The organism is Actinomycetospora chiangmaiensis DSM 45062, assembly GCF_000379625.1.
GTDB classification, from domain to species: domain Bacteria; phylum Actinomycetota; class Actinomycetes; order Mycobacteriales; family Pseudonocardiaceae; genus Actinomycetospora; species Actinomycetospora chiangmaiensis.
Genome location: NZ_KB903243.1, coordinates 222,405 through 279,071, shown reverse-complemented (window position 1 = coordinate 279,071; position 56,667 = coordinate 222,405). Strand labels below are relative to the sequence as shown.

General features: G+C 74.2%; 57 protein-coding genes (2 of these 57 running past the window's edge). 32 read left to right on the top strand and 25 right to left on the bottom strand.

Features of this window, described 5'->3' with window-relative positions; genetic code table 11:
• The 7 genes from A3CO_RS0120840 to A3CO_RS0120810 all read left to right on the top strand — a co-directional run.
• Positions 1-186: the final stretch of a DUF3027 domain-containing protein gene (locus A3CO_RS0120840; RefSeq protein WP_018334187.1), read on the top strand. Its footprint begins 585 nt before the window's first position; the window shows 186 of its 771 coding nt (coding positions 586-771); its start codon lies off the left edge, out of view; the stop codon is at positions 184-186.
• 13 nt (positions 187-199) lie between these two features.
• Positions 200-3,049, top strand: a complete 2,850-nt coding sequence (locus A3CO_RS39740) for a sacsin N-terminal ATP-binding-like domain-containing protein (RefSeq protein WP_018334186.1) — start codon at positions 200-202, stop codon at positions 3,047-3,049.
• Positions 3,050-3,089: 40 nt separating this feature from the next.
• Entirely contained in the window at positions 3,090-3,764 is a 675-nt protein-coding gene (locus A3CO_RS39735) for a response regulator transcription factor (protein ID WP_033414722.1), read from the top strand.
• 38 nt (positions 3,765-3,802) lie between these two features.
• The gene (locus A3CO_RS0120825) at positions 3,803-5,044 is read left to right on the top strand and encodes a HAMP domain-containing sensor histidine kinase (protein ID WP_245561562.1); all 1,242 of its coding nucleotides are present in this window, start codon (positions 3,803-3,805) and stop codon (positions 5,042-5,044) included.
• 103 nt (positions 5,045-5,147) lie between these two features.
• A complete protein-coding gene (locus A3CO_RS39105) occupies positions 5,148-5,627 on the top strand; it encodes a hypothetical protein (protein ID WP_026204825.1) in 480 nt (159 codons plus the stop codon).
• Positions 5,628-5,712: 85 nt separating this feature from the next.
• On the top strand, positions 5,713-7,038 hold the full coding sequence (locus A3CO_RS0120815) for a DUF1800 domain-containing protein (RefSeq protein WP_018334183.1): 1,326 nt from the start codon (positions 5,713-5,715) through the stop codon (positions 7,036-7,038).
• Complete coding sequence (locus A3CO_RS0120810) at positions 7,035-8,297, top strand: DUF1501 domain-containing protein (protein ID WP_018334182.1); 1,263 nt, start codon at positions 7,035-7,037, stop codon at positions 8,295-8,297. Before A3CO_RS0120815 ends, A3CO_RS0120810 begins: the two co-directional genes overlap by 4 nt.
• 25 nt (positions 8,298-8,322) lie before the next feature.
• On the opposite strand, the gene A3CO_RS0120805 is transcribed toward A3CO_RS0120810, so the two are convergent.
• Positions 8,323-8,565, bottom strand: coding sequence for a DUF2530 domain-containing protein (locus tag A3CO_RS0120805; RefSeq protein WP_018334181.1), 243 nt, complete (start codon positions 8,563-8,565; stop codon positions 8,323-8,325).
• A 36-nt stretch (positions 8,566-8,601) separates the two neighbouring features.
• Between A3CO_RS0120805 and A3CO_RS0120800 the strand changes: the two genes are divergently transcribed.
• Positions 8,602-10,047: an NCS2 family permease gene (locus A3CO_RS0120800; protein WP_018334180.1), complete on the top strand. Its 1,446-nt coding sequence runs from the start codon at positions 8,602-8,604 to the stop codon at positions 10,045-10,047.
• A gap of 207 nt (positions 10,048-10,254) precedes the next feature.
• Positions 10,255-11,376: a dimethylsulfone monooxygenase SfnG gene (sfnG, locus tag A3CO_RS0120795; RefSeq protein ID WP_018334179.1), complete on the top strand. Its 1,122-nt coding sequence runs from the start codon at positions 10,255-10,257 to the stop codon at positions 11,374-11,376.
• Here sfnG and A3CO_RS0120790 read toward each other — a convergent pair.
• Positions 11,367-11,888, bottom strand: a complete 522-nt coding sequence (locus A3CO_RS0120790) for a hypothetical protein (RefSeq protein WP_018334178.1) — start codon at positions 11,886-11,888, stop codon at positions 11,367-11,369. The genes sfnG and A3CO_RS0120790 overlap by 10 nt on opposite strands.
• Positions 11,885-13,357 carry a molybdopterin-dependent oxidoreductase gene (locus A3CO_RS0120785; protein WP_245561561.1) on the bottom strand — a complete coding sequence of 491 codons (1,473 nt, stop codon included), beginning with the start codon at positions 13,355-13,357 and terminating at the stop codon, positions 11,885-11,887. The genes A3CO_RS0120790 and A3CO_RS0120785 overlap by 4 nt, the downstream gene beginning before the upstream one ends.
• A 186-nt stretch (positions 13,358-13,543) precedes the next feature.
• On the opposite strand from A3CO_RS0120785, the gene A3CO_RS0120780 reads away from it, so the two are divergent.
• Positions 13,544-13,759 carry a dodecin gene (locus A3CO_RS0120780; protein ID WP_018334176.1) on the top strand — a complete coding sequence of 72 codons (216 nt, stop codon included), beginning with the start codon at positions 13,544-13,546 and terminating at the stop codon, positions 13,757-13,759.
• A gap of 47 nt (positions 13,760-13,806) precedes the next feature.
• The gene (locus tag A3CO_RS0120775; RefSeq protein WP_018334175.1) at positions 13,807-15,048 is read left to right on the top strand and encodes an MFS transporter; all 1,242 of its coding nucleotides are present in this window, start codon (positions 13,807-13,809) and stop codon (positions 15,046-15,048) included.
• A gap of 10 nt (positions 15,049-15,058) precedes the next feature.
• Here the strand turns inward: A3CO_RS0120775 and A3CO_RS0120770 are convergent, their stop codons facing one another.
• Together A3CO_RS0120770 and A3CO_RS0120765 are read right to left on the bottom strand one after the other, a co-directional pair.
• Positions 15,059-16,543 (bottom strand): glutamate-cysteine ligase family protein, encoded by a 1,485-nt coding sequence (locus A3CO_RS0120770; protein WP_018334174.1) that lies wholly within the window; start codon positions 16,541-16,543, stop codon positions 15,059-15,061.
• 368 nt (positions 16,544-16,911) lie between these two features.
• The gene (locus A3CO_RS0120765) at positions 16,912-17,460 is read right to left on the bottom strand and encodes a bifunctional nuclease family protein (protein ID WP_018334173.1); all 549 of its coding nucleotides are present in this window, start codon (positions 17,458-17,460) and stop codon (positions 16,912-16,914) included.
• Between the two features lie 208 nt (positions 17,461-17,668).
• On the opposite strand from A3CO_RS0120765, the gene A3CO_RS0120760 reads away from it, so the two are divergent.
• Entirely contained in the window at positions 17,669-18,487 is an 819-nt protein-coding gene (locus A3CO_RS0120760; protein ID WP_018334172.1) for a TrmH family RNA methyltransferase, read from the top strand.
• Between the two features lie 28 nt (positions 18,488-18,515).
• Entirely contained in the window at positions 18,516-19,184 is a 669-nt protein-coding gene (locus A3CO_RS33500; protein ID WP_018334171.1) for a DUF2537 domain-containing protein, read from the top strand.
• On the opposite strand, the gene sepH is transcribed toward A3CO_RS33500, so the two are convergent.
• On the bottom strand, positions 19,170-20,138 hold the full coding sequence (gene sepH / locus A3CO_RS0120750) for a septation protein SepH (RefSeq protein ID WP_018334170.1): 969 nt from the start codon (positions 20,136-20,138) through the stop codon (positions 19,170-19,172). The genes A3CO_RS33500 and sepH overlap by 15 nt on opposite strands.
• A gap of 123 nt (positions 20,139-20,261) precedes the next feature.
• A complete protein-coding gene (serC, locus tag A3CO_RS0120745) occupies positions 20,262-21,389 on the bottom strand; it encodes a phosphoserine transaminase (protein WP_026204821.1) in 1,128 nt (375 codons plus the stop codon).
• Positions 21,390-21,517: 128 nt separating this feature from the next.
• Here serC and pdxH point away from each other — a divergent pair, with 128 nt between their 5' ends.
• Complete coding sequence (pdxH, locus tag A3CO_RS0120740) at positions 21,518-22,165, top strand: pyridoxamine 5'-phosphate oxidase (protein ID WP_018334168.1); 648 nt, start codon at positions 21,518-21,520, stop codon at positions 22,163-22,165.
• 182 nt (positions 22,166-22,347) lie between these two features.
• Here pdxH and A3CO_RS0120735 read toward each other — a convergent pair whose 3' ends face one another.
• A complete protein-coding gene (locus A3CO_RS0120735; protein WP_157647732.1) occupies positions 22,348-22,626 on the bottom strand; it encodes a hypothetical protein in 279 nt (92 codons plus the stop codon).
• Positions 22,627-22,768: 142 nt separating this feature from the next.
• Here A3CO_RS0120735 and A3CO_RS0120730 point away from each other — a divergent pair, with 142 nt between their 5' ends.
• Positions 22,769-24,073: an MFS transporter gene (locus A3CO_RS0120730; protein WP_018334166.1), complete on the top strand. Its 1,305-nt coding sequence runs from the start codon at positions 22,769-22,771 to the stop codon at positions 24,071-24,073.
• A gap of 25 nt (positions 24,074-24,098) precedes the next feature.
• Positions 24,099-25,361, top strand: coding sequence for a sensor histidine kinase (locus A3CO_RS0120725; RefSeq protein ID WP_026204820.1), 1,263 nt, complete (start codon positions 24,099-24,101; stop codon positions 25,359-25,361).
• 3 nt (positions 25,362-25,364) lie between these two features.
• Here A3CO_RS0120725 and A3CO_RS33495 read toward each other — a convergent pair whose 3' ends face one another.
• Positions 25,365-25,814, bottom strand: coding sequence for a MarR family winged helix-turn-helix transcriptional regulator (locus A3CO_RS33495; protein WP_018334165.1), 450 nt, complete (start codon positions 25,812-25,814; stop codon positions 25,365-25,367).
• Between the two features lie 81 nt (positions 25,815-25,895).
• On the opposite strand from A3CO_RS33495, the gene A3CO_RS0120715 reads away from it, so the two are divergent.
• The 5 genes from A3CO_RS0120715 to A3CO_RS0120690 all read left to right on the top strand — a co-directional run bounded on the left by A3CO_RS0120715 (position 25,896) and on the right by A3CO_RS0120690 (position 32,722).
• Positions 25,896-27,674 carry an ABC transporter ATP-binding protein gene (locus A3CO_RS0120715; protein WP_018334164.1) on the top strand — a complete coding sequence of 593 codons (1,779 nt, stop codon included), beginning with the start codon at positions 25,896-25,898 and terminating at the stop codon, positions 27,672-27,674.
• A gap of 136 nt (positions 27,675-27,810) precedes the next feature.
• A complete protein-coding gene (locus tag A3CO_RS0120710; RefSeq protein WP_026204818.1) occupies positions 27,811-28,698 on the top strand; it encodes an aldose 1-epimerase family protein in 888 nt (295 codons plus the stop codon).
• Complete coding sequence (locus A3CO_RS0120705; protein WP_018334162.1) at positions 28,695-29,636, top strand: carbohydrate kinase family protein; 942 nt, start codon at positions 28,695-28,697, stop codon at positions 29,634-29,636. The genes A3CO_RS0120710 and A3CO_RS0120705 overlap by 4 nt, the downstream gene beginning before the upstream one ends.
• 207 nt (positions 29,637-29,843) lie before the next feature.
• A complete protein-coding gene (locus A3CO_RS0120695; protein WP_018334161.1) occupies positions 29,844-31,145 on the top strand; it encodes a citrate synthase in 1,302 nt (433 codons plus the stop codon).
• Between the two features lie 173 nt (positions 31,146-31,318).
• Positions 31,319-32,722 (top strand): cryptochrome/photolyase family protein, encoded by a 1,404-nt coding sequence (locus tag A3CO_RS0120690; protein WP_018334160.1) that lies wholly within the window; start codon positions 31,319-31,321, stop codon positions 32,720-32,722.
• Positions 32,723-32,724: 2 nt separating this feature from the next.
• Here A3CO_RS0120690 and A3CO_RS0120685 read toward each other — a convergent pair whose 3' ends face one another.
• The 7 genes from A3CO_RS0120685 to A3CO_RS33485 form a co-directional block, all read right to left on the bottom strand.
• Entirely contained in the window at positions 32,725-33,894 is a 1,170-nt protein-coding gene (locus A3CO_RS0120685; protein WP_018334159.1) for an ABC transporter permease, read from the bottom strand.
• Positions 33,891-34,817, bottom strand: coding sequence for an ABC transporter ATP-binding protein (locus A3CO_RS0120680; RefSeq protein ID WP_018334158.1), 927 nt, complete (start codon positions 34,815-34,817; stop codon positions 33,891-33,893). The genes A3CO_RS0120685 and A3CO_RS0120680 overlap by 4 nt, the downstream gene beginning before the upstream one ends.
• A 514-nt stretch (positions 34,818-35,331) precedes the next feature.
• Positions 35,332-36,594: a gamma-glutamylcyclotransferase family protein gene (locus A3CO_RS39100; RefSeq protein WP_018334157.1), complete on the bottom strand. Its 1,263-nt coding sequence runs from the start codon at positions 36,592-36,594 to the stop codon at positions 35,332-35,334.
• Positions 36,573-37,241: an MBL fold metallo-hydrolase gene (locus A3CO_RS0120670; RefSeq protein ID WP_018334156.1), complete on the bottom strand. Its 669-nt coding sequence runs from the start codon at positions 37,239-37,241 to the stop codon at positions 36,573-36,575. Before A3CO_RS0120670 ends, A3CO_RS39100 begins: the two co-directional genes overlap by 22 nt.
• Positions 37,242-38,330 (bottom strand): S-(hydroxymethyl)mycothiol dehydrogenase, encoded by a 1,089-nt coding sequence (locus tag A3CO_RS0120665; RefSeq protein ID WP_018334155.1) that lies wholly within the window; start codon positions 38,328-38,330, stop codon positions 37,242-37,244.
• Positions 38,331-38,469: 139 nt separating this feature from the next.
• Positions 38,470-39,648 (bottom strand): acetyl-CoA C-acetyltransferase, encoded by a 1,179-nt coding sequence (locus A3CO_RS0120660; RefSeq protein WP_018334154.1) that lies wholly within the window; start codon positions 39,646-39,648, stop codon positions 38,470-38,472.
• Positions 39,649-39,799: 151 nt separating this feature from the next.
• Entirely contained in the window at positions 39,800-41,053 is a 1,254-nt protein-coding gene (locus A3CO_RS33485; protein ID WP_018334153.1) for an alpha/beta fold hydrolase, read from the bottom strand.
• A 254-nt stretch (positions 41,054-41,307) separates the two neighbouring features.
• On the opposite strand from A3CO_RS33485, the gene A3CO_RS0120650 reads away from it, so the two are divergent.
• A complete protein-coding gene (locus A3CO_RS0120650) occupies positions 41,308-42,048 on the top strand; it encodes a beta-ketoacyl-ACP reductase (protein WP_018334152.1) in 741 nt (246 codons plus the stop codon).
• Here the strand turns inward: A3CO_RS0120650 and A3CO_RS33480 are convergent.
• A complete protein-coding gene (locus tag A3CO_RS33480) occupies positions 42,012-43,055 on the bottom strand; it encodes an alpha/beta hydrolase (protein ID WP_018334151.1) in 1,044 nt (347 codons plus the stop codon). The two genes, A3CO_RS0120650 and A3CO_RS33480, sit on opposite strands and share 37 nt — an antisense overlap.
• A 498-nt stretch (positions 43,056-43,553) precedes the next feature.
• Here A3CO_RS33480 and A3CO_RS0120640 point away from each other — a divergent pair, with 498 nt between their 5' ends.
• Positions 43,554-44,162 (top strand): TMEM165/GDT1 family protein, encoded by a 609-nt coding sequence (locus A3CO_RS0120640; protein WP_018334150.1) that lies wholly within the window; start codon positions 43,554-43,556, stop codon positions 44,160-44,162.
• Positions 44,163-44,206: 44 nt separating this feature from the next.
• Here A3CO_RS0120640 and A3CO_RS0120635 read toward each other — a convergent pair whose 3' ends face one another.
• Genes A3CO_RS0120635 through A3CO_RS0120620 form a run of 4 tightly spaced genes read right to left on the bottom strand, consistent with a single transcriptional unit; the run spans position 44,207 to position 47,258 of the window.
• On the bottom strand, positions 44,207-45,001 hold the full coding sequence (locus A3CO_RS0120635) for a polysaccharide lyase family 20 protein (RefSeq protein WP_018334149.1): 795 nt from the start codon (positions 44,999-45,001) through the stop codon (positions 44,207-44,209).
• A 42-nt stretch (positions 45,002-45,043) separates the two neighbouring features.
• The gene (locus A3CO_RS0120630; RefSeq protein WP_026204816.1) at positions 45,044-45,259 is read right to left on the bottom strand and encodes a three-helix bundle dimerization domain-containing protein; all 216 of its coding nucleotides are present in this window, start codon (positions 45,257-45,259) and stop codon (positions 45,044-45,046) included.
• An 8-nt stretch (positions 45,260-45,267) separates the two neighbouring features.
• Positions 45,268-46,119, bottom strand: a complete 852-nt coding sequence (locus tag A3CO_RS33475) for a glutamate racemase (protein ID WP_018334147.1) — start codon at positions 46,117-46,119, stop codon at positions 45,268-45,270.
• Between the two features lie 35 nt (positions 46,120-46,154).
• Positions 46,155-47,258 carry an SDR family oxidoreductase gene (locus A3CO_RS0120620; RefSeq protein WP_018334146.1) on the bottom strand — a complete coding sequence of 368 codons (1,104 nt, stop codon included), beginning with the start codon at positions 47,256-47,258 and terminating at the stop codon, positions 46,155-46,157.
• Positions 47,259-47,398: 140 nt separating this feature from the next.
• Here A3CO_RS0120620 and A3CO_RS0120615 point away from each other — a divergent pair, with 140 nt between their 5' ends.
• Positions 47,399-48,751, top strand: a complete 1,353-nt coding sequence (locus A3CO_RS0120615; RefSeq protein ID WP_018334145.1) for an NAD(P)/FAD-dependent oxidoreductase — start codon at positions 47,399-47,401, stop codon at positions 48,749-48,751.
• A gap of 17 nt (positions 48,752-48,768) precedes the next feature.
• The gene (locus tag A3CO_RS0120610; protein WP_026204815.1) at positions 48,769-49,635 is read left to right on the top strand and encodes an alpha/beta fold hydrolase; all 867 of its coding nucleotides are present in this window, start codon (positions 48,769-48,771) and stop codon (positions 49,633-49,635) included.
• Here A3CO_RS0120610 and aroQ read toward each other — a convergent pair.
• The gene (gene aroQ, locus A3CO_RS0120605) at positions 49,616-50,074 is read right to left on the bottom strand and encodes a type II 3-dehydroquinate dehydratase (RefSeq protein WP_018334143.1); all 459 of its coding nucleotides are present in this window, start codon (positions 50,072-50,074) and stop codon (positions 49,616-49,618) included. The genes A3CO_RS0120610 and aroQ overlap by 20 nt on opposite strands.
• A 140-nt stretch (positions 50,075-50,214) precedes the next feature.
• Between aroQ and A3CO_RS0120600 the strand changes: the two genes are divergently transcribed.
• Positions 50,215-50,817 carry a response regulator transcription factor gene (locus tag A3CO_RS0120600; protein ID WP_026204814.1) on the top strand — a complete coding sequence of 201 codons (603 nt, stop codon included), beginning with the start codon at positions 50,215-50,217 and terminating at the stop codon, positions 50,815-50,817.
• A gap of 164 nt (positions 50,818-50,981) precedes the next feature.
• On the opposite strand, the gene A3CO_RS0120595 is transcribed toward A3CO_RS0120600, so the two are convergent.
• Positions 50,982-51,218, bottom strand: coding sequence for a hypothetical protein (locus A3CO_RS0120595; RefSeq protein WP_018334141.1), 237 nt, complete (start codon positions 51,216-51,218; stop codon positions 50,982-50,984).
• 142 nt (positions 51,219-51,360) lie between these two features.
• Between A3CO_RS0120595 and A3CO_RS0120590 the strand changes: the two genes are divergently transcribed.
• The 4 genes from A3CO_RS0120590 to idi all read left to right on the top strand — a co-directional run bounded on the left by A3CO_RS0120590 (position 51,361) and on the right by idi (position 54,540).
• Positions 51,361-52,359, top strand: coding sequence for a helix-turn-helix transcriptional regulator (locus A3CO_RS0120590; protein ID WP_018334140.1), 999 nt, complete (start codon positions 51,361-51,363; stop codon positions 52,357-52,359).
• A gap of 385 nt (positions 52,360-52,744) precedes the next feature.
• Positions 52,745-53,296 (top strand): hypothetical protein, encoded by a 552-nt coding sequence (locus A3CO_RS0120580; protein ID WP_018334138.1) that lies wholly within the window; start codon positions 52,745-52,747, stop codon positions 53,294-53,296.
• 205 nt (positions 53,297-53,501) lie between these two features.
• Positions 53,502-53,954, top strand: a complete 453-nt coding sequence (gene cynS / locus A3CO_RS0120570) for a cyanase (protein ID WP_018334136.1) — start codon at positions 53,502-53,504, stop codon at positions 53,952-53,954.
• 4 nt (positions 53,955-53,958) lie between these two features.
• Complete coding sequence (gene idi, locus A3CO_RS0120565) at positions 53,959-54,540, top strand: isopentenyl-diphosphate Delta-isomerase (RefSeq protein ID WP_018334135.1); 582 nt, start codon at positions 53,959-53,961, stop codon at positions 54,538-54,540.
• Here the strand turns inward: idi and A3CO_RS0120560 are convergent.
• Both A3CO_RS0120560 and A3CO_RS33470 read right to left on the bottom strand, forming a co-directional pair.
• Positions 54,530-54,943 (bottom strand): VOC family protein, encoded by a 414-nt coding sequence (locus A3CO_RS0120560; protein ID WP_018334134.1) that lies wholly within the window; start codon positions 54,941-54,943, stop codon positions 54,530-54,532. The genes idi and A3CO_RS0120560 overlap by 11 nt on opposite strands.
• The gene (locus tag A3CO_RS33470; RefSeq protein ID WP_018334133.1) at positions 54,940-55,755 is read right to left on the bottom strand and encodes a helix-turn-helix domain-containing protein; all 816 of its coding nucleotides are present in this window, start codon (positions 55,753-55,755) and stop codon (positions 54,940-54,942) included. The genes A3CO_RS0120560 and A3CO_RS33470 overlap by 4 nt, the downstream gene beginning before the upstream one ends.
• A 58-nt stretch (positions 55,756-55,813) precedes the next feature.
• Between A3CO_RS33470 and A3CO_RS0120550 the strand changes: the two genes are divergently transcribed.
• Together A3CO_RS0120550 and A3CO_RS0120545 are read left to right on the top strand one after the other, a co-directional pair.
• Complete coding sequence (locus tag A3CO_RS0120550; protein WP_018334132.1) at positions 55,814-56,137, top strand: putative quinol monooxygenase; 324 nt, start codon at positions 55,814-55,816, stop codon at positions 56,135-56,137.
• Between the two features lie 42 nt (positions 56,138-56,179).
• A protein-coding gene (locus tag A3CO_RS0120545; RefSeq protein WP_018334131.1) for an amidase crosses the window boundary here: on the top strand, positions 56,180-56,667 show its 5' portion. The gene runs 928 nt beyond the window's last position; only the first 488 of its 1,416 coding nucleotides appear in the window; its start codon is at positions 56,180-56,182; the stop codon falls past the right edge of the window.

Genomic DNA, 56,667 nt, shown 5'->3' with positions numbered 1-56,667 from the left:
TCGCTGCGCGGCGCGTTCGGCGTCTGCGGCAACGGCAACGTCCCGGCCGACGGGCACGTGGTGCACGCGGAGTACGGCTGCGGCGGGCACTCGGAGCTGCAGGTGGACACCGGCTCGGTCGTCATGGTGGCGGAGCTGGTCTACGACGACGGGGTCGAGATGGACCCCGTGCCCGTGAACGACTGACGTCGGGGAGACGGTGTCGGGGGACCCGTTCGGCACGGCGGCGTTGCGGCGCGCGGTCCTCGACGCCTGGACCGCCTCGCCCGCGCGCTTCCGCGAGGACGCGAACGCCGAGGAGGACCTCGTCCGCGGCGGCTACCGCGGCCGCTGGTTCGTCGAGCTCGCCCAGAACGCGGCCGACGCGGGGGCCGCGGCGGGCCGGCCCGCACGGTTGCGGGTCACCCGGCACGACGACGAGCTGCGGGTCGCCAACACCGGCGCCCCGCTCGACGCCGACGGGGTCGCGGCGCTCGCCTCGCTGCGGGCGTCGGCGAAGCGCGACGACGGCACCGTCGGCCGCTTCGGGGTCGGCTTCAGCGCCGTCCTCGAGCTGACCGACGCGCCCCGGGTGATCGGCCGGTCCGGCGTCGCCTTCGACCGGGCCCGCACCTACGCGGCGGTCACGACGGCGGGTGGTGCGCTCGCCGGCGAGGCCCGCCGCCGGGGGCCCGACGGCGTCCCGGTCCTGCGCCTGCCGTGGCCCGTCGAGGAGGACCTCGACCCGGCGTTCACCACCGAGGTCCGGCTCCCGCTGCGCGACCCCGCCCTCGACGTGCTCGGCCGGGCCCGTGACGAGGCCCCCGACCTGCTGCTCGCCCTCCCGTGGCTCGCCGCCGTGGAGGTGGCGGGCACCACGGTCGAGCGCGTCGACGTGGGCGACGGCCGGGTGCGGGTCGGCGACACGACGTGGACCACGCTGCCGATGGGCGGGGAGCTGCCCGCGCCGGTACGGGCCGGGACCGCGCTCGCCGTCGAGGACCGCGGGCGCACCACGTGGGACGGCCGCTGGGTCCACCCCGCCACCACTCCCGACACCCTCCACGCTCCCACCGCCACCGCGGAGTCGACGACGCTCCCCGCCCGCCTCGTCGTCACCGTGCCGCTCGACGCCGACCGGCGCCGGGTGCGCCGCGGCCGCGTCACCGACCACGTCCTCGCGGCCGCCGCGGAGCGCTACCCCGACCTCGTCCGCCGCCTCCCGCCCGACCGGCGCGTCGCCCTCGTCCCGGCCCCCGGCCTGCCCGCCTCCGAGGTGGACGCCGTCCTGCGCGAGGGCGTCCTCGCCGCGTTGCGCGGGACCGCGTGGCTCCCCGGCGCGGCCGGACCCGACGTCGTGCCGTCCCGCGCGCTCGCGCTGACCGACCCGGCTCCCGACCTCGTCGCGGCGCTCGCCGACGCCCTCGACGGCCTGAGTTCGGAATCGTGGACCGCCGCCCTCGGTGACCTCGGCGTCACCCGCCTCGACCCCGCCGCCCTCGCCGACCGCCTCGCGGGGCTGCGCCGGCCGCCGTCGTGGTGGCACGCCCTCTACGCGGCGCTCGCCGGGGTCCAGGGTCTCGACCGCGCCGAGCTCGCGGCCCTGCCCGTCCCGCTGGTCGACGGCCGACTCGTCCTCGGGCCGCGGGGCTGTCTCCTGCCCGGGGCGGACGTCGCGACGTTGGACCTGCGGGGCCTGGAGCTGCGGCTCGTCCACCCCGACGCCGTGCACCCGCTGCTCGAGCTGCTCGGCGCCCGCCCGGCCGACGGACCGGCGCTGCTCGACGAGCCGGAGGTCCGCGAGGCCGTGGAGCGGTCGCTCGACGACGCCGAGGCCGGGCTCGACGTCGAGCCGCTGGCCCGCCTCGTCCTCTCCGTCACGACGCCGGGTGCGGCCGGCTCCGGCGCGCTCGCGCTGCCCGAGCGCGACGGCGGGTACCGGCGCGCCGACGAGCTCGTCCTGCCCGACGGGGCGCTGCGCGCGGTGCTCGGCGACGACACGCCGATCGGGGTCCTGGCCGACCGCGCGGCGGCCGAGCACCCGCGGGACGCCCTGGTCGCCGCGGGCGTCCTCGACGGTTTCGCGGTGCTGCGCGACGACGCCCCGGTCGGCCCCGACCACGACCTCGACGACGAGGAGACGTGGTGGGCCGAGGAGGTCGACCCCGAGCCCCGGCGCGGCGGGGACGACGGCGAGCCGCCCGGCCCGCCGAGCACGCTCGTCGCGGTGCGCGACCTCGACCTCGTCGCCGACTGGTCCGCCGCGTGGCCCCTCCTGGCCGCCGACCGTGACGTGCGCGCCGCGCTCGTCCGGCTGCCGGGCGAGCCCGTGCCCTACACCGCCTGGTGGCTGGCCCGGCACGGCCGGCTCGCGGGCCGCCGGCCGGGCTCGTGGCGACTGCCGGGTGCGCGCCGGCCGGAGCTCGTGGCGCTCTACGACCCGGCCCCCACCGACCTCGACGCCGGGTTCCTGACGGCGGTCGGGGTCCGGACCGAGCTGCGGGTCAGCGGTGCGGATGCCGCCGAGGACCTGCTCGCCCGCCTGGCCGACCCGGCGCGCACCGTGCCGGTCGCCGCCGCCCTCGCGGCGTACGACGCGCTCGGCGAGGCCGTGGCGTCCCGCCGCGTCGACGTCGCGGACGTCGACCCGCCGGACCGGCTGCGGGCGGCCGACGGCAGCGTGGTCGTCGCCGACCCCGTCCACGGCCCGGTGCCCGTCGTCCTGGACCGGCCGTGGCTGCTGGCGGCGTTCGTGCCGAGCTGCGTCGTCCCGGTCGCGGCCCGGTTCGCCGTGCCGCTCGCGGACCTGCTCGACCTCCCGGTCGCCTCGGAGACGGTGCACGGCGAGGTCCGGTCGCCGGGGGTCGTCACCGACTGGTCGGCGCTCACCGCCGCCGCGGTGTGGGCGGCCGCCGCGGGCCGGGAGCTGCCGGTGGGCGAGGTCGTGGTGCACGAGCGGCTCCGGGTGGCCGTCACCGTCGCCGGCGACACCCGCGAGATCTTCCCGACGGTCTGGGTGGCGGACGGCACCGTGCACACCGACGACCCGGTGCGCGCCCTGCTCGCGTGATCCTCAGCGGCCCCACAGCCGCGGGCGGCACACTCTCCGCGTGGAGCGCCCCGCCCGCGTCCTCGTCGTGGAGGACTCCGAACCCATCCTCGCCTCGGTGACGGCGGCCCTCACCGGCGTCGGCCACGACGTGCTCGCCCGCGCGGACGGCGCCCGCCTGGAGACCGACCTCGGTGAGTTCGTCCCCGACGTCGTCGTCCTCGACGTCATGCTGCCCGGGCGCGACGGGTACGCCCTGCTGCCCGCGGTCCGCGCGACGAGCGCGGCGGTGATCCTGCTGACCGCCCGCAGCGGGGTGGCCGAGCGGGTCCGGGGCCTGCGCGCCGGGGCCGACGACTACCTCGTCAAGCCGTTCGCGCTCGCCGAGCTGCTCGCGCGGGTGGAGGCGTTGCTGCGCCGCAGCGGCGGGGTGGGCGACGCGGCGACGATCGCCGACCTCGTCGTCGATCCCGACGCCGGGCTCGTCACGCGCGCCGGGGTGGCCGTCCCCGTGACCGCGACCGAGCTCCGCCTGCTGCACGACCTCGTCGCCCACCGCGGCCGGGTGCGCTCGAAGTCCCAGCTCCTCGCCGCGGTGTGGGGCTGGGAGGAGTACGACCTCAACGTCGTCGAGGTCCACGTCAGCGCCCTGCGGCGCAAGCTCGGCGAGCCGCGGCTCATCCACACCGTCCGCGGCCAGGGCTACGTGGTGCGCGACGACGGGCCGGGCACGTGAGACCCGGGTCCCTGCGGCGACGCGTCACGCTCACCTCGGTGGCCGTGGTCGCGGCCGTCGTCGTGGTGGTGGCGGTGGTCTCCGACGTCGTGTTCGCGGCGCAGTCGCGCTCCGAGGCGCAGACGACGCTCAACGGCCGGGCCCTGCAGGCCGAGCAGCTCGCCGACCAGGGACTGTCGCCGGACCAGGTCGTGCGTCGCACGGAGGTCGGGGGCGGCGTGGCGGTGGTGGTCCGCGGGCCGACCGGGCAGGTCCTCGCCGGCCGCGTGGTGGAGCCGGCCCGTCGGTCGGTGACCCGGCGGCTCCCCGGCGGCGACACCGTCACGCTCGTCGCCGAACCGGCGCTCGAGGGCGCGGCGGAGAGCCGGCTGCGCCGGATCCTGCTGTTCGTCGGGGCGGCCGCGATCGTCGTCGCCGTGGGCGCGTTGCTGCTCACGACGCGGCTCGCCCTGGCCCCGCTCGACGCCATGACCTCCCTCGCGCGCTCCATCGCCGGCGGGCGACGGGGCCGACGCCTCGACCCGGAGCGCCGCGACACCGAGCTCGGCCGGGCGGCCGCCGCCTTCGACGAGATGCTCGACGCGCTCGAGGGGGCCGAGGCGGCGGCCCGCGCGTCGGAGGCGAGCACCCGCCGCTTCGTCGCCGACGCCGCCCACGAGCTCCGCACCCCGCTCGCGGGGATCGCCGCCACCGCCGAGGCGGGCACCGCGCCCGACCTCGACCCCGAGGCCCGGGAGCGGCTGGCCCTGCTCCTGGTGCGCGACGCCCGGCGGGCCGGACGCATCGTCGACGACCTGCTCACCCTCGCCCGCTACGACGCCGGGCTGAGCCCGGAGCGCGAGGAGGTGGACCTCGTCGACCTGGTGCGCGCCGAGGTCGACCGGGACGCGGTCCGCCATCCCGACGATCCCGTGGTGCTGGACGCGGCCGGGCCCGTGCCCGCCGCGGTCGACGTCGAACTCGTCGGGCAGGCCCTCTCCAACCTGCTCGTCAACGCCCGGCGCCACGGCGGCGGGTCGGTGCACGTCACGGTCCGGCCGGGGCGGATCGCGGTACGCGACGAGGGCCCGGGGGTGCCGGTCGAGGAGCGCGAGCGGGTGTTCGAGCGGATGGTGCGCCTCGACGAGGCCCGGGGCGGGCAGAGCGGCGGCGCCGGGCTCGGGCTCGCGATCGCCCGGGAGGCCGCCCGGGCCCACGGCGGCGACCTCGTGTGCGCCGCCCCCGACGACGACGGCCCCGGGGTCCTGTTCGTCCTGACGCTGCCGCTGAGCGTCTCCTGAAGCCGCCGGGCCGCGTCCCGGTGTTCTCAGTCGTCCCTCAGCCGGCGCACCGAGGGTCGTGGGTGTCCGGCACACCGCCGGACACCGAGAGCCGGAGGTTCCCATGCACCGTCTGACCAGGCCCCTCGTCATCGGCGTCAGCGCCCTCGCCCTGTGCGGCGTGGGCGCCGGGGTGGCGCTCGCGAGCCCGGGCGAGACCACGGCCGTCGTCGCGGGCGCGCACCACGTGAAGCACCCGGGGGAGCACGGGGAGTTCACGGGGCCCGGGAAGGCCCACCGCACCATCGACTACCAGCGGGGTACCGTGACCGCGGTGACCGGCACGACGTTCACCGTGCGCAGCAGGGACGGGTTCACGGCCACGTACTCGTTCGCCCCGAAGGCGAAGGTCCACAAGGAGAAGCAGGCCGCGACGCCGGCGCAGGTGCAGACCGGGGACCGCGTGTTCGTGGCGGCGGCGAAGGAGCCGACCGGGCTGCAGGCGCTCCGCGTCCGCGACCAGGGTCCCGCCCCGGCCGCTCCTGCCCCGGCCGCTCCTGCCCCGGCCGCTCCTGCCCCGGCCGCTCCTGCCCCGACGAACTGATCCCCGTCGGCCGTTCCTGAAGACCGGCTGAGCCGGCGCACCCGATCCTGGGGTGCGCCGGCCCGGCCGGAGGAGGGTTCCCGACGTGACCGTCCTCGCCGATGCCGTCGCCACGCGGCGGCTGCTGGACCGCCTCGGGCTCGGGCCGCGTCCGGGCGACCTCTCCGCCGCCGTCGGGCAGGGGTTCGAGGCCACGCTCGACGCCCTGCTCGCGACGCCTGCCGACCCGGGACCGCCCCCGCCCGTGCTGGCCCCGATCGTGGACCGGGGGAAGCCCGGGACCCCGGAACGGCAGGCCGCGCAGCAGCAGCGGAGCCAGGGCCAGGACGCGCTGACCCGCTGGTGGCTCGAGCGGATGTGGGCCACCGCGGCGCCGCTCCCGGAGCGGCTCACCTGGTTCTGGCACGGCCACTTCGCGACCAGCGCGCAGAAGGTCGACCAGCCTGCGCTGCTCCTCGCCCAGAACGACACCCTGCGACGCCTGGGCACCGGGGACTTCCGGACCCTCGCGCAGGCGATGGTCGTCGACCCCGCCATGCTCGTCTGGCTCGACGGCCGCACCAACCGCGTCGGGGCCCCGAACGAGAACCTGGCCCGCGAGTTCATGGAGCTGTTCGCGCTCGGTGTCGGGCACTACACCGAGACCGACGTCCGTGAGGCCGCCCGGGCGCTGACCGGCTGGACCGTCGACGTCGACCCGGGGTCGGCCCGGCTCGTCCCGCGCCGGCAGGACACGGGCACCAAGACGATCCTCGGGCGGACCGCGGCGTTCGACGCCCCGGGGTTCGTCGACCTCGTGGTCGCCCGGCCGGAGTCCGCCGCCTTCGTGGTGGGGCGGATGTGGTCCCGCCTGATCTCCACCACCCCGCCGTCGCCGGCCGTGCTCGGTTCGCTGACGGACGCCTACGGGCCGGGCCGGGACCTGCGGGCGCTCCTGCGGGCCATCGCCGTCTCCGCGCCGTTCCACGACAGCGCGACCACCCTGGTCAAGCAACCCGTCGAGTGGGCGGTCGGGCTCATGCGCGCCGTCGGTGCGTCGCCGAGCACCGTGACCACCCCGCCGCGGGGCCGGGGCCGTCAGGGCGATCCGGTGCACCAGCACCTGGAGGCCCTCGGGCAGGTCCCGTTCCGGCCGCCGAGCGTGGGCGGGTGGCCTGCCGGCACGGCCTGGCTCACGCCGTCCGCGCAGCTGGACCGCCTGGCCCTGGCCCAGGCGGTCGTCGCCCACGCCACCGTCCCGCCCGGCCCGGCCGGGCCCAACGCCCGCATCGACTGGGCGCGGCAGGTCCTCGGGATCGACGCCTTCGGGCCGCGCAGCACCGACGCCCTGCGCGACGTGGCCGGCGGCCCCGACGCCCGCACCGTCCTCGCCGTCGCCGCCCTCACCCCGGAGTACGTGATCAGCACATGAGCAACCGCCTCCCCGACGTCACCCGACGTCGGTTCCTGACGTGGTCCGGGGTCGCGGCCGCCGCCGTCGGCCTCACGGCGGGTGCGACCCAGGTGCCCTGGTCGACGCTGCTCGACGGGGCGACCCACACCCCGTTGGCGCCCGGGCAGGGGGTCCTCGTCGTCGTCACCCTCTACGGCGGCAACGACGGCCTCAACACCGTGGTGCCCGCCTCCGACGACACCTACCAGGCGCAGCGCCACGAGCTCGCCTACCAGCCGTCCGAGGTGCTCGACGTCGGGCAGGGGCTCGGGCTCAACCCCGGTCTCGCCGGGACGAAGGGCCTGTTCGACGACGGGCACGTCGCGATCGTGCGGGGCGTCGGCTACCCCGGGCCCGACCACAGCCACTTCCGGTCGATGGCCATCTGGCAGACCGCGTCCCCGACCTCGCCGACCGGCGCGGGCTGGCTCGGACGCTGGCTCGACGGGACGGGGGAGGACCCGCTGCGGGCCGTCTCCCTGGACTCGGTGCTGCCGCCGCTGCTCACCGGCGCGTCCACCGCGGCCTCGACGCTGCCCGCGGCCGGGCTGTCGCTGCCCACGGGCTCCGCGGGCGCGGCGTTCCGCGCCCTGGCCGGCGTCGACCCGGGCGACGACGCGCTGCGTGCGCGCGTCGCCCGCTCGGGCCGGGACCTCGCGCAGGTGGAGCAGGTGCTCGGCCCGACGCTCGCGTCCTCACGGTCGCGGGCCGCCGCCGGCAACGACGCCGGGGCCGCCGCCGCGGGTGGGGGACGATCGCAGCTCGCCGACCAGCTCCGGACGGTCGCCGCGCTCGTCGAGGCGCGGGTGCCCACCCGGGTGTACTCGGTGTCCCTGGGCGGGTTCGACACCCACGCCGACGAGCGTGGGACCCAGCAGCGGCTGCTCACCGAGCTCGACGCGGCGCTCACGCCGTTCGTGCAGCGGCTCGGCACCACGGACGCGGGGCGGCAGGTGGTGACGATGGTGTACTCCGAGTTCGGCCGCCGGGTGCTCGCCAACGCCAGCCAGGGCACCGACCACGGCACGGCCAACCCGGTGTTCCTGCTCGGCGCCCCCGTCGTCGGGGGCCTCCACGGGGAACAGCCGAGCCTCACCGACCTCGACGCGGGGGACCTCCGGGCCTCGACCGACTTCCGCGACGTCTACGCGACGGTGCTCGGCGGCGTGCTGGGGGCCGACCCCGCGCCCGTGCTCGGGGCGGGTCGCACCCCGGTGGCGGGGCTGCTCGCGACCTGACTCCGCGCCCTCACCCGCGGGGACGCTACAGCTTCTGGGCGCCCTTCGACCCGCGGGCGTTGGCCCGCCGCGTCAGCCCGAGCACGCCGAGGCCGACTCCGCCGAGCGCGATCCCGACGACGCAGGCCCACAGCCACGGCCCGGATCCACCGACCACGGCCAGCACGATCAGCGCGACGACCCACACCGCGACGCCCACGAGCACCGGCGGGACCGGGTCGGTGAGACGCCGGGGGAGCGGCGGCGGCTGCCAGTCCGGTTCGTCCACACACGCACCCTACGGCGGATTGCGGCGGACGTTAGGGTGCCGCCCGTGCTCGAGCGACTCTTCCACCTGCGTGAGCGCCGATCCTCGGTCGGGGCCGAGGTCCGTGGTGGTCTCGTCACCTTCGTGACGATGGCCTACATCGTGGTCCTCAACCCGCTGATCCTCGGCAGTCTCGACCCGGCCGCACCGAGCGCGAAGCGCGACGTGCTGGGCGCGACGCTGTCCGTGCCGCAGGTCGCGGCGGTCACCGCCCTGGTCGCCGGGGTCATGACGATCCTCTTCGGGCTCGTCGCGAACTTCCCGTTCGCGCTGGCGACGGGGCTCGGCATTAACACGCTCGTCGCGGTGACGATCGCCCCGCAGATGACGTGGCCCGAGGCGATGGGCCTCGTCGTCATCGAGGGCGTCATCATCGTGATCCTCGGGCTGACGGGGTTCCGCACGGCGGTCTTCGCCGCGATCCCCGACGCCCTCAAGATCGCCATCGCGGCCGGTATCGGCGCGTTCATCGCGCTCATCGGTCTCGTCGACGCCGGGTTCGTCCGCCGCATCCCCGACGCCGCCAACACGACGGTCCCGGTCGGCCTCGGCATCGAGGGATCCATCGCGAGCTGGCCGACCGCCGTGTTCTGCGTGGGCCTGCTCCTGACGGCGGTGCTGGTCGCCCGCGGCACGAAGGCGGGGATCCTCATCGGGGTCGTCGCCACGACGGTCCTCGCGATCGTCGTCGAGGCGATCGTGCACGTCGGCCCGTCCAACGGCACCAACCCCAAGGGCTGGAACCTGGGCTACCCGGGCCTCCCGTCGTCGGTGGTGGGCCTCCCCGACCTCTCGCTGGTCGGCGACGTCTCCCTCGGCGCCTTCACCCGGCTCCCGGTCATCGCGGTCACCCTGCTCGTGTTCACGCTGGTGCTCGCCAACTTCTTCGACGCGATGGGCACGATGACCGGCCTCGGCCGGCAGGCGGACCTGCTCGACGAGAAGGGGCAGCTGCCGAACATCGGGCGCGCCCTCGTCGTCGAGGGTGCGGGGGCCGTGGCCGGTGGCGCCGCGTCGTCGAGCTCGAACACCGTCTTCGTCGAGTCGGCGTCCGGGATCGCGAGCGGTGCCCGGACGGGTCTCGCCAACGTCGTCACCGGCGTGCTGTTCCTGGCCGCCATGTTCTTCACCCCGCTCTACGAGGTGGTGCCGGTCGAGGCGGCCGCGCCGGCCCTCGTCGTCGTGGGTGCGCTGATGATGGGCGGGGTCCGCGACATCGAGTGGGACGAGTTCCGGGTCGCGCTCCCGGTCTTCCTCACGATCGTCGTCATGCCGTTCACCTACTCCATCGCCAACGGCATCGGCGTCGGGTTCATCAGCTGGGTGGTGCTGCACGCCGCGACCGGCCGGGCCCGCACGCTGCACCCGCTCATGTGGGTCGTGGCCCTCGCCTTCGTCGCGTACTTCGCCGTCGGTCCGATTCGTGCGGCCCTGGGCAGCTGAGGTGTGAGCCGGTCGGCGTCCGGTTGACAGTGGGACGAACGGCCGCAACGGTTGTGTCCGATGGGTAACGCTGGAGTGCCACTGACGCGGCGTCGCCACGTCGACTACGGCCTCCTCGCGGCCCAGGCGTGTCGCGCCTGATCCGGTCCGCGCCCCTTCCTCGCCCGCTGTTTCCGGGCATTCCCGTACGCCTCGAGGAGGCCATCCGTGTCCGTCGGCACCCCGACCGCCCCCCTGAAGTTCGCCTACTGGGTCCCCAACGTCTCCGGGGGCCTCGTCACCAGCGGTATCGAGCAGCGCACCGACTGGAACTGGGACTACAACCGCGAGACCGCGATCGCGGCCGAGAACAACGGCTTCGAGTACGCGCTCTCCCAGGTCCGGTACATGGCCAGCTACTCCGCCGAGTACCAGCACGAGTCGACCTCGCTGTCGCTCGCGCTGATGATGGCCACCGAGCGGCTCAAGGTCATGGCCGCCGTGCACCCCGGCATGTGGCACCCCGGCGTGTTCGCCAACTTCGGCGCCACCGCCGACCACCTGACGAACGGCCGGTTCGCCACCAACGTCGTCTCCGGCTGGTTCAAGGGCGAGTTCACCGCCTTCGGCGAGCCGTGGCTCGAGCACGACGAGCGCTACCGCCGCACCGAGGAGTTCATCGCCTGCCTCGCCGGCATCTGGGAGCAGGACAACTTCGAGTTCAAGGGCGACTTCTACCGCTTCCACGACTACTCGCTGAAGCCGAAGCCGCTCAACACCCCCGAGCGCCCGCACCCGGAGATCTTCCAGGGCGGGAACTCCAGCGCCGCCCGCGCGATGGCCGGCCGGGTGTCGGACTGGTACTTCTCCAACGGCAAGGACTTCGACGGCGTCGTCGAGCAGCTGAACGACGTCAACGCCTCGGCCGCCGACGCGGGCCGCTCGGTCGGCTTCGGGCTCAACGGCTTCATGATCGTCCGGGACACCGAGAAGGAGGCCCGCGACACCCTGCGCGAGATCGTCGACAAGGCGAACGTCGAGCAGGTCGAGGGCTTCCGCCAGGCCGTCCAGCAGGCCGGCAGGTCGGCCTCCGACGGCAAGGGCATGTGGGCGGAGTCGTCGTTCGAGGACCTCGTCCAGTACAACGACGGGTTCAAGACCCAGCTCATCGGCACCGCCGAGCAGGTCGCCGACCGGATCATCGAGTACAAGAAGCTCGGCGTGGACCTGAACCTGCTCTGCTTCCTCCACGTCAAGGAGGAGATCGAGCTGTTCGGGCAGAAGGTCCTGCCGATCATCCGCGAGAAGGAGGCCGAGCTGGCCGAGCGCCCGCTCGCCGCTCAGGCCTGATCCGTGGGCCGGGTCGTCCGTCGGGCGGCCCGGCCCAGCCGGATCGCGTAGATCACGGCGCTGCCCAGGAAGAGCCCGGCGGTGATCAGCAGCCAGTGCCGGTAGATGCCGGCCATGTCCAGACCGGCGGTGAACCGGAACGCGTCCTCACCGTGGCGCGTGATCGTCGGCAGGTAGATCAGACCGAGGACGGCCGAGCCGAGCACCGGCGCCCGCAGGTGGTTGATCGCCGGCACGAGCACCGGCCGGTCCCGCACGTACCGCCGCCGCGCCCAGCGCGCGAGGACCGTCGGCTGGTCGGCCAGCGCGTAGAGCGGGTAGAGGATCAGGTCGTGGCCGATCACCGCGCCGACGAACCAGATCAGCAGCGCCGGCCACGTGGGGTCGTCCCACAGCATCGACACCACGTAGCCCGACAGCGCGAAGCAGCCGATCACGGCGAGCAGGTGCAGCGGGTTCGCGCCGTACAGGCGCCGCCAGAGCGTCATGCCTTCCGCCTGCTCGAGCTTCATGTCCGCCTCCGGCGGAAGTCGATCGAGGCCACCCACTTGGTGTTGTGCACCCCGGGCAGCGCCGGGACGATCACGCGCGCCGGGTAGCCGTGGTCGTCGGAGAGGTCCGCCATCGGGCCCCCGTCGTCGTCCCCGACGCGGAGCGCGAGCAGTGCGTCCTCGGCGAGCACCTGGTTCCCCTGGAGGGTCGCCCGCGCGAACGCGCCCGCGGTCTCGACGGACTGCACGAACGCGTTGTCGGGGTCCGGGACGCCCGCGAGGGCGGCGAGGTCGCGCAACCGCACGCCGGACCACGTCCGCGTCGTCGACCAGCCCTCGACGCACGCGATCGGCAGGACGGCGGTGTGCTGGGGCATCCGCGCCAGGTCGGCGCGGGAGAGCGACACCTCGCTCGACCCGCCGGTGAGGCGCAGCCGCCACCCGTCGCCGAGGGCCGCCGGGTTCACGCCGGAGCCCGCGAGGGTGCGGTTGATCTGGAAGTCGTTCGGCCCGTCCCCGTAGGACTGGCCGCGCGGGGAGAGCAGGGCCAGCGGCCGCAACGTGTCCCAGGTCTGTCCGATGGAGAACACCCCGACCAGCACGCTCCCGCCGCCGACGAGCCCGAGCAGGCCGCGGCGCGAGAGCGTCGGCCGGTTCGGGTCGAGCGGGGCGAGGCCGTGGGAGTCCATCGGCTCCGGCTCGGTCTGCGCCGGCGAGTCGTGCAGCCAGCGTGCGAACGCGCCCGTGCCGTGCGGGCCCGACCGCAGCGCCCGCAGCATCGTCGGGAGCTTGATGATCACGTGCGAGACGAAGCCCGCGATGAAGACCCAGGCCCCGTAGTAGTGGGCGGGGTAGAAGCCGAAGCCCCAGGAGTAGTCGTACTGGGAGTTCATCAGGCCGGTGACGAACTCGAAGAGGATGCCGCCGACCAGCGCGAGCAGCGAGATGCGCTCGAGCAGCTGGGCGAGGCTCGTCACCGGCGGCCAGGCGAAGAGCTTGGGCACCACCGACCACAGCTTGGCCAGCACGATCGGGGTGAGGACCATCCCGCCGACCACGTGCAGGCCCTGGGTGAGCCGGTAGAACCACGACGGGCCGGCAGGCCAGTCGAAGAACGGCAGGTGCAGGCCGCCGACGTCGCCGGGGATCGCCTGGCCGAACTGCGGGCCGTAGGCGATGTAGGACATCAGCCCGGTGAGGATGACGATCGGCAGCCCGATGAGCAGGACCGCGCCGAACACCGACGTGAGCCACGTCCCGCGCAACGGGCTGCGCCAGGTCCTCGGGTGGAACGGCGGGGGGACCGGGATCCGGGCGAGCGTCCGGAACAGCGGGCGGGGGAACCCGTAGGCGGGCTCGGGCGCGGTGCGCACCCCGCCCGGACGGCCCGGGGTGGGGTCCTCGTCGGAGGTGTCGCCACCCGTCACCCGCGACGTCTCGGGGGTCGTCGTCGACCCGCCGTCGAACTGCGGGGCTCCTGGGCCCGTCACGGTGTCCTCCACGTCGTTCGCGTGTCGCCGGCGACAGCATCCCCGGTGGGCGGTGTGTCCGCCGTGCGTGGTCCCGCGCCCGGGTGCGCGTCACGTGGGTGTCCGGACGAGAACGGGTACGGGTTCACCAGGCGGGCACGGAACCTCCCGTGACCCGGCAGTCACCCCGTCGGACGAAGGAGCCCCGTGGCGGACAACATCTACTCCAAGACCGAGATCGTCGGCACCTCCGAGGTCAGCGTCGACGACGCGATCAAGGGCGCGATCAAGCGGGCGTCGCAGACGCTGCGCGAGATCGGCTGGTTCGAGGTCAGCGAGATCCGCGGGCACGTGCAGGACGGCGACGTCGCGCACTTCCAGGTCACCATCAAGGTCGGGTTCGCGCTGGAGGACACCAAGTAGTCCTTCTCACCGACCGGAGGCGAAGTCGTTAGGTAGGCTCAAGAATCGTGACGGCGGAGTCGGCGACCATGTTCGCGTCGCTGCGCATCCGCAACTACCGGCTCTTCGCCTCCGGCCAGGTGGTCTCGCTCGTCGGGACCTGGATGCAGCGGGTCGCGCAGGACTGGCTCGTCCTCAACCTCTCCGGCGGCAGCCCGGTCGCGCTCGGGGTCGCCGCGGCCCTGCAGTTCGGGCCCACCCTGCTGCTCTCCCTCGCCGGCGGCGCCGTCGCCGACCGGTACGACAAGCGCCGGGTGCTGATGGGGCTGCAGGTCGGCATGGGCCTCTGTGCGCTCGTCCTGGGCGTGCTCGACGTCACCGGCACGGCGACGCTCGGCATCGTCTACCTCCTGTGCTTCCTCAACGGCTGCTTCTCGGCGGTCGACGCCCCGGTGCGGCAGTCCTTCGCGGGCGAGATGGTGGGCCCGGGGTCGCTGCAGAACGCGGTCGCGCTGAACTCGATGACGTTCAACACCGCGCGGATCGTCGGCCCGGCCATCGCGGGCCTCATGATCGCGGCGGTGGGCACCGGCTGGGTGTTCCTCGTCAACTTCGCGACCTTCGCGGCGGTCCTCACCGGCCTGGCCCTCATGCGGCCTGCCGAGATGTTCGCCTACGAGCGCGTCGGCCGGGCGAAGGGTGCGATCCGGGACGGACTGCGCGAGGTCCGGCGGCGTCCCGACCTGATGCTGCTGCTGACCGTGGTCTTCTTCGTGTCGACCTTCGGCATCAACTTCTTCATGACCCTCGCGATCACCGCGCGGCTCGTGTTCGACCGGGGGGCCGAGTCCTACGGCCTGCTGACCTCCGCGCTCGCCGTCGGCTGCCTGCTCGGCACCTTCGTGGCCGCGCGACGGGTCGGCCGGCCGCGCATCCGCACGGTGCTCGTCGCCGGCCTCTTCTTCGGCGTGGCCGAGCTGTTCACCGGGGTCATGCCCACCTACGCGCTGACCGCCCTGCTCCTGGTCCCGACCGGCCTCGGCCAGTTGGTCTTCACGACGGCGGCCAACGCGGCCGTGCAGCTCGGCGTCTCGGAGTCGATGCGCGGGCGGGTGATGGGCCTCTACGTGCTGGTCCTGCTCGGCGGCACTCCGCTCGGGGGCCCGGTGCTGGGCTGGATGGCCGACGCCTGGGGTGGGCGCGCCCCGCTGGTGGTGGGCGGCGTGCTCACCATGGCCACCGTCGTCGTCGCCGCGGGCGTGGTGGCCTGGCAGGCCCGCCGCGCCCGGACGGTGGCGGCGCCCGCCTGAGGGACGCGCGCTACATCAGCGGCCAGGCGTGGACCGGGATGTTCTCGGACATGTTCGACACGTAGCGCTCGAGCATCCGCTCCATCGCGGTCGGCCGGGAGCAGCCGTCCTTCTCCAGCGCGTGGACCATCGAGGTCTGCCAGGAGGCACCCGTGCACCCCGTGCGGCAGCGGGCCTCGATGACGGCGAGGTAGCGGTCGGCGACCGCCGGGTCGACGTCCCACGCCACGAGTCCGGACCGGGCGAGCGGCAGCAGCGTGTCGAGCACGAGCCGGTCGACCGGCACCGTGCCCGCACCCGGCCAGAACAGCTCCGCGTCCAGGCCGTGCTGCGCGCCCGCGACGAAGTTCTCGTGCGCCGCGGCGAACGTCATCGCCGTCCACGGCGGGTGCTCGCTCGCCACGAGCGCCCGGACCAGGCCGTAGAAGAACAGGGCGTTGGCGACGGCGTCGACGGCCGTCGGCCCCGCGGGGAGGACCCGGTTCTCGAGGCGCAGGTGGGCCACCCCGTCGGCGACGTCGTAGACCGGCCGGTTCCAGCGCCACACCGTGCCGGAGTGCAGCCGCAGCTCGTGGAGCTGCGGGGCGCACCCGTCGTCGAGCACGGCGAGGGGGTCCTCGTCGTCGACCAGGGGCAGCAGGGCGGGGAAGTAGCGGACGTTCTCCTCGAACAGGGTGGTCACCGAGGAGGCCCAGCGGTCGCCGAACCACACCCGCGGCCGCACCCCCTGGTTGCGCAGCTCCACCGGACGCACGTCCACCGACTGCTCGAACAGCGGCACCCGGGTCTCGGCCCACAGCCGGTGCCCCAGCAGGAACGGGGAGTTGGCCGCCAGGGCGACCTGCACGCCGGCGATCGCCTGTGCGGCGTTCCAGTGCGCCGGGAAGGTCTCCGGGGTGAGCTGCAGGTGCAGCTGCAGCGAGGTGCACGCCGCCTCGGGGGCGATCGAGTCGACGTCGAGGACGAGGTGCTCGGGATCGCCGCTGCGGGGGGCGGCGATGTCGAGGTGGAAGGGCTCGCCGCGGGCGCCGACCATCTGCCGGTTGAGCAGGTCGTAGCGCGGATCGTCGGTGAGCTGGTCGGAGTCGAGGTGCTCGGGACGCAGCGTCGGGAGGATGCCGATCGTCACCGGGGTGGCCCCGACGACGGCCGCCGAGCGGCGGGCGCACCCGATGGAGGCGACGACGTCGTCCTCGAGGTCGCAGGCCGAGGTCCCCGGCAGCGTCCGGGGCGGCAGGTTGATCTCGAGGTTCCAGCGGCCCAGCTCGGTGGTCAGCAGGTCGGAGGCCGACCGGTCGAGCACCGCGTGGTTGAGCATCGCCGGGCGCATGCCGTCGTCGACCAGGGCCAGCTCGAGCTCGACACCGGTGCGCAGCTCGTCGGCGGCGAAGCGGCCCTCGGCGACCATGCGGCGCAGGGCGTCGAGGCAGCGGTGGACCTTGCTGCGGTACTCGTCGCGGTCGGACAGGGCGGTACGTGAGACGACCCGACCCATCAGAGTCGGATCCCGCCTCCCGCCGAGGGACGGCACCGCGGTGGGCTGCCGAGACGGGTACGGGAGTGCGCCGGGACGGTCGGTACGGCGGTCGGCCCCATCAGTGCCCGGCTCCCTCTCTCGGCCCGTCCCTGCCCGCGGAGTCCGGCAGGGTCGGACGGTGCTCTTCTCCCCCGACGACCCGGATCACGGTGACACAGCCGGGTGTCACGCACCAGGGGCGACCACCGTTCGCCTCGTCATAGCGTCCGTTCAGCGGAGATACGCCATAACTCGCGTCCGCTCGGCGCACATGCAGATGCGGTGGTCGCAGCAGGCGATGCATCGGGTGTGAGCAGTCCGTCGCGTCGGGGCCGACCTCGGGACCGTCACGAACCGCGACCGAAGTCCTCCGGGGAGACGTTGTCCAGGAAGGCCCGGAAGCGGTCGACCTCCTCCTCGTCCGGCACCCCGGACCCGCCGTCGCCCTCCTCGCCCGCCGCGGCGTCCGACTCGTCGTCGTCGACCAGCACGCCGGCCTCGACGAGCACCGCCTCCGTGGCGTGGATCGGGACGTCGACGTGCAGGGCGATCGCGATGGAGTCGCTGGGGCGGGCGGAGACCCGGAGACCGCGGTCGAAGACCAGGTCGGCGTAGAACGTGCCGCCGCGCACCTCGGTGATCTCGATCCGCTCGAGGGTGCGCCCGAGCGCCGACACGACGTCGGCGATCAGGACGTGCGTCAGCGGCCGTTCCGGCAACCGGCCCTGCTGCTCGAGGGCGATCGCCTCGGCCTCCGCCAGGCCGATCCAGATCTGCAGGCACCGCTTGCCCGTCGTCTCCTGCAGGAGCACCACCGGATGCCGGTTGGCGTCCGACGCCGTCTGCTGCGCCGCGTCGTCGACGGCGAGGACGCCGACCACCCGCATCTCGCTCACGTTGTCGCCTCCCGTATCCGGGGGGCGCTCTGCGGTCCTCGGTCGAGTCCCGCTGCGCCTCCCGGCCCACCCCATCCTGTCAGCCGCGGACCGTGCCGTCAGGGCCGAGCGCCGCGCGCCGTGCCCCACCCACCCGCATGCCCCGTGCCCCCGGGCGGCACACCCGAGGGTTCCCGCCACCGGAGATCAGGTCTGGAACGATGCGGGCGTGGCACGGATCGTGGAGCTCGACGGAGCGGGGGACCCCGACACACCCGCGCCCCTGCTCGACGACTTCCGCGACCTCTCGCGCGCCGACCGCCGCCCCGACCGGCCCGGGGGACGGGGCCTGGTGCTGGCCGAGGGCACCGTCGTGGTGCGCCGTCTGCTCGCCTCGCCGTACCCGCCGCGGGCCCTGCTCGGCGTGCCCCGCCGCATCGAGGAGCTGGCCCCCGAGCTCGACCCGCTCGACGTCACGGCCTTCGTCGCCGACGCCGACACCATGGCCCACGTCGTCGGGTTCCACCTCAACCGCGGTGTCCTGGCCAGCGCCGACCGTGCCCCGGCCCCCGACCTGGACGCCCTGCTCGCCGCCGCGACGCGGGTCGCCGTGCTGGAGGGTGTCAACGACCACGAGAACCTCGGTTCGCTGTTCCGCAACGCCGCGGCGCTGGGGGTCGACGCGGTGCTGCTCGCCCCGGGCTGCGCGGACCCGCTCTACCGGCGCAGCGTCCGCGTCTCGATGGGTCACGTGCTGCGGGTGCCGTTCGTGGCGGGGACCTGGCCGGAGCTGACGGCGGCGCTGCGCGCCCACGGCTTCGTCCTGGGCGCGCTCACGCCCGCCGGGGACGTCCCACCCGGCGGGCTCGCCGACCGGGAGCGCGTCGCCCTGCTGCTCGGCGCCGAGGGGCCGGGGCTGTCCGACGAGGCCCTCGCCCTCGCCGACCACCGGGTGCGGATCCCGATGGTGCCCGGCGTCGACTCCCTCAACGTCGCGACGGCGGGGGCGGTCGCCTTCCACGCCGTCGGCAGCGCGGTCGTGGCGTGATCCGGGCGAGCGCAGCGACGGGGACCCGGTGACGGTGCTGGAGGTCGGGGCCCGTCGCGGGCGCGCCCTGGTCGGCGGCCACCCCGTGGGCGGGGCCGTCGACGAGGGCTGGGGCCACTACGCGCCGGGCGCGGACCTGCCGGCCGAGGTCGTCGCCGAGCTCGACGACTGGGCGCGGGCCGCCGATGCGTGGGAGCGGTCGGGCACCGGGCCGCGGTCGACCGAGGGGGTCCGGGTGAGCCGGACCGGGCGGCACCTCGCGGCGCGCGTGTCGGTCGTGCTGCGGCGCCCCGTGGACTACCGCGACCCCGTCACCGGGCTGCGCATCCCGCTGCGGGCGGTGACGACCGCGCCGCGCGTGCCAGCAGTGCCGCTCCCGACCCGGCGGCGGGGCCGGCGCGCGCCCGGCACCGTCTCGACCGTCTTCACCGAGCCCACCCCGTGGGCGACCGGGCTGACCCTCGCGGCGATCGTGGCGGGCCTCGTGCTGGCGGCGAACCTCACGCTCGCGCTGCCGTTGGTCGCCGGGCTGGGGTGGTTCGGCGTCCTGATCGATCTCGTGGTCGTCGCGGGCCTCGTGCCCGCGCTGTGGCTCAACCGCACCGTCCCCACCTGGCGGTGGGCGGTGTGGGGGGCGTTCACCGGGATGGGGCTCGCGGTGGTGCCCCTGCTGGTCGCGGCGTCAGCCGCGGGGTGAGCGGACCCCGAGCAGCACGTCCTCCCAGGACGGGACGATCGGGTGCGACTTCTGGCGGCCCTTCGACGGCCCACCCGCCCCGCCGCCCCCACCGCCGTCGTCGCGGCCCGGGTCGGTGCGTGAGGCGTCGCGCGGCCGCGCCTGGCGGGGTCGCTCGGGGGAGCGCTGATCGGGCACGCCCCGCGAGCCGCGGCCCCGGGGCCCCGCCTGCGCCCGGGCGGAGGGCCGCGGGGCCGGACCGCCGCCGACCGCGACCGCCGACTCCTCCTCGTGCGCCGGCTCGGCCGGCTCCTCCGGCAGCGCCGCCTGCGCCCCGCTGTTCCCGACGACGGGTCGCGCGGCGGTGCCGTCCGCGCGCCGCGGTCCCGGCGCGGGGGCGAGTCCCATGACGTCGCGCGCCGACTCGTCGCTCGGCAGCACCGCCCCGCCGGAGGCACCCGGCGTGTAGGTCCAGTGGGCGAGGTGGTCGGAGTGCCCGGTGCGCCACGACATGGCCACCACCCAGCGTCCGTCCTCCCCCTTCCAGGCGTCCCAGGTCGCGTCCGAGGCGTCCTGGCCGCGCCCCGAGAGCACCGTGCCGATCATCTCCCCGAGCGTGCGCGGGTCGGCCGGGCCGTCCGCCGGCACGTGGTGCCCCCGCCGCGCGATCTCGGCGACCCGGGCGCGCTCGAGCAGCACCGGGTAGGCGAACCGCTCGACGTGCGCCGCCGGCACCCCGGCCCCCGACGCCACGTCGGCGACCGACTCGCCGCTGCGGATGCGCGCCTGGATGTCGCGCGGCCGCAGCGGGGACGTCGTCTCGATCTCCATCTGTCCCAGCCGACGGACGTCGCCCCGCGCGGCGGCCCGGAGCCGCTCGTCGGAGGGGATGGTGAACCGCTCGTGGCGGATGGGGTCCTCGAGGATCACCGTCGACGTGTCGTCGCCCAGGCCCACGACCCGGAGCTCGCGCATGGTCGGCCTCCCCGGTAGCCCTGCAAGTCCACCGACGACGCTAGGCGAGCGCCTGCCCCGGTCGAGGGAGGCGCGCCGACCGACTCGCCCTGGTCGGGTCGAGCTCCGCTGCGCTCCGTCTCCCTACGCGCCCGTGAGCGCGCCCACCACGTGGTCGATGCACTCGGTCAGCTTCGAGACGTCGTCCGGGTCGACGGCCGGGAACATCCCGATCCGCAGCTGGTTGCGGCCGAGCTTGCGGTAGGGCTCGGTGTCGACGACGCCGTGGGCGCGCAGCACCTTCGCCACCGCGGCCGCGTCGACCTCGTCGGCGAAGTCGACGGTGCCCACCACCTGCGAGCGGTGGGCGGGCTCGGCCACGAACGGCGTCGCGAAGTCCGACTTCTCCGCCCAGGCGTACAGCCGGTCGCTCGAGTCCTTGGTCCGCGCCGTCGTCCAGGCCATCCCGCCGGCCTCGTTCATCCACTCGACCTGGTCGGCCATCATGATCAGCGTCGCGACGGCGGGCGTGTTGTAGGTCTGGTCCTTGCGCGAGTTGTCGATGGCCGTCGGCAGCGACAGGAACTCGGGGATCCAGCGGTCGGTGGCGGCGATCTGCTCCACCCGCTCGAGGGCGGCCGGGCTCATCAGCGCGATCCAGAGCCCGCCGTCGGAGGCGAAGCCCTTCTGCGGGGCGAAGTAGTAGACGTCGGCCTGCGACACGTCGACCGGCAGGCCCGCCGCCCCCGAGGTCGCGTCGATCGCGACGAGCTTCCCGTCGCTGCCGGCGGGCCGGGCGACGGGGACGGCGACACCGGTGGAGGTCTCGTTGTGCGCCCAGGCGATGAGGTCCACCGAGTCGTCCGAGCGCGGCTCCGGGGCGGTGCCGGGGTCGCTGGAGACGACGATCGGGTCGGCGAGGAAGGGCGCGCCCTTCGCGACACCGGCGAACTTCGAGGAGAACTCGCCGTAGGTGAGGTGCAGCGACCGCTCGCGGATCAGTCCGACCGCCGCCGCGTCCCAGAACGCCGTCGACCCGCCGTTGCCGAGGACGACCTCGTAGCCCTCCGGCAGCTCGAACAGCGTGCCGAGCCCGGACCGGATGCGGGCGACGAGGTCCTTCACCGGCTTCTGCCGGTGGGAGGTGCCCATGACGTGCGCCGCGTCGGCGACCGCCTGCAGCTGCTCGGGGCGGACCTTGGAGGGACCGCACCCGAAGCGCCCGTCGGCGGGGAGGAGCTCGGCCGGGATCGTCACTGATTCAGCGCTCACCCCGGCATCCTCGCAAGCCCGACCGGTCGTTGTCCCCGGGTATCGCGCCGCCCGGGTCGACCGGTCCGCGATTTGTCCCATCTCTCACGGGGTTCCCGCCGGCCGCCGGTGCTGCCTACCGTGGCCGCGTGAACGCACCGATCGCGGACCTGCGTGTCGACTACCGCGCCGGCGAACTCGAGGTGAACGATCTCGCGCCGACGTGGCACGAGCAGCTCACGACGTGGCTCGGCCAGGCCCGCGACGCCGGGCTGCCGGACCCGAACGCGATGGTGCTGGCCACCGTCGACGACGAGTACCGGGTGACCAGCCGGACGGTGCTCGCGAAGGACGTCGACGCCCGCGGGGTCACCTTCTTCACCAACTACACCTCGGAGAAGTCCCACCAGCTGCGGCAGACGCGGCAGGCCTCGGTGACCTTCCCCTGGTACGCGCTGCAGCGGCAGGCCACGGTGATCGGGTCGGTGGAGCTCCTGGGCAAGGAGGAGACCGCGGAGTACTGGCGTGGTCGGCCCCGCACCTCGCAGCTCGGCGCGTGGGCGTCGCCGCAGTCGGCCACCGTGCGCGACCGGCAGGCGCTCGAGGACATGTACGCGACGGTCGAGGCCCGCTTCGAGGGCGAGGAGGTCCCGCCCCCGCCGCACTGGGGCGGCTGGCGCCTGCTCCCGACCCACGTCGAGTTCTGGCAGGGCCGCACCTCCCGGCTCCACGACCGGCTGCGGTTCCGGTTCAACCCCGCCCGCGGCGACTGGGTGGTCGAGCGTCTGGCGCCGTGACTGTCGGGGGTCGCCGCTAGCCTCCGGGACATGGACGAACTGGTGTTCGACGAGGCCCGATCGGTGATCGTCGGGTCGACGCTCCGGGCCTTCGCCACGGACGGGCGTCCGACGGCCGAGGTCGAACGCCTCCTGGTCCACGTCGCGCGGACCGCGTCGATCCCGGACCTCGCGGACGCGGCCTACGACCTCGCGGCAGCGGTGCTGTCCCCCGTCGCGTGGGGCGCGCTGTGTGAGGAGCCGAGCTGGACGCCGCGGCCCAGGCGGGCGCACCGGTCGAGGTGCGGCTCGTGGTCACGGGGGCGAGTCCCGAGCAGGCGCGAGCACTCGTTGACCGTCCGCGCGAACTCGTCCGCGAGGCGCTCGGTCCCGTCGGCGACCCGGGCGAGGGCGCTGCGGTGCACCGTCCACCCGTCGGGCCGGCGGACGTCGCCCACGACGACGGGGTCGGACCGGACCACGTGCACGAGGACGTCGACGTCCGCGCCCCGAACGGTCAGGCACCGACGAGATCGCGCAGCGGGGACGGGCCGGGTGTCCGATCCGTGCATCGTGGCGGGGCTCGCCCCCTGACCCCGGGGGATCCGTGCTTAGGATCGTTCGGTGAGCGAACGACCTCGGCGCGGCCTCCTGGCCGACACGACCCCGCTGAAGACCCCCGCCTTCCGCCGGCTCTGGACGGCGGGTGTGGTCACCGTGGTCGGGGCCCAGCTGACCGTGGTCGCGGTGCCGTTCCAGCTCTACGAGATGACGGGTTCGTCGGCGTGGGTGGGCCTGACCGGGCTGTTCGGGCTGGTCCCGCTCGTGGTGTTCGGGCTGTGGGGCGGCGCGATCGCCGACGCGGTCGACCGGCGGATGCTGCTCGTCGTCTCCGGCGTCGGGATCGCCGTGACCTCCGCGCTGCTCGGCGTCAGCGCCCTCACGCACCTCGGCGGGCCGTGGACGGTCCTGGTCATCTTCGCGGTGCAGACCGCGTGCCTCGCCGTGAACCAGCCGACCCGGTCGGCCGTCCTGCCGCGCATCCTGCCGCTCGACCAGCTGCCGGCGGCCAACACGCTGTGGTTCACCGTGCAGCAGCTCGGCGCCTTCGCCGGCCCGCTGGTCGGCGGTGTGGCGCTGGCCTTCGTCGACGTCGGGGCGCTCTACCTCGTCGACACGATCTGCCTCACCGTGTCGATCTGGGCGGCCTACCGGCTCCCGCGGCTGCCGGTCGCCGCGGACGCCGAGGGCGGTCTCCGCGGGGTGGTGCACGCGATCCGGACGAGCGCCGGGCTCCGGTCGGTCGTCGACGGCTTCCGATACGCGGCGATGTCGAAGGTCCTGCTGGTCAGCTTCCTCGCGGACCTCGTCGCCATGGGCTTCGGGATGCCGCGTGCGGTGTTCCCGCAGGCCGCGGTGGAGACCTACGGCGCTGGGCCCGCGTACGGGCTGCTCTCCGCGTCGATCGCCGGCGGCGCGGCCCTGGGTGGGCTGCTCTCCGGGCGGCTGCACGGCATCGCCCGCCAGGGCGTCGCGGTGACGATCGCGGTGAGCCTGTGGGGGGTCGGCGTCGCGCTGGCGGGGCTCACGTCCATCCTGTGGCTCGCCGTGCTGCTCCTCGCGGCCGCCGGTGCCGCGGACCTCGTGAGCTCGGTCTTCCGCTCGACGATGCTGCAGACCGTCGCGACCGACGAGATGCGCGGCCGCATGCAGGGCGTGTTCGTGGTGGTCGTGGCGGGCGGACCGCGGGTGGCCGACCTGTGGCACGGCTGGGCCGCCGACGCCATCGGGACCGGCGCCGCGACCGCGCTGGGTGGCGCGGCCGTCGTCGTCGGGATGCTCGCGGTGGTCCTCGCCTTCCCCGCGTTCTGGCGCTACCGGGCCCCGACCGCGGGCGCGACCCAGGACGCTCCGGCGAGCCAGGCGTAGCCGTCGGGGCCGTACCCTCCGCCGGGTGACGACCCCGACCGACCGCTCCGTCACCGCGCTCGTCGGCACCGTCCTCGGTGGCTACGGGCTCCTCGCCTATGCCGCCGTCGCGCCCGGGCTGAACGTCGTCGGGGCCCTTCTGGGCCTGGTGCTGGCGCTCGCCGTGCTCGGTGTCCAACTCGGCTACGTCAGCCGGCCGGGGCGGCAGCGCTCCCGCGAGGGCACCGCCGTCGCGCTGCTCGCGCTCGCCTGCCTGCTCTACGTCCCCGTCGTCGCCGTCGGTGTGGCCTGGATCGGCTTCGCGGGCTTCCTGGCCGGCAGCCTCGTGATCCTGCTGCCGCCGCGGGCGGGGCTCGCCGGTCTCGCGGTGGTGGTCGTGTCGGTCGGGGTGATCGTGGCGGTCGCGGGGGCGCCCCCGCTCGCGGTGATCACCTCGGCGATCGGCACGCTCGTGACCGGTCTCGTGGTGTCGGGTCTGACGCGGCTGTGGGCGATCACGACCGTCCCCGTGCCGGTCGTGACCGTCGAACCCCCGGTGGCGGACGCCCTCGAGGACGCGCCTAGTACGGACGCGCCTAGTACGGACGCGCCTAGTACGGACGCGCCCGGGACGGACGCGTCGGAGCGGGACGCGCCGGCTGGGGACGGACCGGGGGAGGACGACGCCTCACCGGAGGAGGCGGCGCCGACGGGGGACGCCGCGTCGGAGGAGGGAGACGGGACGCCGGAGTCCGGGACACCGGAGTCCGGGACACCGGAGTCCGGGTCGCCGGAGCCCGGGTCGCCGGAGCCCGGGTCGCCGGAGCCCGGGTCGCCGGAGCCCGAGGCCCCGGAGGTGGCGCCGGAGCCCGTGCGGGAGCCGGTGCCCGGCGAACCGGCGGCGGAGGACCCGGTGGCCGACCCGCCCGACCGGTCCGCGCTGGCGGTCGGCCTCGGCTCCGCGCGCGCCGAGCTCGACGCCGCCGGGGTGGAGCTCTCGGTCCTCGGCGAGGACGTGGTCCTGCCCGAGGAGGTCGGGACCCTGTTCGCCGCGCTCCTGCGCGTCGCGGTCGGGCACGCGGCGCGGCACGCGGAGGCCACGACCTGTCACGTCACGATCGTCCGTCGCGGGGCCGAGGCGCGGATCGTCGTCACGCACGACGGCGCCACCGACGACCCCGACCCGGACGACTTCGAGGCCCTCGGCGAGCGGTTCGACGACCGGGACGGCTCCGTCCTCGCCGAACGCGACGACGCCGAGTTCACCGTGGACGGTCGGCTGCCGGTGCCGGGTGGCTCCGCCCCGTGAGCACTAATCCGTGTCCTGACGCGGAAGAGTGCTCACCTGCGCCAGCACCTGGCGGAGCAGGCGTTCCAGCTCCGCGCGGTCGTCGTCGCCGAGCCCGGCGAACACCCGGTCGGCCTCGGCGGCGCGGGCCTGGCGCACCGCCTTCCCCAGTTCCCGCCCCTGCTCCGTGACGACGACGAGCGTGGCCCGGCGGTCGTCGGGATCGGTCTCCCGGTGCACGAGGCCGCGCTCCTCCAGGGCGTCGACCACCTCGGTGGCGCTCCGGGGCGCGATCCCGAGGTGCTTGGCGAGTGCACCCGGACGGGCGGACCCGTGGCGCATCAGCACGCCGAGGGCGCGCAGCTGCGACGGGTTCACGTCCCACGGCGCGAGGGTCTCGCGGGAGGTGTGGCGCAGCCGGCGTGCGACCGCCCAGAACAGGTCGCTGACCGACGTGGGTTCGTCGTCCTCCACGGGAACACTCTAGCGGGAATCGCTGTTGTAGCCTCATCATGAGGTAACCTCAGCAAATCCCATCGACCCTGGAGGCGCTTCTTGCCCCGCCCCATCGACGTCTCCGCCGAACAGCGTCGTCGCGACCGCGAGCAGGCCAAGCAGGTCTCGCTGCGCCGGATCGCCCGGCTGTTCGCCCCCTACCGCTGGTCCCTCGCCGTCGTCGTCGCCGTGATCGTCGCGTCGTCGGTCGTCGGGCTGGCCCAGCCCTTCCTGCTGCGCGAGGTCATCGACGTCGCGCTGCCGCAGCGCGACCTGCGCCTGCTGGTGTGGCTCGTCGTCGGGATGGTCGTGGTCGCCGCCGTGACCGCCGCGTTCGGCGTCATCCAGACCTGGATCTCCACGAAGATCGGTCAGCGCGTGATGCACACCCTGCGCACCGACGTGTTCTCCCACCTGCAGCGGCTCTCGCTCGGCTTCTTCACCCGCACCCGCACCGGCGAGGTGCAGTCGCGGATCACCAACGACATCGGCGGCATGCAGTCCGTCGTCACCTCCACCGCCACCTCCGTCGCGGCCAACCTGACGACGGTGATCGCCTCCGCCGTCGCGATGGTCGCCCTGTCCTGGCAGCTCTCCCTCGTGACGCTGCTGGTGCTGCCCCCGGCCGTGCTGCTCTCGCGGCGCGTCGCCCGGCTGCGGCGCACCATCACCGCCCAACGTCAGCGGGAGCTGGCCGACCTCAACGTCACCATCGAGGAGGGCCTGTCGATCGACGGCGTCCGCCTCTCGCGCACCCTCGGCACCGGCGACGCGCTCGTCACCCGCTTTACCGACTCCTCGCTGCGCCTCACCGACCTGGAGCTGCGGTCCCAGCTCGCGGGCCGCTGGGTCATGGCCACGATGTCGATCGTCTTCGCCGCCATCCCCGCCCTGATCTACCTCGGCGCGGGGCTGCCCTGGACCGCCGGGGCGCTGTCCATCGGCACGCTCGTCGCCTTCACCTCGCTGCAGGCCGGCGTGTTCCGGCCGCTGTCCTCGCTGCTCGACGTCGGGGTGTCGGTGTCGGCCTCGCTCGCGCTGTTCGCCCGCATCTTCGAGTACCAGGACACGGTGATCGAGGTGGAGGAGCCCGAGCACCCGGTGGACCTGCCGGCGCCGCGCGGTGACCTCCGGCTCGAGCACGTCACGTTCACCTACCCCGGCGCCGATCGTCCGGCGCTGGACGACGTCTCCCTCGACGTCCCCGCCGGGACCACCATGGCGCTCGTGGGGGAGACCGGTTCGGGCAAGTCGACGCTCGGCTCGCTGGTCGCGCGGCTGCACGACCCGGACGCCGGACGCGTCACGATCGACGGCGTCGACCTGCGGGACCTGCGCCTCGACGACCTCGCCGCGATCGTCGGCGTCGTCAGCCAGGAGACCTACCTGCTGCACGCGACCGTGATGGACAACCTGCGCTACGCCAAGCCCGACGCGACCGACGCGGAGATCCTCGCCGCGACCCGGGCCGCGCAGGTCCACCACGTGATCGAGTCGCTCCCCGAGGGCTACGGGACCGTCGTCGGCCCGCGCGGACACCGCTTCTCCGGCGGGGAGCGCCAGCGCCTCGCGATCGCCCGCACTCTGCTGCGCAATCCGCGGATCCTGGTGCTCGACGAGGCCACCTCGGCGCTCGACACCGCCACCGAACGCGCCGTCCAGGAGGCGTTCGACGCGCTGGCCGCGGGCCGGACGACGCTGACGATCGCCCACCGGCTCTCGACGGTGCAGGACGCCGACCGCATCGCGGTGCTCGACCACGGCCGCGTCGTCGAGTCCGGCACCCACACCGATCTCGTCTCCGAGCGCGGCCGGTACGCCGAGCTCACGGCGGCGTGACGGCGGCTTCCCGACGGCGGGTCCGCCCGCCCGAGCAGGACGCGGCGCCGGTTGCGGGGGTCCGGGAACGCAGCCCGGGGAGCAACCGGTTGCGCGCGTCGTCCCGACCGGCCCGGTGAACCACTACGGTGCCGCCATGGCGGGGAGCGAGTTCGAGATCCGCGCGGGCGGTGCGCACGCGGTCATCACCGGTGTCGGGGCCGGGCTGCGCGCGTTCACCGTCGACGGCGCGCACCACGTCGAGACCTACGACGGCGACCCGCCGATGGGCGCCGGCTGCGTGCTCATCCCGTGGCCGAACCGCACCGCGGGGGCCCGGTTCGAGTGGGCCGGGACCACCCACGAGCTCGACGTCACCGAGCCCGCGCACGGCAACGCCATCCACGGCCTCGTCCGCAAGCGCCCGTGGACGGTCGTCGAGCACACCGACGACACCGTCACCCTCGAGATCGACGTGCCCGCCGACCACGGCTGGCCGCAGCCGCTCCACGTGGTGACCACCTACGTGGTGGCGCCGATCGGGCTCACCGTCTCCCACGTCCTCACGAACACCGGCGACGGCGCGGTCCCGGCGGGCGTCGGGACGCACCCGTACCTGCGCGTGGGCGACCACCCGAGCGGCGACTGCACGCTGCGGGTCCCCACCGCGTCGGTCCTCGACGTCGACGAGCGGCAGATCCCCGTCGGGCCGGCCCGCGAGCCGAGCGACGAGGAGTCGCTGACCCGGCCCCGCGAGGTCGCCGGCCTCGAGCTCGACACCTGCTTCGGGGTCCGCCCCGGCGTCGCCGGCGTGCTCGCCGAGCTCGTCGCGCCCGACGGCACCGGCACCCGGCTCTGGGGCGACCGCAACGTCGGGTGGGTGCAGGCCTTCACCCCGGGCAGCCCGTTCGGGCGCGAGGGCAAGGCCGTCGCCGTCGAGCCGATGACCTGTCCGCCGGACGCGCTGAACTCGGGGACCGACCTCGTCGTCCTCCAGCCCGGCGCCTCGTGGACCGTCCGCTGGGGACTGGAGGCCGTCCGGTGATCGTGTCCGGAGGGGAGGCCCTCGTCGACCTCGTGCCGGTCGAGCAGGGGCCGTTGGCCCCGCTCGCCCCGCGGCTCGGGGGTGGGCCGTACAACGTCGCGGTCGGGCTCGGCCGGCTCGAGGTCCCGACCGCGATGCTGACGCGGCTGTCCACCGACGCGTTCGGCGACGCGCTGCTCGCGCGGCTGCGGGACTCGCACGTCGACCTCGACCTCGTCCAGCGCGGCGAGGAGCCGACCACGCTCGCCGTCGTGACGGTGGACGGGGCCGGGCACGCCCGGTACGCCTTCCACGTCGAGGGCACCGCCGACCGGCTCGTCGCCGATCCCGGCGATCTCCGGGCGTCCGCGCTCGCCGTCGGGACCCTCTCGCTGCTGCTGGAGCCGGGGGCCTCGATGTACACCGAGCTCGCGCGCCGGGCCGCGGCGCAGGGAGTCCTCGTCAGCCTCGACCCGAACATCCGCCCGGCCCTCGTCGGCGACGCGGCGGCCGTCCGGGCCCGGCTGGACGCGATCGCGGCCGTCGCCGGCCTGGTCAAGCTCTCCGACGAGGACGCCGCCTGGTGGGGCCGCGAACCGGCGGACCTGCTCGAAGCGGGGGCGGGCGCGGTCGTGGTCACCCGTGGCGCCGAAGGGCTCCGGGCGTTCACGACGACGGGGGTGGTCGAGGTGCCCGCCGACACCTCCCGGCCCGTGGTGGACACGATCGGCGCGGGGGACTCGGTCCACGCCGCGCTGCTGGCCCACCTGCACGACCACGGCCTGCTCGACCGGGCGGCGATCGGCGGGATGGACGCCCACGACTGGCGCGCGGCCCTGGAGTTCGCGGCCCGCGTGGCGGGCTGGACCTGCTCGCGCGCGGGCGCGGAGCCGCCGACCCGGGCCGAGGTGGCGGGAGACGCAGCGGAGCGGAACTCGACCCGGACGAACGGGGCGTGACCTTTTCCACTGCCACCCAGCACGATTCCCGTGCTGCGGTGATCGGCGCGCGGGCGCTACGGTTCGCGCAGCGTACGACGCCCCAACACCCGCGGGAGTTCGCCTCGGGGTGACGCAGGACCCGGAGCGGGGACCGACCGTCCCCGTCCCGTCGGACCGGTGCCGACCCTCCCTCCCGCACGAGCACGCGTGAGAGGGATGCATTCGATGGCCGACGACGGCGAGAAGCGCACCGCGACCCTGTCCTACCCGGGCGGGGAGCACACGATGGAGATCGTCGAGGCCAGCGAGGGCTCGTCAGGGATCCAGCTGGGCAAGCTCCTCGGCGAGACCGGTCTGATCACCCTCGACCCGGGGTTCGTGAACACCGGGTCGTGTCGTTCCGACATCACCTACATCGACGGTGACGCCGGCATCCTGCGCTACCGCGGCTACCCGATCGAGCAGCTGGCGCAGAACTCGACGTTCGTCGAGACCAGCTACCTGCTGATCTACGACGAGCTGCCCACCAAGACCCAGCTCGAGAACTTCACCCAGCAGATCCAGCGGCACACGATGCTGCACGAGGACCTCAAGAAGTTCTTCGACGGCTTCCCCGCCGACGCGCACCCGATGCCGGTGCTCTCGTCCGCGGTCTCCGCGCTGTCGACCTTCTACCAGCGCTCGCTGGACCCGTTCGACGAGCCGAACGTCGACCTCTCGACGGTCCGCCTGCTCGCGAAGGTCCCGACGCTCGCGGCCTACGCCTACAAGAACTCCATCGGGCAGCCGTTCCTCTACCCGGACAACCGCCTGTCGCTGGTGGAGAACTTCCTCCGCATGACGTTCGGGCTGCCGGCCGAGGACTACGACATCGACCCCGAGGTCGCCAAGGCCCTCGACATGCTGTTCATCCTGCACGCCGACCACGAGCAGAACTGCTCCACGTCGACGGTGCGGCTGGTCGGCTCGTCGCAGGCCAACCTGTTCGCCTCGATCTCGGCGGGCATCAACGCGCTGTTCGGCCCGCTGCACGGCGGCGCCAACGCGGCCGTCCTGACGATGCTCGAGAACATCCGCGACAACCACGGAAACACCGACGAGTTCGTCAAGAAGGTCAAGAACAAGGAGCCCGGCGTCCGCCTCATGGGCTTCGGGCACCGGGTCTACAAGAACTACGACCCGCGCGCGGCGATCGTCCGCGACACGGCCCGCGGCATCATCGAGAAGCTGGGCGGCGGCGACGAGCTCCTCGACATCGCGACGAAGCTCGAGGACTACGCGCTCAACGACGAGTACTTCGTCGAGCGCAAGCTCTACCCGAACGTCGACTTCTACACCGGCCTGATCTACCAGGCGATGGGCTTCCCGACGGAGATGTTCACCGTCCTGTTCGCCATCGGGCGCCTCCCCGGCTGGATCGCGCACTGGCGCGAGATGATCGAGGACCCGGACACCCGCATCGGCCGCCCGCGTCAGGTCTACACCGGGCCGACCGAGCGCGACTTCGTGCCGCTCGACCAGCGCTAGTCCGCCTGTCCCGCGTGAGGGGAACCCTCAGGCCGTAAGAACGCCCGGATCCTCCCCTCACGACGCCGACCACCCGGCGCGTGAGGGGAACATCTGGTCGCTCTTGTGACTCGAGGGTTCCCCTCACGTGTGTCCGGGGGCTTCCCGACGACGGGTGCGGGTACCTGTCGGGCATGGCTCCCGCGAAGGCAGCGCCGTCCACGGCCGTCGTCTGGTTCCGCCGCGACCTGCGCGTCCGCGACCAGCTGACCTTCCTCGCCGCGAAGGAGCGCGCCGACCGCGCGCTCGCGCTGTTCGTGCTGGACCCGACGCTGCTCGAGCCGGCCGGCCCGCGGCGGACCGCCTTCCTCTACCGCTGCCTCCGGTCGCTCGACGAGCAGCTCGGCGGCCGCCTCCTCGTCGTGAAGGGGGACCCGGCCGACGTGGTCCCGCGGATCGCGCAGGCCGTGGGGGCGGACTCCGTCCACGTCGCGGCCGACTTCGGCCCCTACGGGCGCCGGCGCGACGAGGCGGTGGAGAAGGCGCTCGGCTCGGTCGGGGACGGGGTCGAGCTCGTCCGCTCCGGCTCCCCGTACCTGACCGAGCCCGGCACGATCACGAAGTCCGACGGCGACCCCTACAAGGTCTTCACCCCGTTCTCCCGGGAGTGGACGAAGCGCATCGGAGACGTCGAGCCCGCCGACACCGACGCGGACACCGTCACGTGGATGGACCCGTCGGACAAGGACGGCGGGCCGCGGGCGGTGAAGGTCCCCGACGACCCGTCCCTCGACGCCGAGCTGCCCGAGGCGGGGGAGCAGGCCGCCCACGAGCAATGGGAGGCGTTCGTCGGCGAGCACCTCACCGACTACGACGACACCCGCGACCGCCCCGACAAGCCGGGCACCAGCCGGATGAGCGTGCACCTCAAGTACGGCACGGTGCACCCCCGCACGCTGCTCGCGGGCGCCCGCGGGGACGGGAAGGGCGCGACCTCGTACCGCAACGAGCTGTGCTTCCGGGACTTCTACGGGCACGTGCTCTGGTGGTTCCCCCGCAGCGCCCGCGAGAACTTCGACCCGAAGTTCGACCGCATCACCCTCGACACCGGCAAGGACGCGCAGCGCCGGTTCGCGCAGTGGCAGGAGGGGCGGACGGGCTATCCCGCCATCGACGCGGCGATGCGCCAGCTGCAGGGCGAGGCGTGGATGCACAACCGGATGCGCATGGCCGTCGCCTCGTTCCTCGTCAAGGACCTGCACCTGCCGTGGTGGTGGGGCGCGCGGCACTTCATGAACCTGCTCGTCGACGGCGACCTCGCCTCCAACCAGCACGGCTGGCAGTGGGCGGCGGGGACCGGGACCGACGCGGCGCCGTACTTCCGGGTGTTCAACCCGGTGACCCAGGGGGAGCGGTTCGACCCGCAGGGCGACTACGTGCGCCGGTGGGTCCCCGAGCTCGCCGACGTCCCCGAGCTCGACGGCAAGAAGGTGCACCAGCCCTGGAAGCTGTCCGAGCCGCCGGCGGACTACCCGGAGCCGATGGTGGACCACAAGGCCGAGCGGAACGAGGCGCTCAGCCGGTTCAACTCCCTGTAGCCCTACCGACCGCGCAGGGCCTCCCGCCACGACACCCGTGCCCCGGTGCGCAGCACCGAGCGCGCGTAGACCCGGCCGCCGAGGGCGAGGACGCCCGCCGTGAAGGCCAGTGTGAGGACGAAGGCCGCGACGACCTGCCAGACGGGCACCCCGCCGAGGGCCATCCGCGCCGGCATGATCAGCGGGGTCCAGGGCGGGATCAGCGACATCACGGTCAGCGCCGTCGACTGCGGCGCGGAGACGACCAGGTTGAAGCCCACGGCGAAGCCGACGAGCACGACGATCGACACCGGCGTCAGGACGCTCTGGGTGTCCTCCTGGCGCGACACCAGCGAGCCGAGCGCGGCGTAGACGGTGGCGTAGAGCGCGAACCCGATGAGGTACCAGACGAGGACCGACACGAGCGTCCCGGCGAGCCCCGCCCCGGCCACCAGGAGCCCGGCGGTGCCCGCCACGCCGAGGCCGACCCCGCTGAGGATCACCAGCTGCAGCAGGCCGACCGCGCCGAGCCCGAGGACCTTGCCGAGCAGCAGCTGCCACGGCCGCACCGTGGCGAGCACGATCTCCACCACGCGGCTCGACTTCTCCTCGACGACGCCCTGCGCCACCATCGCGCCGTAGGTCTGGATGGAGAAGAACAGCAGGAACGCGCCGAACGCGCCCAGCCCGATCCGCAGCCCCCGGGCCGGGTCGTCCGGGCGGGCCGCCACGACGACGGGCTGCGCCGCGGCCACGGCCGCGTCGGCCGCCGCCGGGTCCGGCAGCAGCTGCTGCTGGGCGACGAAGGTGGTCGCGACGGTGACGACGGAGCCGGCCGCGCTGCCGAGCGAGGTCTCGACGTCGACGCGGGGGCGGGTCGGTGATCCGGAGAGGGCGGCGTCGGCGTCCCCGGCGGCCACGAGCGCCCGTCCGGCCGCGGCGTCGGCGACCGGCACCACCCGCACGATCCGGCCCTGGTCGTCGGCCGCGGTGCGCAGCGCGGGGGTGATGGCCTCGGTCTCGGGGGCCACGGCGATCGTCGTCGTCCCGGAGTCGCCGCCCGCACCGATCGACCCGATGAAGATCGAGTAGCCGACCAGGATCAGCAGGATCACGGCCGTGGAGACGATGAACGCGCGGCCGCGCACCCGCGCCAGGAACTCCCGGCGGGTGATGAGCAGGACGGTCCTCACGCGGCGCCCGCGTCCGCCCGGTCGCCCACGGTCTCGCGGAACAGCTCGGTCAGCGACGGGCGGCGGTGCGTGAACTCGTGCACCGGCCCCGTCGCCAGGGCGGCCCGCAACAGGGTCTGGTCGTCGACGTCGGCAGCGAGGGTCACGACGGTGCGGTCGTGCTCCGTCCGGCTCGCGGTGACGCCCGGGACCGCGTCGGCCCAGCCGGGCGGAGCGGCGGGGGCGTGGACCACCACCGTCGTGGCGCCCGTGCCGTCGGTCCCGTTCGTGGCCCGCAGCTCGTCGACCCGCCCCTGCGCCACCATCGCGCCGTCGCGGACGATCCCGACCCGGTCGCACAGCCGCTCGACGAGCTCGAGCTGGTGGGAGGAGAACACGACCGGCGCGCCCGCGTCGCACCGCTCGCGCAGCACCCCGCTCATGACGTCGACGGCCACGGGGTCGAGCCCGGAGAACGGTTCGTCGAGCACGAGGACGTCGGGTTCGTGCACCAGCGCGGCCGCGAGCTGCACCCGCTGCTGGTTGCCCAGGCTGAGCTTCTGCACCTCCTCGCCGATCCGTTCCGCGACGCCGAGCCGCGCGGTCCAGCGCTCGGTGGCGGCCCGGGCCTCGGCGGCGCTGCAGCCGTGGAGCTCGGCGAGGTAGCGCAGCTGCTCGCCCACGGCCATCTTCGGGTAGAGCCCGCGCTCCTCGGGCATGTAGCCGATCCGGCGGCGGCGGGCGGCGTCGATCGGGCGGCCCTCGAGGCGGACCTCGCCGGCGTCGGCGTCGAGGACCCCGAGGACGATCCGCATGGTCGTCGTCTTGCCCGCGCCGTTGGCCCCGACGAAGCCGAAGAGCTCGCCCGGCCGCACCGAGAACGTCATGTCCTGCAGCGCCCGGATCGACCCGTACCGCTTCGACACGCCGTCGATCTCGAGCACGCGATCACTGTCCCGTCCGCCCGTCGGGCTGTCCAACCGGGACGGTCCACCCGATCGTGATCGGGTCGGACCCGGCCGGGTGCTGGAGGGATCGCCGCGGGATCGAGCAGCATGACGACCCTGGTCGGGTGGGGCGGGGGTGGGGGATGCGGCTGTTGGTCGTGCTCGTCGTGACCGTCGCGCTGCTCGCCGCGGCCGCACCGCTGGCGATCACGCAGGCCCCGCGGCTGCACTCGCCGGTGCTCGCGCTGGTGGCGTTCGGCGTGGCCGGGCTCGCGCTCCTCGTGGGCCTCGCGCTGCTCGCCCGGGCCGCGGTGCTGCTGCGCCGCTCCCGCGCCGTTCCCGACGCCGGGCCGGTGCCCGACGGGCAGCCGGACGCCGACGAGTCGGTGACCGAGCCCCACTCGGGGCCCGACTACATCGCCCTCGTCCCGACGGCGGGCCGCCTCACCGTCTCCGTGCCGGTGGCGGTCACCCCGCCGCGGCACGCCCGCCCCGAGAGGCCCGGGCCCGGTCAGGCGTCGGACCAGGAGCCGGTCACGGTCGGCCAGGCGGGCGGCGGGGCGGTGTCCCACAGCCAGGCCCAGGCCTCCACGGCCACGGGCGACCCGGTGGAGGACGCCGTCGCCGATCCGTCGGCCGAGCGCTCCGCGTCGTTCGCCTCCCGGTACACGACCACCCGCTCGCGCCGGTAGTCCGGCCCCTCGTACGCGTCGAGCGCCGGCAGGGCCCGTCCCGGATCGGCCAGCGTGACCACGTGCCCGTGCACCGTGCCCGGCCCCGCCACGAGCGCCGGGTAGCCCCGGCCCGTGTCGTACACCTGCCCCGTCCCGACGGCGGGTGCGCTCGCCCGGGCGTGCGGCGCGAGCCGCCACCAGGCCGACGCCCCGGGCTGCAACGTGCCGTAGACGAACACCCGGTCCGGCCACAGCCGCGGGTCGGGGCAGCCCGTGGCCACCACCGTCGCCGCGCCGTGCGGGACCGGGCCGGGGACGCCCACCAGGTGGCGCGCGTCGGCCTGCGCCACGTCCCGGACCCGCACCGGGGCGCCGTCGACGAGCAGGGGCGACCGGTCGGTGCGCGGCTCCTCCCCGGGGCGCCGCGGGGCGGGCCAGTAGGCCAGCACCGGGTCCAGCCGCACGCCCCGCTCGTCGACGACCGTCGCCGCGTGCAGCCACGCCAGGTCGTAGCGGGTGCCCCGCCCCTCGCACCGGTCGAGCACGGCGACCTGCTCCGGCGTCGCCAGCCAGACGTGGTGCACCTCCGGTGCAAGCAATGCGTCACTGCTGGCACTGGACGCCAGGAAACCAACACCGTCAGCGTCGAGCCTCCGACCCGCCGACGATGTGGATGTCCTGGCACTGGGTGCACGCAGTGACGCATTGCTGTCAGTGGAGGTGACGGCCAGCGTGGCCGGGCGGGCGTCGTCGCGGACCCGGAGCCCGGCGGCCCAGACCGCGGCGACCCCGTGCACGGTGACGCGCAGCGCCACGACGGGGCCGGGCAGGCCGAGCTCGCGGCGCAGCCACGTGATCTTCGACGGGCAGGAGTTCGACCCGTAGGCGAGGACCGGCACCCGGGCCGCGAGGGGGACGTCCAGCCGGTCGTCGACCGCGTCGGAGGCGACCCGCCACCCGCCGCGGCACCCGTCGTCGGGAACGATCTCGTGGGTGAGCCCGTCGTCGTGCAGGAACGAGAAACCCGGCGCGACCCCGGGGTAGGGGGCGGCCGGGTACTCGTGATCCGGGTGGCCGGCTATTCCTTCGCTGCCTTCCACTCCTCCAGATGCGGCGCTTCGTCGCCGATCTTCGTGTGGTCCCCGTGCCCGGTGCGCACGATGGTCTCGTCGGGCAGGGAGAACAGCTTGCGCTCGATCGACTCGAGGATGACCCCGTAGTCGGAGTACGAGCGGCCGGTGGCGCCCGGGCCGCCCTGGAACAGGGTGTCGCCGGTGAAGACGACCCCGAGGTCGGGCGCATAGAAGCACGTCGACCCCGGCGAGTGGCCGGGCGTGTGGATCGCCTTCAGGTCGATCCCGGCGATCGTGAACGTCTCACCGTCCTCGAGCTGGCCATCCGGCTCGAGGTCGGGGTGGGTGAGGTTCCAGACCACCCGGTCCTCGGGGTTGAGCAGGATCGGCGCGTCGAGCGCCTTCGACAGCGCCGGCGCGGCGTTGACGTGGTCGTTGTGCGAGTGCGTGCACAGGATCGCCGTCACGTTGCGGTCGCCGACCGCCTTGCGGATGGCCTGCGCGTCGTGCGCCGCGTCGATGACGACGACCTCGCTGGAGTCGCCCAGGATCCAGACGTTGTTGTCGACGTCCCAGGACCCGCCGTCGAGCTCGAACTTCCCGGAGGTCACGACGTTCTCGACCGGACCGCCGTCGTTGACACCGGTCCCGACGGTGTCTCCGTAGCCCACCATCTAGAGGATCACCACCGATCGCAGCACGTCGCCGTGGTGCATCTTGTCGAACGAGGACTCGACGTCGTCGAGCGAGATCCGCTCGGTGACGAACTTGTCGAGCGGGAACCGGCCCTGCAGCGCCAGGTCGACCAGCATCGGGAAGTCGCGGCTGGGCAGGCAGTCGCCGTACCAGGACGAGCTCAGCGACCCACCGTGGGAGAAGAACGGCTGGAAGTCCGCCTCGAGCTTCATGTCCGGCGACGGCACGCCGACGAGCACGAGCCGGCCCGCGAGGTCGCGGGCCTCGAAGGCCTGCTTCCAGGTGGCCGGGACGCCGACCGCGTCGATGACGACGTCGGCGCCGAACCCGTCGGTGAGGTCGCGGATGCCCTGCACCGGGTCGGTGTTCTTGGCGTTGATCGTGTGGGTGGCGCCGAAGCCCTGGGCCCACTCGAGCTTCCGGTCCTCGGTGTCCACCGCGATGATCGTGGTGGCGCCGGCCAGGGCCGCGCCCGCGATCGCCGCGTCGCCCACGCCGCCGCAGCCGATGACGGCCACGGTCTCGCCGCGCTGCACCTTCCCGGTGTTGATCGCGGCACCGGCGCCGGCCATGATCCCGCAGCCGATCAGGCCGGCCTCGGCCGGATCGATGTCGGGGTTGACCTTCGTGCACTGCCCGGAGTGGACCAGCGTCTTCTCGGCGAACGCCCCGATGCCCAGCGCGGGCTTCAGCTCCTCGCCGGTGTCCTTCAGGGTCATCGCCTGGGCGGCGTTGTGCGTGTCGAAGCAGAGGTGGTGCTTGCCCTTGCGGCAGGCCCGGCACACCCCGCAGACCGCGCGCCAGTTGAGGATGACGTAGTCGCCGACCTCGAGGCCCGTGACGCCCTCACCGAGCGCCTCGACCGTGCCTGCGGCCTCGTGGCCGAGCAGGAACGGGTAGGCGTCCTCGATGTTGCCCTCGCGGTAGTGCAGGTCGGTGTGGCACACCCCGCACGCTGCGATCGCGACCACGGCCTCGCCCGGCCCCGGATCGGGGACCACGATCGTCTCGACGGTGACCGGCTTGCCCTTCTCCCGGGATACGACTCCCAGGACCTCCTGCGGCATTCTTGGCCCTCCACTGCGTCGGCTCGTGCGCGGATGCGATCGCGTGCAGGGTTCCACGTGACGCCCGGCACTACGCAAGGTCTGCGGACCAAAGACGGGCGGCCACCTCGACGTGAGGTGACCGCCCGTCCGGGAACGATCAGACGTGCAGGATCAGGCCCGAGCCCTGGCCGCCGCCGCCGCAGAGGCCGGCCGCACCGATGCCGCCGCCGCGCCGCCTGAGCTCGTGCGCGAGGTGGATCGCGATGCGGGCACCGGACATGCCGACCGGGTGGCCCAGCGAGATGGCGCCACCGTCGGGGTTGACCCGCTCCGGGTCGACGCCGAGCTCGGCGGTGGACTGCAGCGCCACCGCGGCGAACGCCTCGTTGAGCTCCAGCATCTCGAGCTGCTTGGGCTCGAGACCCTCGCGCTCGAGGGCCTTGAAGATGGCCCGCGACGGCTGCGAGAGCAGCGAGTTGTCCGGGCCCGCGACCCAGCCGTGGTGACCGATGCGGGCGAGGACCTCGAGGCCGAGCTCCTTGGCCTTCTTCTCCGACATGACGACCGCCGCGGCGGCACCGTCGGAGATCTGCGAGGACGTGCCGGCGGTGATGATGCCGTCCTTCGAGAAGGCCGGGCGCAGCTTGCCCAGGCCCTCGGCGGTGGTGTCGCCGCGGACGCCCTCGTCCTCGGTGACGACGACGGGGTCGCCCTTGCGCTGCGGCACCGACACCGGGGCGTACTCGGCGTCGAAGCGGCCGTTCTTGGCGGCGTCGGCGGCGCGCTGGTGCGAGGACGCGGCGTACTCGTCCATCGCCTCACGGGTGAGGCCGATCGACTTCGAGAACTTCTCGGTGGACGCGCCCATCGACTCCTGGTCGTAGACGTCGGTCAGCGCGTCGTACTCGGTGGCGTCGAGGATCTTCCCGCCGCCGTACTTGTAGCCGCGGCGGGCCTTCGGCAGCAGGTACGGCGCGGCGGTCATGGACTCCATGCCGCCCGCGACGACGATGTCGTAGTCGCCGGCCTGGATCATCTGGTCGGCGATGGCGATCGCGTCGAGGCCCGAGAGGCAGACCTTGTTCAGCGTGAACGACGGCGTCGACATCGGGATGCCGGCGTCGGTCCCGGCCTTGCGGGCGGGGTTCTGGCCGGCGCCGGCCTGGATGACCTGGCCCATGATCAGGTACTCGACCTGGTCGCCGGCGATGCCGGCCTGCTCGAGGGCCTTCTGGATCGCGGTGGTGCCGAGCTGCTGGGCGGTGAGGTCGGCATACGCCCCGGAGAGCTTGCCGATCGGCGTGCGGGCGCCGGAGACGATGACGGAGCCGGGCATGGACGTCCTCCTGGAGGTGTCGGGAGTCTGCGAGCACGACGTCGGGCGAGGACCGCGACGACCGCCGGAGTCCTCGAACCTACCCGTGTCGGTGCCCACACCCCAGGGGCGAACATGCGTCCAAGGCGCGGCACCGGACACGGGGATCGGTTCAGTTCGAGGTGACTCCCGAGTAGCGCGCGACCTCGGTCATGAGGGGCGGCCACTCCTCGCGCAGCGCCTGGTTGCCCATGAACAGACCCAGGTGCCCGCCCGGGGCGGTGCGCTTCCAGACCTGGTCGGCCGGCGTCGAGACGGCGTCGGCGGCCCGGAACACCTGGACCGGCGGCGTGATGTGGTCGGTCGCGCCGCCGAGCAGGAACAGCGGGCAGGAGAGGTCGGCCATCGACAGGCGCTTCCCGCCCACCTCGAGCCGGCCCTCGATGAGCTCGTTGCCCGTGAAGAGGTGCTCGACCAGCCACAGGTAGAACGTGCCGGGCACGTCCTGCGTGTGCTTGAACCAGTCCTCGAACGCCTGGTAGCGCGCGATCGCGGACGGGTCGTCGAGGTGGCGCAGCAGGTCGACGTGCTTGGCGATCTCGGCGTCCGGGCTCATCGCGATGAAGCCGTTGAGCACGAACTGGCCGGGCATGTTCCCGCGGCCCATCGCGACCATCGCCCGGTAGGGCAGCGTGCCGTAGCGCCGGCTCGTCACCCGCGACGAGGCGCCGATGGCGGTGTCGCCGGCGTGGAAGTCGATGGGCGCCCCGGCCAGGGTCAGCGTGTTGACCCGCTCGGGGTGCACGCAGGCGTAGATGGTGGACAGCCAGCCGCCCTGGCAGTCGCCGACGAGGTTCACGCTGGTGTGCCCGGTGCCCTCGAGGGCGCTGTCCACGGCACGGTCGACCACCGCGACGTAGTCCTCGACCGTCGTGCCCTTGGTGGCCTGCGTGGCGCCGACCCAGTCGAGGGTGAACGCGCGGGTCAGGCCGGCCTTGCGGATGACCTGCATCTGCGACTGGGTGGGCCCGAAGTCGACGATGCACGAGTCGTGCCCGGCCTGCGGCGGGAGCACGAGCGTCGGCACGACGTCGTCGGTCGCGCCGTCGGTGAAGTCGCGCAGCCGCGCGATCGGCGTCTCCCACACGATGCGGTGCTCGGTCGACCAGGTCGGCCGGCGCCGGCCGAGGACGTGGCCCCACCAGCGGACGGCGTCGTACACCGTGCGGTGCGGCGTCGCGGCCTGGGCCAGGGCGCGGGTGGTGACGTAGGCGCCGCCCTCGACGAGGGCGGTGGTGGCCTTGCGCAGCGTCTCGCCGCGGAAGGTCCGCAGGTAGGCCGCGGGGTCGACCGGGTCGATGGCCGGAGCGTCCGGGGCCTCGGTGGCGCCGTCGGTGACGGCCGGGCGGTCACTGGTCACGGTCATGGCGGGATTCCTCCTCGGGCAGCCGGCGACAGGCGACGGCACCGGGCTGCTCGGCGAACCGTAGGTCCGCTAGGCATAGTTCGCAAACACCCGCTCGGCGGCGGTCGGGCGCATGAGCTGCGACGATCGGCTCTGCCTCGTCACGGGTGTGTCGCGGAACGCATAGATACGTGTGACCGCCGACACCAGCGGGCACGTCCTCGCGTGGTGGGAGCCGCACCAGATGCGGACGACGACGAGCGAAGGGTGTCGTGATGGCGGACATGACCGGACAGGTCGCCGTGGTGACCGGGGGCGCGCGCGGTATCGGCAAGGCGATCTCGGAACGGCTCGCGAACCGCGGGTGCAAGGTCGCGGTGGGCTACTCGAGCGGACGGGACGCCGCGGCCGAGCTGGCCGAGAAGTACCCCGGCATGACGATCCACCAGGGCAACATCGGCAGCCGCGAGGACTGCGAGCGCGTGGTGCAGGAGGTCTACGACCAGCACGGTCGGATCGACATCCTCGTCAACAACGCCGGCATCACGGCCGACAAGATGCTGCACAAGATGACCGTCGAGGACTGGGACAAGGTCGTCCAGGTCAACCTCTCCGGCACCTTCTACATGTCGCACCTGGTCTTCCAGCACATGCGGGAACGCCAGAGCGGCCGGATCGTGTCGATCTCGTCGGTGATCGGCGAGCGCGGCAACGCGGGGCAGGCCAACTACGCCGCGACCAAGTCCGGGCTGTTCGGCCTGACGATGTCGCTCGCCTCGGAGGGTGCGAAGAAGGGCATCACCGCGAACTGCGTGGCCCCGGGCTACATCGAGACCGACATGGTCGCCGGGGTACCGGAGGCGGCCCTGGAGAAGATCGTCGCCCAGGTGCCGGTGGGCCGGCTCGGCCAGCCCGACGACGTCGCCCGCGTCGTCGAGTTCCTCGCCGACCCCGACTCGGGCTACATCACCGGCCAGGTCTACTCGGTCAACGGCGGGCTCTTCATGTCCTCCTGAGCGACGCCGAAGGTCGCCGCCAGCTCCTCGCAGATCTCGTCGAGGGCGGCGGCGGCCGCCCGGCACATGCCGGGGAAGCAGATGAAGCCGTGCACCGCCCGCGCGTGGTCGGAGTGCCGGGTCGGCACCCCGGCCGCGCGCAGCCGGTGGGCGTAGGCCACCCCGTCGTCGTGCAGCGGGTCCACCTGGGCGGTGATGACCAGCGCCCGCGGCAGTCCCCGGTGGTCGGGGGCGAGCAGCGGGGAGCAGAGCGGGTCGGTGGGATCGCCGTCCGGCCCGAGGTAGTTGGCCCGGAACACGTCCATGTCCGCGCGGGTGAGCAGCGGCCCGTACTCGAAGGCCGACGTGGACGGTGCGTCGAGCGTCAGGTCGACGACCGGGTAGAGCAGGATCTGCGCGTCGACGGCCGGCCCGGCCTCGCGCGCCAGCATCGCCACCACCGCGGCGAGGTTGCCGCCCGCGCTGTCGCCCATCACCGCGACCCGGTCGGCGCGGCCGCCGAGGGCCTCCGCGTGCCGGACCGCCCAGACCAGCGCCGCATACCCGTCGTCGCGCCCGGCGGGGTAGGGGTGCTCCGGCGCGAGTCGGTAGTCCACCGACACCACCAGGGCGCCCACCCGCGCCGCGACCCACGCGCACAGCCAGTCCGACTGGTCGAGGTTGCCCAGCGACCCGCCGCCGCCGTGGTAGTTCAGGACGATCGGCAGCCCGTCCTCGCGCCGGCGCCCGCCGGGCAGCGGGCCGTGGGGGCGGTAGACGCGCAGGGTCGTCGGCGCGGCATCGTCCCCGGTGGCCCCGGTCATGCCCGTGAGGTCGATCCGCAGGTCGGTCAACGAGACGTCGGCCGGCATCGGCCCGAACACCCGCGAGGTGACGACGTTGTGCGAGAGCCGCCGGCTGCGGGCCCGGGCGAGGTCCTCGGCGCTCATCCGGCTGATGGCGATCACGCCCGCGCGGTCGGTGAACCACGTGAACAGCCGGGTCCGCACGTCGATGTCGACGGTCATCTCGCCTCCTCGCGCCACCCCGGTGTCCTGCGATGTCGCCGTGTGCCCCGTCCGGCGGTCGACAACGGCATCGTTGCTCCGTTCGAGAATGTGACATCGATCATGGCGCGGTCCGACACGGGCCGCCACCGCGACGGGCCCCCGATCGTGGCCGCTCGGTGACCGGTCGGCGGATGGCGTGCGACCGAGCGGGTGACGGCGGGTCGGCGCGGCGACGTGCCGTGACGTCCCGACGAGCGGCGATCGGTCGTGATTCGGGTCGCGATGACCGGTCACGTCCGGTCGTCCTGCTAATGTCGGATTCGAACGAGGGGGAGTAGCTCCCAACACCGCGATCGACACACTGATCGCCGCCGCCGGACGCGTCCGCGGCGTGCATCCGGTCGCGGCGGCCACCGGTCCGTGCGGTGGCGGGCGAGACCTTCGGTTCCGATCCGTTGTACGCACGGGTCGGGCCGGAGACGTCCTCGGCCCGGCCGACCGGACGAGAGGACCCTCGTGGACCCCATCGTGGCCACCTTCCCGGCCGCCACGGCCGTCAGTTTCGCCGTCATCTTCGTGGCGGAGCTCGGCGACAAGTCCCAGCTGATGGCGCTGACGTTCGCCACCCGCTACCGGGCCCTGCCGGTGCTGGTCGGCATCACGGTCGCCACCGCGGTGGTGCACGCCGTCTCCGTCGGCGTCGGCTACCTGCTCGGGGCCGCGATCCCCACCTTCTGGATCAGTCTGGTCGCCGCCGTCGCCTTCCTCGGGTTCGGCCTCTGGACGCTGCGCGGCGACGAGCTCACCGCCGACGAGCAGGACAGGGCCACCCGGTCGAACGGGTCGGCCGTGGTCGCCGCCTCGGTCGCCTTCTTCCTCGCCGAGCTCGGCGACAAGACGATGCTCGCCACCATCACGCTCGCCACGCAGTACCAGGGCTGGGGCGGTGTCGTCGGGGTGTGGCTGGGATCCACGGTCGGCATGGTGATCGCCGACGGCCTCGCCATCGTGGCGGGCCGGATGCTCGGCACGAAGCTCCCCGAGAAGGCCATCCGCATCGGGGCGGCCGTGCTGTTCGTCGTGTTCGGCGTCTGGCTCGCGGTCGAGGCGTTCGTGTCGCGCTAGCTGGCTAGCTGGCTAGCTGGGTAGGTCGGGCCGGGGTCGGGCGCTCAGGAGCTCGAGGCCAGCGAGGACGCCGCCTCGCGGCTCGTGGCGATGACGACGTCGTCGAAGTACACCGAGCCGTCGTCGCCGATGTCGGAGGACCGGTACAGGCCGGTCTTGAGGTACGACGCCTCGCCGGGGTACAGGGTCCCGCCCCGCGGCCGGTAGCCGCTGACGACCTCGCGCCCGTCCTGGATCACGTCGACGCTGCCCTCGCTCGGGTCGTCGGAGAAGTGCACCCGCAGGACGAGGTCGGTGCGCGTCCCGGCGCGGGCCGGCCCGACGTCACGCGACCAGTGCTTGCCGATCCCCTCCCCGCCGTCGAGGACGAACCGGCCGCCGCGCACCTGGATCGACAGCGGCGGGCTGCCGTCGCCGGAGTTCTTCCACTGCGCGATCACCTGCCAGTCCGAGGTGTTCACGGGAAAGTCCTTCGGGAGGTAGACCGCGAACCCGAACCAGTAGTCGTCGCCCGGGCGGAAGCTGCGGTACGAGGGCTCCAGCTCGCTGCGGGTGCCGCCGCCCGGGACGGTGTACTCGACGGCGGCGCGGCCCGGGAGGTCCGGCGAGGTGACCGCCCGGGGGTCGGTCGCGTCGTCGGTGTTCCACGGCGTGACGCGGTAGGAGTCGAGCACCGAGTCCGTCGTGGTCCCGGAGCGCCACACCACGCCCGCGCCGGTCGGCCCCGAAGACGGGCCGTGTCCGCCGGACGACGGCCCGGCGCAGCCGGCCACCACGACGAGCGAGAGGACGGTCCCGACGACGAGCCGTGCGGCGGACGCGCGGCGGGTGCGGCTCACGCGATCAAGGCTACGGGGGCGCAGGTGATGCCCCGGTCGTGTTCAGGCGCCGCGCAGCCGCAGCCGCACCGACCGCTCCACCAGGATCGGCAGGAACGAGCGGACCCGGGCGCCGGCCAGCCGGTCGAACGCCTCGGCGACCGCGCCCCGCACGGTGTCGGGCGCGACGCCCTCGGCGCTCCAGCGGGCGACGAGCCGCTCCTCGGTCTCCACGAGGAGGGCCTGGTCGTCACGAGCGGTGGTGGAAGCCTGCGGCATTCCCGTATTCAACGACCGGAGATCGGGTGGGCACCAGGGAACGACTCGTTGCTCACAGCAACGGGCTCCCGGACCGCCGGCGGCAGCAGGTCCGCCCCCACGGGGCCGCCCGCCGCCAGCGCCGCGCCCACCGGGTAGGCGAGCGCGGTGCGGGGCAGCAGGCCCTCCTCCCCGGAGAGCAGCACCGTCACGCCGGCGGGTGCCGCGTCCGGGTGCGGGTCGAGGCCGAGGCGGCGCAGCGTCTGTCCGGCCACCGCGCCGGCGCTGTCGAAGAGCCGCACACCGGGCAGTGCCGCGGCGATCTCGTCGGAGACCAGCGGGTAGTGGGTGCAGCCGAGCACGACCCCCGTCACCCCGGCCGGGGTGCGGGCCGCTCCGGCGGCCACCGCGTCCGCGATCGCGTCGGGGTCGGCGCACTCCACGGCGCGCGCGAGCCCCGGGCACGGCACGGCGGTCGCCTGGCCGGGCGCGGCGAACAGCGCGACGAGGTCGGCCTGGTAGGCGCTCGCGCTGGTCGCCTCCGTGGCCCACACCCCGAACGGCTCCCCGGCCACGGCCGCCGGCTTGATGGCCGGCACCGTCCCGACGACGGGTCGGCCGGGCTCGAGCTCGGCGCGCAACGGCACGAGCGCGTTGACGCTCGCGGTGTTGCACGGCACCACCACCGCGTCGGCGCCGCGCGCGACGGCCGCCCGCGCGGCGGTGAGGACCCGCTCCACGATCCACGGGCCGGGCCGGGAGCCCCACGGCATCCCCGCCGGGTCCATCACCAGGTCCAGGTGGGCGTCCGGGCGCAGGTGACGCAGCCAGCCCGCCGTCGGGAGCATGCCGAGACCGGAGTCGATGAGCGCGATGCGCACACCGGCAGGCTACCGCCCGCCCTCACGGGCCCGGCCTAGACCATCGCGGCGCTGCCGACCTCCGGGTGGGAGCGGAAGAACTCGACCATCGGGCCGACGTGCTCCGCGAAGGTCGGGCAGCTCACGCCGACCTCGGCGAGCAGCGCCGTGGTCGCCGCGGTGTCGTAGTACGTGGGGTGGGTGAGGTAGTCCAGCGTCGAGGACGGCACCTTGAACAGTCGGCCGACCCCCGGGACGTGGTCGATGGAGAAGGCCGCGAGGGCGGTGGGCATCGGCACGACGCGCAGCCGCTTCCCGCCCCGCTCCGCGAACACCTCGCACATCTCGGTGACGGTGGGCGGGTGCGGCTGGGCCAGCGCGACGGTGCGGCCGACGGCGGCGTCGTGCCCGGCGAGCGCGGCGATACCGTCGACCACGAAGTCCGCCGGCACGAGGTTGAACGCGATGCGGTCCGCGCCGCGCGGCAGCGGCATCAGGGCGGTCGGGCCCTGCCGCAGCAGCAGCTGCAGGACGTAGTACGGGCCGTCGAACTTCTGCGTGTGGCCGGTGGTGGAGTCCCCGACGACCACCGAGGGGCGGTAGATCGTCACGGGCAGCCCCGCGTCGCGGGCCTTCGCCACGACGCGCTCGGCCTCGTGCTTGGTGTGCTCGTAGTGGTTGGCGAAGGGCTGGCCGAGCTCCAGGTCGTCCTCGTAGAACAGGCCGTCGTAGCGGCCGGAGACGTAGCAGGTCGACACGTACTGCAGCCGGCGAAGCCCGGCCCCGTCGGCGGCCCGGCGCGCCAGGTCCACCACGTGTCGGGTGCCGTCCACGTTGACCTTCCAGGCCAGCTCGGGGGCGACCGACAGGTCGTACACCGCTGCGAGGTGGAAGATCTCGAGCTGCTCGCCGAGGAGGCGCTCGGTGACCGCGGGGTCGAGCCCCAGACCCGCCGTCGTGATGTCCCCGACGACGAGGTCGGTGCGGCCGGCGACCGCGGGGTCGGCCCGCTCGATCTCCGCGAGCGCCTCGCGCGCCCGGCCCAGCCAGCGCTGCTGCACGAGGGCGACCGCGCGGGCGGCCGGGTCGCGGCGCAGGGTGCGCGGCAGCAGGGCGGAGCCGAGGAACCCGGGGAACCCGGTGAAGAGCACGCTGGTCACGGACGGACCGTATCCGGTACCGGCCGTACCGCGCGATGAATCGGGGCACCGGGTGTCATCCGCGCCCTCGGGGGGCATCTCCGCACCGGACGGGACGTCGCGCACCGCGGCCGGCGTGACGAGGCGTGGAGAGGGTTGTGATGGCTGAGCGGATCGTGGTGGTCGGAGCGGGGTTCGCCGGTCTGGAGACGGTGAAACGCCTGGAGAAGGTGTTGCGCTCCGAGATCGCGGACGGCTCGGTCGAGGTCGTCCTGGTCGCGCCCAACGACTACATGCTCTACCTGCCGCTGCTGCCGCAAGTGGCCGCCGGCGTGATCACCGCGCAGTCGGTCACCGTGCCGCTGCCGCGGGCGGTGCGTCGCGCGCACCGCCTACCGGGCACCGTCGTCGGGGTCGACCTCGAGCGGAAGTGCTGTGTGGTCCGCAAGATCTCCGGCGAGGAGATCGACCTGCCCTACGACCGCCTCGTGCTCGCGCCGGGCAGCGTCACCCGGCAGTTCGACATCCCGGGCCTCGAGCAGCACGCCCTCGGCATGAAGAACCTCGCCCAGGCCGCCTACCTGCGCGACCACGTGCTCGCCCAGCTCGAGCTCGCCAACGCGGCGACCGACGACGCGGAGCGTGCCGCCCGGTGCCGCTTCGTGGTGGTCGGCGGGGGCTACGCCGGCACCGAGACCGCGGCCTGCCTGCAGCTGCTCACCGAGGCGGCCCTCAAGCGCTTCCCGCGGCTGGACCCGGGCATGGTGCGCTGGACGCTCGTCGACATCGCCCCGCGGCTCATGCCCGAGCTCGGCAGGCGGCTGGGCGAGCAGGCCCTCGACCTGCTGCGGCGCCGGGGCATCGAGATCAAGCTCGAGACCGGTATCCAGGAGGTCACCGACGAGGCGGTCACCTTCTCCGACGGCGAGGTGGTGCCCTGCCGCACGCTCGTCTGGACCGCCGGGGTCACCTCCAGCCCGTTGGTGAAGAACCTCGACGTCGAGCTCGTGCGCGGGCGGCTCAAGGTGGGGGCGGACCTGCAGGTCGACGGGTACCACGGGGTGTTCGCGCTCGGCGACTGCGCCGCGGTGCCGGACCTGACCCAGGACGACGCGGACGCCATCTGCCCGCCGACCGCCCAGCACGCCACGCGGATGGCCACGAAGGCGGCCGACAACGTGGTGGCCTCGCTGCGCGGCGAGCAGCTCACCCCCTACAAGCACCACGACCTCGGGCTGGTGGTGGACCTCGGCGGCTCGCAGGCCGTCGCGCACCCGCTCTTCCTCGAGCTCAAGGGCGTACCCGCACAGATCGTCACCCGCGGCTACCACCTGTTCGCGCTGCCGCTCATGCGGACGCGCGCCCGGGTCGTGGCGAACTGGATCCTGCACCTGTTCGGCGGCGACGACTTCATCCGCATCGGCTTCCTCGCCGACCGCAAGGCCACGGTCGACGAGTTCGAGGGGACCACCTCCTACCTGTCGCGCGACGAGATCCGCGCGCGGGCGTCCTGATCCCCGCGGTGCCCCCGATGCCCCGGCTCGACGACGTCGTCGCGCCCGACGGCACCCGGATCCGCTGGTGGGACAACGGGTGCGTCGGTCGGCCCGGGCCCGACGTCGTGATCTCCAACGGGCTCGGGGCGTCCCCGGCCGCCTGGCCGTGGCTGGGTGGCGACGGCCACCCGTCGTCGGGAACACCGCGGACCGTGACGTGGCACCACCGCGGGTTGGGCGGGTCGGAGCGACCGGCCGATCCGACGCGGATCACGATCGGCGACCACGTCGACGACATGTTCGCCGTGATGGACGCGGCGGGGATCTCCTCGGCCGCGGTGGTCGGCTGGTCGGTCGGGGTGGCGGTCGCGTTCGAGGCCGCGCGGCGGGCCCCGGAGCGGGTCTCCTCACTGCTCGTGCTCGGCGGGGTCGCGGGCGGCGGGTTCCGCAGCGGGCCGTCGTGGGCGCCGGAGTTCCTCGCGCGCGGGATCTCGACGGCGAGCGCCTGGTCGCTGCGCCTGGTCGGGCCCCCGGTGGCGGGGCTGATCTCGCTGCTCCCGCGCTCCATGGACGCGAACGCCCTCGCCGCGCTCGCACCGCCGCCGCTGCAGACCCTCGCCGAGGTGGCCCGGGAGTTCTCCCACCACGACTGGACGTGGTTCTCGCAGATGGTGCTCGCGGCCGGGAGGGAGCCGCCGATCCCGGTCGACGACGTGCGCGTCCCGACCACGGTGGTGGCGGGGGAGTTCGACACGATGGCGCCGGTCGAGGACATGGTCGCCCTCGCCGACGCCGTGCCGGACGCGCGCCTGGTCCGGCTGCCCGGCACGCACTTCGTGCCGCTGCAGTTCCCCGACGTGCTCGCGGCGGAGCTGGACGCCCTCAGGTCCGCGACGCGATGAACCGCAGCGCGAGGTCGTAGCCCAGCGTGCCCGCTCCGGCGATCACCGCGGTCGCCACCGGGGAGACGTAGGAGTGGTGCCGGAACGGCTCGCGGGTGTGCACGTTCGAGATGTGCACCTCGACGATCGGCACCGGGATCGCCGCGAGCGCGTCGCGGATCGCCACCGAGGTGTGGGTGTAGGCCCCGGGGTTGATGACGACGCCCACGAAGTCGGTCATGGCCTCGTGGACGGCGTCGATCAGCACGCCCTCGTGGTTGCTCTGCCGGGCGTCGACGTCGAGGCCGAGCTCGGTGCCGAGGGCACGGACGCGGTCGTCGACGTCGGCGAGGGTCTCGGACCCGTAGATGCCGGGCTCGCGTCGCCCGAGCAGGTTGAGATTGGGTCCGTGCAGCAGGAGTACCCGACGCGGACCTTGCGCTTCACGATTCTGCGACACGAACGCTCCAGACGATCACTCGGAGATAACAACAGCGGTGTGATTCGAGGGTCAAGGTCCCGGGTGGGGACGCCGATATGAGGACAGCGCCCACCGAGGGCGGTTCGCCGCTACGAGGCACACACCGAGACGGAGTCTGTATGAGGACGGTTCTGATCTGCGACGACCGGCGCAGTGTCCGCGAGGGCCTGACCCGTGTCATGTCCGCCGTGCCGGGAGTGCAGCGCATCGACTGCGTCGCCACCCCGGAGGACCTGCTCGCGCGCTACGCCCGGCAGCCGGTCGACGTGGTCTTCATCGGCACGCAGCGGGCGGTCAGCTCGGGCGCCGAGGCCACCCGGCGGCTCGTGACGGCCCACCACCAGGCCAACGTCATCGTCTTCGGCGCCCCGGACGACGCCGGCAGCATCGCCGCCGCCATCGCGGGCGGGGCCCGCGGCTACCTGCGCTGGGACGCCTCGCGCCCCGAGCTCGTCGCCGCCCTCGCGTCGACGACGATGGGCGACGTCTTCCCGGCGCAGCGCCAGTCCGCGGAGCCGGGTGCGGGCGTCAACCTCACCGAGCGCGAGATGCAGGTGCTCCGCGGGATGAGCCAGGGCAAGAGCAACGGCCAGATCGGCCGCGAGCTCTACCTGTCCGAGGACACCGTCAAGACCCACGCCCGTCGGCTCTTCCGCAAGCTCTCGGCCTCGGACCGCGCGCAGGCGGTGGCCCAGGGCTTCCGCTGCGGGCTCGTCAGCTGAGTCGGGTCCGACGCCCGGTGCAGGACGCGAACCGCCGAGTCGGAGGCGGCGGCATCGCGCAGCGACCGGAGTGGCGGACCGAGGACGTCGCGGGGAGAGCCCGCGAGCGGCGGGAGCACGCCCGACCGGGCAGGGTCCGGGCGTGCTCCTGGGGGTCGCCCCGGTCAGCCCGACAGCGGGCCGACCATGGCGGCGATGCGGTGGTCGGGGATCTCGGTGCGGGTGCGCCGGGCGGTCCCGAACCGGTGACGGATGCCGTCGGGGCCGGCGAGCCAGCCCTGGTAGGCGTCGAGCCGGTGGTCGAGGCGCTCGCCGTCGTCGGCGATCACGGTCACGAGGTAGCGGGACTCCCGCTCGAAGCGGTAGCGCGGGGTGGGCGGGGTCGTCAGGGGCCTGGCCATCACCGCTGATCGTACGGGTACGGATGACCGGTCCCCGATCATGACGCGGCCCGGGCTCCGCTGACGGTCCACGATCGTGCGCCGGTGGGCGCCGGGTTCGAGGCGGACGGTTCCCGACCGCCTCCTGCGGCACGATCGGAGCGTGCTCGAGACCTCCGCCCGGCTGTTGCGCCTGCTCTCGCTGCTCCAGACCCGCCCCGAGTGGTCGGGACCCGAACTCGCGGGGCGGCTCGGCATCTCGGTGCGCACCGTGCGCCGGGACGTGGAGAAGCTGCGCGCCCTCGACTACCCGGTGGAGGTCGACCTCGGCCCGACGGGCGGCTACCGCCTGGGCGCCGGGGCCGCGCTGCCGCCGCTGCTCCTCGACGACGAGGAGGCGGTCGCCGTCGCGGTGAGCCTGCAGACGGCGGGCGGGGCCGGGATCGCGGGACTCTCGGAGACCGCGGTCGGCGCGCTGGTGAAGCTGGAACGGATCCTGCCGGACCGGTTGCGGCGGCGGGTGTCGGCGATCGGGGTGTCCACGGTGGCGCCGCTGCGGCCGGTGCCCTCGGTCGACCCGGCGACGCTCGTCGCGGTGGGCGGGGCCTGCCGCGACCGGCGGGTGCTCGAGCTCGACTACACCGCCCACGACGGGACGGGGTCGCGCCGGCGGGTCGAGCCGCACCACCTCGTCGTCTGGGGGCGGCGCTGGTACCTGCTCGCCTACGACCTCGGCCGCGACGACTGGCGCACGCTGCGCCTCGACCGGATCGTCCCGCGGGTCGCCCCGGACGGACTCGCCACGGGCCCCCGGTTCACCCCGCGCGACGTCCCCGGCGGGGACCCGGCCGAGTACGTCGCGTCCAAGGTGCGCGACGTCCGCCCCGTGCGGTGTCGGGCCCGGGTGCACGCGGGCGTCGACGAGGTGCGGGCGCGCATCTGGACCGACCAGGTGGGGCTCGACGACCTCGGCGACGGCACCTGCCGGGTCCGCCTGGCCGGCGACGACGTGCAGGGGGTCGCCGTGACGCTGGCGGCGCTGGGGCTCGCGTTCGAGGTGGAGGAGCCCGCGGAACTGGGCACGGCCCTGCGCGAGATGGGGGAGCGGTGTGCCGCCGCAGCCGATTCCCCGGTGCGGGGTGGTGCGCCGCGCTCAGGTTAGGCTAGGCTCACCTCAGCGAGATCAGGAGTACGACGATCCGCTCACGAACCGGCCGCGAGGGTGTTGTGGTGGCGCCCGAGGTGGCTGCGCAGGAGGAGGGCGCCGGGCTCGAGGGACGAGCCCGGCGCCGTCCTCGTCACTGTAATCCCTGAGCGGGCGACCGGTGAGCCCGTGACGCCGCGTCTCCGGTCAGGTGAGCCTGTGGGCGACGACCTCGACGGATCCGCCACTCCGTGTGGCGACCCGGCGTCACGACGCGGGGGCGGCGAGGTCGACGAGGTATGACTGCCACTCCCCGGCGCCCCGCCACCCCGGCGGCCGACCCCGACGACCGCGGTCGGTCGTCCGCCCTGCCCGTGACCACGCCGCTCGCGTCCGCGGCGGCGTGAAGGTCGACTCGCTGCTCCAGCGGGAGGGGCGTGGCCCGGTCGAGCGGACGGGCCCGATCCCGCTGCCCGGCAGGCGCCCCCGTCACCTCGCCGCCGCCCGGGGTCGCCCCGTGGACCCGGACGCGGTCACCGAGCCCTTCCGGGTGGCGGTCCCGACGCGACCCGGGGCGGGTTTCGCCGTGCCCTCCGAGGCCTTCACCGTCCCGCTCGACACGCGACCACCCGCCGTCGGAACCCCGTCCCCGGCCGTGCCCCGCGGACGGGACCCCCGCCCGACGCCGGCCGGTGGCCTCCCCGCGGGCCCGGCGCTGCCCCGCGAGCGCCGCGCCCGCCCCGGGGCACCCCGCCGTCCGGACGACGAGCCGCCCGCGGTCCGCCGCGTACCCGGCCCGGTGGCGGGCCCGAAGATCGCCGTCGACCCCGTCCTCGGACGGACCGCGCCACGGCCCCGGCGCCTGGGGACCCGCACCACGCTCGTCGTCGTGCTGGTCCTGGTCGTGGCCGCGCTGGTGGTGGCGGGGGTCCTCGCCGTGACCGCGACGATCTGACCGCCCCCGGTGCGTTCGCGGGGAACATGCTGTGGGTCGGGCTGGGTAACCTGATCGGCGGGGCGGCCGTCGGCGCGGTCCACGGCCACCTCGGTCGCGCGCACACCCCCGGGACCCCCGCGACGACGCGGGGAGCGGGGCAGTCCGACGACGCCGTCCGCCCCGTGGCCCAGGCATGACCCCCTCCCACGTCGAGGAGCTATCCATGAGCCCCACCCACGACCGCCTCTCCGCCGGCCGCGAGGTCGTGTTCGCGAAGGAGGCGAAGGGACTGAGCTGGCAGCAGCTGGCCGACGGCCTCGAGCGGTCCCTCGTCTGGACGACCTCCGCGCTCCTCGGGCAGCAGCCCCTCGACGCCGAGCAGGCGCAGAAGGTGGGCGGCCTGCTCGGTCTCGACGACGACACCGTCGCCGCGCTGTCCCTGCCGCCGGTGCGTGGCGAGGCCGCGATCGACCCCACCGAGCCCGTCACCTACCGCCTCCACGAGGCGCTGCAGGTGTACGGCAGCGCGCTGCACGAGCTGATCCGCGAGGAGTTCGGCGACGGCATCATGTCGGCGATCGACTTCGAGCTGTCCTTCGAGCGCGAGGAGGACCCGAAGGGGGACCGGGTCAAGCTCGTCTGGAGTGGCAAGTTCCTGCCGTACAGGGTCTTCTAGGTCCGTGACCGAGCTCGTCGTCCTCCTCGATCCCGACGGTGCCGCCATCGGGACCGCCGACAAGGCGCAGGTGCACCACGCGGCGACGCCGCTGCACCTCGCGTTCTCGTGCTATCTCGTCGACGACGACGGGCGGCTGCTCATGACCCGCCGGGCGGCGCACAAGCGCACCTTCCCCGGCGTCTGGACGAACAGCTTCTGCGGTCACCCCGGCCCGGGCGAGCCTCTCGACGAGGCCGTCCGGCGCCGCGGCCGGCAGGAGCTGGGTCTCGACGTCGGGTCGGTGCGGCTCGTGCTGCCCGGCTTCCGGTACCGCGCCGAGCAGGGTGGGGTGGTGGAGCACGAGATGTGCCCGGTGTTCGTCGCGACCGCGACGGGCGACCCCGCGCCCGATCCGGCGGAGGTCGACGACGTGCGGGCCGTGCCGTGGGCGACGCTCCACGACGGCGCGCGTGAGGGCTCCTGGCCCGAGCTCTCGCCGTGGTGCGTGGAGCAGGTCGCGCAGCTCGCGGTCCACGGCGACCCGGCCCGGTGGCCCACCGGCGACCCGGCCGCCCTCCCCCCGGCGGCCCGGCTCAGCGACTGAACGGGTGGCCGGGGTAGGTCCCGAACGACCAGTGGTTGCCCTCCGGGTCGAGCACCGTGCAGTCGTGCGAGCCGTAGTCGGTGTCGTACGGCTCCGCGACCGGCTTCGCCCCGGCGGCGACCGCCCGGGCGAAGACCTCGTCGGTGTGCGCGGCGTCGCGGGTGACGACGTAGCCGCCGAACGTCCCGGGTGGCACCGACCACCCGCCGCCGTCGCGGACCTGGCCGAGCATGATCCCGCCGCCGGGCGGCCAGGCGAGCTCGGCATGCTGGACGACGCCGTCGTCGCCCGCGTAGACCACGGTCTCGGTGAAGCCGAACGCCGCGACGTAGAAGTCGATCAGGGCGCGGGCGTCGCGGGCGCGCAGGGTGGGCCAGACCTGGGGCGGGGGTGTGTCGCTCATGCCGTCAAGGGTGACGGGCGGGCGTCCCCGGCGTCTTGGACGGATCCGACGAGCCCGCCGTGCACCTCCTCGGCGACCCAGCGGGTCGCGGAGCACCCCGCCAGGGCCCGGAACTCGCGGGCGAGGTGGGCCTGGTCGGCGTAGCCGTGGTCCGCGGCGACCCCCGCGAGGTCGAGGCGCCCGAGCCCGGCCCGCCGGGCGATCTCGTGCCGTGTCCGGTGGAACCGCGCCATGCGCCCGGCCACCGAGGGTCGCACCCCGAACTCGGCGGTGAACCGCCGCGACAGGTGGTCGGGGCTCCACCCGACCTCGCCCGCCACGTCCCGCACCGACCCGCCGTCGTGCACCCGGGCCCAGGCGTACCGGACCTCGTCGCCGGCCCGCCGGCCGTCGTCGTGGGTGCGGCGCAGCCGGGCGAGGACGTCGTCGAGCGCGGCGAGGCGGGTGGACCACGTGGCGCCCGCGTCGACCCGGTCGCACAGCTCCTCGCCGATCCGACCGATCACCGCCGCCGCCTCCAGCGAGTGCCCGGCCAGGGCGGCGGCGGGCAGACCGAAGAGGGCGCGGGCGGCGAGCGGGTGCACGGAGACCTGGATGCCGCGCTGGTGTCCGGGGTGCACGATCGTGCCCGGGGTGTCATGCAGGCCCGCGAGGCACGCGCGGAAGTCCCCGCGCCCGCCGTCGGGAAGGACCATCCGCAGCGGCGCGTCGACGGTGACGACGAACGTCAGGAACGGCGACGGCAGCGCGCGGTGGATGCCGGGCGGGGTGTCACGGACGTCGTAGACGTGGCGCGTGACGGACCTGCCCATCGGGACAGTGTGGCTCCGGGAGGGTGTGCCGGGCGCCACCATCGGGCAGGATCCTCCCATGATCTTCATCGCCGTGAAGTGGACGATCAAGCCCGAGTACGCGGACCGCTGGCCGGAGCTCTCGCGCGAGTTCACGCAGGCCTGCCGGCAGGAGCCGGGCAACATCTTCTTCGAGTGGAGCAAGTCGCTCGAGGAGGAGAACACCTACCAGCTCGTCGAGGCGTTCCAGGACGGCGCCGGCGAGGCGCACGTCAACTCTGACCACTTCAAGAAGTTCGTCGACGAGGCCCCGGACTACGTGGCCGAGACGCCCAAGATCATCAGCGTCCAGGGTGTCGAGCAGGACGGCTGGGGCGAGATGGGCGAGGTCAAGCCGCGCTGAGGGACGACGGAGCGAGCACGCCGACCAGGGAGCTCGACCACGATGAGCGAGCTGCACGAGCTCGGCCTCGTCGAGCTCGCCGCAGCCCTGCGCCGGCGCGACGTCTCGTGCGTCGAGGTCGCGCGGGCGACCCTCGCGCGCGTCGAGCGGCTGAACCCGGCGGTGACCGCGATCGTCGACCGCCGGGACCCCGACGCCGTGCTCGCCGAGGCCGCCGCGCGCGACGACGAGGCGGCGGCCGGCCGGTGGCGCGGTGTGCTGCACGGGGTGCCGCAGGCCGTGAAGGACCTCGCGGAGGTCGCGGGGCAGCCGTTCACGGCCGGATCGCCGGTGTTCCGGGAGCGGGTCGGAGTGGTCGACGCCCCGCACGTCGCGCGGATGCGCGCGGCCGGGGCGGTGTTCGTCGGTCGCACGAACACCCCGGAGATGGGCTTCGGCTCGCAGACCTACAACCCGGTGCACGGCGTCACCCGCAACCCGTGGGACCCGACCCGCACCGTCGGCGGGTCCAGCGGCGGGGCCGCCGCCGC

Bases quoted from the DNA above. Each gene is read 5' to 3' on its own strand.
- sepH (WP_018334170.1), bottom strand. From the start codon at position 20,138: ATGCGCGAGCTCCGGGTCGTGGGCCTGGGCGACGACACGTCGACGGTG.
- A3CO_RS0120630 (WP_026204816.1), bottom strand. From the start codon at position 45,259: ATGCCGCAGGCTTCCACCACCGCTCGTGACGACCAGGCCCTCCTCGTG.
- A3CO_RS0120690 (WP_018334160.1), top strand. From the start codon at position 31,319: ATGGCTCCCGCGAAGGCAGCGCCGTCCACGGCCGTCGTCTGGTTCCGC.
- A3CO_RS33485 (WP_018334153.1), bottom strand. From the start codon at position 41,053: ATGACCGTGACCAGTGACCGCCCGGCCGTCACCGACGGCGCCACCGAG.
- A3CO_RS33480 (WP_018334151.1), bottom strand. From the start codon at position 43,055: ATGACCGTCGACATCGACGTGCGGACCCGGCTGTTCACGTGGTTCACC.
- A3CO_RS0120810 (WP_018334182.1), top strand. From the start codon at position 7,035: ATGAGCAACCGCCTCCCCGACGTCACCCGACGTCGGTTCCTGACGTGG.
- A3CO_RS0120790 (WP_018334178.1), bottom strand. From the start codon at position 11,888: ATGAAGCTCGAGCAGGCGGAAGGCATGACGCTCTGGCGGCGCCTGTAC.
- A3CO_RS0120600 (WP_026204814.1), top strand. From the start codon at position 50,215: ATGAGGACGGTTCTGATCTGCGACGACCGGCGCAGTGTCCGCGAGGGC.
- A3CO_RS0120710 (WP_026204818.1), top strand. From the start codon at position 27,811: ATGGCGGGGAGCGAGTTCGAGATCCGCGCGGGCGGTGCGCACGCGGTC.
- A3CO_RS33470 (WP_018334133.1), bottom strand. From the start codon at position 55,755: ATGGGCAGGTCCGTCACGCGCCACGTCTACGACGTCCGTGACACCCCG.
- A3CO_RS0120610 (WP_026204815.1), top strand. From the start codon at position 48,769: ATGCCCCGGCTCGACGACGTCGTCGCGCCCGACGGCACCCGGATCCGC.
- A3CO_RS0120550 (WP_018334132.1), top strand. From the start codon at position 55,814: ATGATCTTCATCGCCGTGAAGTGGACGATCAAGCCCGAGTACGCGGAC.
- A3CO_RS0120650 (WP_018334152.1), top strand. From the start codon at position 41,308: ATGGCGGACATGACCGGACAGGTCGCCGTGGTGACCGGGGGCGCGCGC.
- A3CO_RS0120665 (WP_018334155.1), bottom strand. From the start codon at position 38,330: ATGCCGCAGGAGGTCCTGGGAGTCGTATCCCGGGAGAAGGGCAAGCCG.
- A3CO_RS0120695 (WP_018334161.1), top strand. From the start codon at position 29,844: ATGGCCGACGACGGCGAGAAGCGCACCGCGACCCTGTCCTACCCGGGC.
- A3CO_RS0120595 (WP_018334141.1), bottom strand. From the start codon at position 51,218: ATGGCCAGGCCCCTGACGACCCCGCCCACCCCGCGCTACCGCTTCGAG.
- A3CO_RS0120660 (WP_018334154.1), bottom strand. From the start codon at position 39,648: ATGCCCGGCTCCGTCATCGTCTCCGGCGCCCGCACGCCGATCGGCAAG.
- A3CO_RS39105 (WP_026204825.1), top strand. From the start codon at position 5,148: ATGCACCGTCTGACCAGGCCCCTCGTCATCGGCGTCAGCGCCCTCGCC.
- A3CO_RS0120615 (WP_018334145.1), top strand. From the start codon at position 47,399: ATGGCTGAGCGGATCGTGGTGGTCGGAGCGGGGTTCGCCGGTCTGGAG.
- cynS (WP_018334136.1), top strand. From the start codon at position 53,502: ATGAGCCCCACCCACGACCGCCTCTCCGCCGGCCGCGAGGTCGTGTTC.
- A3CO_RS0120560 (WP_018334134.1), bottom strand. From the start codon at position 54,943: ATGAGCGACACACCCCCGCCCCAGGTCTGGCCCACCCTGCGCGCCCGC.
- A3CO_RS0120770 (WP_018334174.1), bottom strand. From the start codon at position 16,543: ATGGGTCGGGTCGTCTCACGTACCGCCCTGTCCGACCGCGACGAGTAC.
- A3CO_RS0120670 (WP_018334156.1), bottom strand. From the start codon at position 37,241: ATGGTGGGCTACGGAGACACCGTCGGGACCGGTGTCAACGACGGCGGT.